This is a genomic window from Luteimonas sp. TWI382, assembly GCF_039674545.1.
Classification (GTDB): Bacteria; Pseudomonadota; Gammaproteobacteria; order Xanthomonadales; family Xanthomonadaceae; genus Luteimonas.
This window is the reverse complement of sequence record NZ_JBDJNS010000012.1, coordinates 1-57,282: the sequence shown is the minus strand read 5'-3', so window position 1 is coordinate 57,282 and position 57,282 is coordinate 1. Positions and strand designations below refer to the sequence as shown.

Annotated in this window: 50 protein-coding genes and 2 pseudogenes (1 of these 52 only partly in view); 10 read left to right on the top strand and 42 right to left on the bottom strand. The window is 68.3% G+C overall.

Annotated features, from left to right (window positions below; genetic code table 11):
• Positions 1–520 carry the final stretch of an aldehyde oxidoreductase molybdenum-binding subunit PaoC gene (gene paoC, locus ABE505_RS09755; protein WP_346442129.1) on the top strand. Its footprint begins 1,679 nt before the window's first position, so the window shows 520 of its 2,199 coding nt (coding positions 1,680–2,199); its start codon lies off the left edge, out of view; its stop codon occupies positions 518–520.
• Between the two features lie 262 nt (positions 521–782).
• Here paoC and ABE505_RS09750 read toward each other — a convergent pair whose 3' ends face one another.
• From ABE505_RS09750 to ABE505_RS09715, 8 genes are all read right to left on the bottom strand, one after another.
• A complete protein-coding gene (locus ABE505_RS09750) occupies positions 783–1,532 on the bottom strand; it encodes a hypothetical protein (RefSeq protein ID WP_346442130.1) in 750 nt (249 codons plus the stop codon).
• Between the two features lie 209 nt (positions 1,533–1,741).
• Positions 1,742–2,227 carry a hypothetical protein gene (locus ABE505_RS09745; RefSeq protein WP_346442131.1) on the bottom strand — a complete coding sequence of 162 codons (486 nt, stop codon included), beginning with the start codon at positions 2,225–2,227 and terminating at the stop codon, positions 1,742–1,744.
• Positions 2,228–2,361: 134 nt separating this feature from the next.
• Positions 2,362–3,015 carry a hypothetical protein gene (locus ABE505_RS09740; protein ID WP_346442132.1) on the bottom strand — a complete coding sequence of 218 codons (654 nt, stop codon included), beginning with the start codon at positions 3,013–3,015 and terminating at the stop codon, positions 2,362–2,364.
• A 532-nt stretch (positions 3,016–3,547) separates the two neighbouring features.
• A complete protein-coding gene (locus ABE505_RS09735) occupies positions 3,548–5,890 on the bottom strand; it encodes a DEAD/DEAH box helicase family protein (protein WP_346442133.1) in 2,343 nt (780 codons plus the stop codon).
• Complete coding sequence (locus ABE505_RS09730; protein WP_346442134.1) at positions 5,874–6,173, bottom strand: type II toxin-antitoxin system RelE/ParE family toxin; 300 nt, start codon at positions 6,171–6,173, stop codon at positions 5,874–5,876. The genes ABE505_RS09735 and ABE505_RS09730 overlap by 17 nt, the downstream gene beginning before the upstream one ends.
• Position 6,174: 1 nt before the next feature.
• Positions 6,175–6,459, bottom strand: coding sequence for a DUF1778 domain-containing protein (locus ABE505_RS09725; protein WP_346442135.1), 285 nt, complete (start codon positions 6,457–6,459; stop codon positions 6,175–6,177).
• A gap of 72 nt (positions 6,460–6,531) precedes the next feature.
• Positions 6,532–7,674, bottom strand: coding sequence for a restriction endonuclease subunit S (locus ABE505_RS09720; RefSeq protein ID WP_346442136.1), 1,143 nt, complete (start codon positions 7,672–7,674; stop codon positions 6,532–6,534).
• Positions 7,671–9,407 carry an N-6 DNA methylase gene (locus ABE505_RS09715; protein ID WP_346442137.1) on the bottom strand — a complete coding sequence of 579 codons (1,737 nt, stop codon included), beginning with the start codon at positions 9,405–9,407 and terminating at the stop codon, positions 7,671–7,673. The genes ABE505_RS09720 and ABE505_RS09715 overlap by 4 nt, the downstream gene beginning before the upstream one ends.
• Before the next feature lie 619 nt (positions 9,408–10,026).
• Between ABE505_RS09715 and ABE505_RS09710 the strand changes: the two genes are divergently transcribed.
• From ABE505_RS09710 to ABE505_RS09700, 3 genes are all read left to right on the top strand, one after another.
• A complete protein-coding gene (locus ABE505_RS09710) occupies positions 10,027–11,658 on the top strand; it encodes a hypothetical protein (protein ID WP_346442139.1) in 1,632 nt (543 codons plus the stop codon).
• Positions 11,655–12,251, top strand: coding sequence for a hypothetical protein (locus ABE505_RS09705; RefSeq protein ID WP_346442140.1), 597 nt, complete (start codon positions 11,655–11,657; stop codon positions 12,249–12,251). Before ABE505_RS09710 ends, ABE505_RS09705 begins: the two co-directional genes overlap by 4 nt.
• Before the next feature lie 398 nt (positions 12,252–12,649).
• Entirely contained in the window at positions 12,650–15,124 is a 2,475-nt protein-coding gene (locus tag ABE505_RS09700) for a hypothetical protein (RefSeq protein WP_346442141.1), read from the top strand.
• A gap of 102 nt (positions 15,125–15,226) precedes the next feature.
• Here the strand turns inward: ABE505_RS09700 and ABE505_RS09695 are convergent, their stop codons facing one another.
• From ABE505_RS09695 to ABE505_RS09675, 5 genes and pseudogenes are all read right to left on the bottom strand, one after another.
• Positions 15,227–15,571, bottom strand: a complete 345-nt coding sequence (locus ABE505_RS09695; RefSeq protein ID WP_346442142.1) for a DUF3024 domain-containing protein — start codon at positions 15,569–15,571, stop codon at positions 15,227–15,229.
• Between the two features lie 76 nt (positions 15,572–15,647).
• Positions 15,648–16,147 (bottom strand): annotated as a pseudogene (locus ABE505_RS09690) (winged helix-turn-helix domain-containing protein); the annotation flags it as partial.
• 433 nt (positions 16,148–16,580) lie between these two features.
• Complete coding sequence (locus ABE505_RS09685; protein WP_346442143.1) at positions 16,581–18,782, bottom strand: tetratricopeptide repeat-containing diguanylate cyclase; 2,202 nt, start codon at positions 18,780–18,782, stop codon at positions 16,581–16,583.
• Positions 18,783–19,490: 708 nt separating this feature from the next.
• The gene (locus tag ABE505_RS09680; protein WP_346458274.1) at positions 19,491–19,712 is read right to left on the bottom strand and encodes a hypothetical protein; all 222 of its coding nucleotides are present in this window, start codon (positions 19,710–19,712) and stop codon (positions 19,491–19,493) included.
• A 57-nt stretch (positions 19,713–19,769) separates the two neighbouring features.
• Positions 19,770–20,318: a YaeQ family protein gene (locus tag ABE505_RS09675; protein WP_346442144.1), complete on the bottom strand. Its 549-nt coding sequence runs from the start codon at positions 20,316–20,318 to the stop codon at positions 19,770–19,772.
• A gap of 194 nt (positions 20,319–20,512) precedes the next feature.
• Here ABE505_RS09675 and ABE505_RS09670 point away from each other — a divergent pair, with 194 nt between their 5' ends.
• A complete protein-coding gene (locus ABE505_RS09670) occupies positions 20,513–21,280 on the top strand; it encodes a hypothetical protein (protein ID WP_346458273.1) in 768 nt (255 codons plus the stop codon).
• Here the strand turns inward: ABE505_RS09670 and ABE505_RS09665 are convergent.
• Positions 21,277–21,795 (bottom strand): hypothetical protein, encoded by a 519-nt coding sequence (locus tag ABE505_RS09665; protein ID WP_346442146.1) that lies wholly within the window; start codon positions 21,793–21,795, stop codon positions 21,277–21,279. The two genes, ABE505_RS09670 and ABE505_RS09665, sit on opposite strands and share 4 nt — an antisense overlap.
• A gap of 288 nt (positions 21,796–22,083) precedes the next feature.
• Here ABE505_RS09665 and ABE505_RS09660 point away from each other — a divergent pair, with 288 nt between their 5' ends.
• Positions 22,084–23,475 (top strand): NAD-dependent succinate-semialdehyde dehydrogenase, encoded by a 1,392-nt coding sequence (locus tag ABE505_RS09660; RefSeq protein ID WP_346442147.1) that lies wholly within the window; start codon positions 22,084–22,086, stop codon positions 23,473–23,475.
• A gap of 109 nt (positions 23,476–23,584) precedes the next feature.
• Here the strand turns inward: ABE505_RS09660 and ABE505_RS09655 are convergent, their stop codons facing one another.
• The 4 genes from ABE505_RS09655 to ABE505_RS09640 form a co-directional block, all read right to left on the bottom strand.
• Entirely contained in the window at positions 23,585–23,917 is a 333-nt protein-coding gene (locus tag ABE505_RS09655) for a hypothetical protein (protein ID WP_346442148.1), read from the bottom strand.
• Positions 23,918–24,108: 191 nt separating this feature from the next.
• Positions 24,109–24,993 (bottom strand): NAD(P)H-hydrate dehydratase, encoded by an 885-nt coding sequence (locus tag ABE505_RS09650; RefSeq protein ID WP_346442149.1) that lies wholly within the window; start codon positions 24,991–24,993, stop codon positions 24,109–24,111.
• 8 nt (positions 24,994–25,001) lie between these two features.
• The gene (locus ABE505_RS09645) at positions 25,002–25,769 is read right to left on the bottom strand and encodes a histidine phosphatase family protein (RefSeq protein WP_346442150.1); all 768 of its coding nucleotides are present in this window, start codon (positions 25,767–25,769) and stop codon (positions 25,002–25,004) included.
• A 249-nt stretch (positions 25,770–26,018) separates the two neighbouring features.
• Positions 26,019–26,945 carry a LysR family transcriptional regulator gene (locus ABE505_RS09640; RefSeq protein WP_346442151.1) on the bottom strand — a complete coding sequence of 309 codons (927 nt, stop codon included), beginning with the start codon at positions 26,943–26,945 and terminating at the stop codon, positions 26,019–26,021.
• 121 nt (positions 26,946–27,066) lie between these two features.
• Between ABE505_RS09640 and ABE505_RS09635 the strand changes: the two genes are divergently transcribed.
• Positions 27,067–27,468 (top strand): RidA family protein, encoded by a 402-nt coding sequence (locus ABE505_RS09635; protein ID WP_346442152.1) that lies wholly within the window; start codon positions 27,067–27,069, stop codon positions 27,466–27,468.
• A 75-nt stretch (positions 27,469–27,543) separates the two neighbouring features.
• Here ABE505_RS09635 and ABE505_RS09630 read toward each other — a convergent pair whose 3' ends face one another.
• The 20 genes and pseudogenes from ABE505_RS09630 to rlmE all read right to left on the bottom strand — a co-directional run bounded on the left by ABE505_RS09630 (position 27,544) and on the right by rlmE (position 52,846).
• Positions 27,544–28,947: a sorbosone dehydrogenase family protein gene (locus ABE505_RS09630; RefSeq protein ID WP_346442153.1), complete on the bottom strand. Its 1,404-nt coding sequence runs from the start codon at positions 28,945–28,947 to the stop codon at positions 27,544–27,546.
• Positions 28,944–29,384 carry a DUF2231 domain-containing protein gene (locus ABE505_RS09625; protein WP_346442154.1) on the bottom strand — a complete coding sequence of 147 codons (441 nt, stop codon included), beginning with the start codon at positions 29,382–29,384 and terminating at the stop codon, positions 28,944–28,946. Before ABE505_RS09625 ends, ABE505_RS09630 begins: the two co-directional genes overlap by 4 nt.
• Positions 29,385–29,529: 145 nt before the next feature.
• Positions 29,530–30,230: pseudogene (locus tag ABE505_RS09620) on the bottom strand (EAL domain-containing protein).
• A 450-nt stretch (positions 30,231–30,680) separates the two neighbouring features.
• Positions 30,681–32,831 carry a prolyl oligopeptidase family serine peptidase gene (locus tag ABE505_RS09615; RefSeq protein WP_346442155.1) on the bottom strand — a complete coding sequence of 717 codons (2,151 nt, stop codon included), beginning with the start codon at positions 32,829–32,831 and terminating at the stop codon, positions 30,681–30,683.
• A 55-nt stretch (positions 32,832–32,886) separates the two neighbouring features.
• Positions 32,887–35,004, bottom strand: coding sequence for a TonB-dependent receptor (locus tag ABE505_RS09610; protein WP_346442156.1), 2,118 nt, complete (start codon positions 35,002–35,004; stop codon positions 32,887–32,889).
• A 123-nt stretch (positions 35,005–35,127) separates the two neighbouring features.
• A complete protein-coding gene (locus tag ABE505_RS09605; protein WP_346442157.1) occupies positions 35,128–37,416 on the bottom strand; it encodes a TonB-dependent receptor in 2,289 nt (762 codons plus the stop codon).
• Between the two features lie 103 nt (positions 37,417–37,519).
• On the bottom strand, positions 37,520–38,671 hold the full coding sequence (locus ABE505_RS09600) for a FecR domain-containing protein (RefSeq protein WP_346442158.1): 1,152 nt from the start codon (positions 38,669–38,671) through the stop codon (positions 37,520–37,522).
• Entirely contained in the window at positions 38,664–39,275 is a 612-nt protein-coding gene (locus ABE505_RS09595) for an RNA polymerase sigma factor (protein ID WP_346442159.1), read from the bottom strand. The genes ABE505_RS09600 and ABE505_RS09595 overlap by 8 nt, the downstream gene beginning before the upstream one ends.
• Before the next feature lie 175 nt (positions 39,276–39,450).
• Positions 39,451–40,506, bottom strand: coding sequence for a hypothetical protein (locus ABE505_RS09590; protein ID WP_346442160.1), 1,056 nt, complete (start codon positions 40,504–40,506; stop codon positions 39,451–39,453).
• Between the two features lie 201 nt (positions 40,507–40,707).
• Positions 40,708–42,000, bottom strand: a complete 1,293-nt coding sequence (locus ABE505_RS09585; RefSeq protein ID WP_346442161.1) for an adenylosuccinate synthase — start codon at positions 41,998–42,000, stop codon at positions 40,708–40,710.
• A 240-nt stretch (positions 42,001–42,240) separates the two neighbouring features.
• The gene (locus tag ABE505_RS09580) at positions 42,241–42,432 is read right to left on the bottom strand and encodes a DUF2065 family protein (RefSeq protein ID WP_346442162.1); all 192 of its coding nucleotides are present in this window, start codon (positions 42,430–42,432) and stop codon (positions 42,241–42,243) included.
• Positions 42,433–42,440: 8 nt separating this feature from the next.
• The gene (gene hflC, locus ABE505_RS09575; protein ID WP_346442163.1) at positions 42,441–43,304 is read right to left on the bottom strand and encodes a protease modulator HflC; all 864 of its coding nucleotides are present in this window, start codon (positions 43,302–43,304) and stop codon (positions 42,441–42,443) included.
• Positions 43,301–44,464: an FtsH protease activity modulator HflK gene (gene hflK / locus ABE505_RS09570; RefSeq protein ID WP_346442164.1), complete on the bottom strand. Its 1,164-nt coding sequence runs from the start codon at positions 44,462–44,464 to the stop codon at positions 43,301–43,303. The genes hflC and hflK overlap by 4 nt, the downstream gene beginning before the upstream one ends.
• A gap of 197 nt (positions 44,465–44,661) precedes the next feature.
• Positions 44,662–45,984: a ribosome rescue GTPase HflX gene (gene hflX, locus ABE505_RS09565; RefSeq protein WP_346442165.1), complete on the bottom strand. Its 1,323-nt coding sequence runs from the start codon at positions 45,982–45,984 to the stop codon at positions 44,662–44,664.
• Between the two features lie 20 nt (positions 45,985–46,004).
• Positions 46,005–46,283 (bottom strand): RNA chaperone Hfq, encoded by a 279-nt coding sequence (hfq, locus tag ABE505_RS09560; protein ID WP_346442166.1) that lies wholly within the window; start codon positions 46,281–46,283, stop codon positions 46,005–46,007.
• Positions 46,284–46,427: 144 nt separating this feature from the next.
• Positions 46,428–47,408, bottom strand: a complete 981-nt coding sequence (miaA, locus tag ABE505_RS09555) for a tRNA (adenosine(37)-N6)-dimethylallyltransferase MiaA (RefSeq protein WP_346442167.1) — start codon at positions 47,406–47,408, stop codon at positions 46,428–46,430.
• Between the two features lie 67 nt (positions 47,409–47,475).
• Complete coding sequence (putP, locus tag ABE505_RS09550) at positions 47,476–48,960, bottom strand: sodium/proline symporter PutP (RefSeq protein ID WP_346442168.1); 1,485 nt, start codon at positions 48,958–48,960, stop codon at positions 47,476–47,478.
• 82 nt (positions 48,961–49,042) lie between these two features.
• The gene (gene folP / locus ABE505_RS09545) at positions 49,043–49,942 is read right to left on the bottom strand and encodes a dihydropteroate synthase (RefSeq protein ID WP_346442169.1); all 900 of its coding nucleotides are present in this window, start codon (positions 49,940–49,942) and stop codon (positions 49,043–49,045) included.
• A gap of 233 nt (positions 49,943–50,175) precedes the next feature.
• The gene (gene ftsH, locus ABE505_RS09540; protein ID WP_346442170.1) at positions 50,176–52,104 is read right to left on the bottom strand and encodes an ATP-dependent zinc metalloprotease FtsH; all 1,929 of its coding nucleotides are present in this window, start codon (positions 52,102–52,104) and stop codon (positions 50,176–50,178) included.
• 115 nt (positions 52,105–52,219) lie between these two features.
• A complete protein-coding gene (gene rlmE / locus ABE505_RS09535) occupies positions 52,220–52,846 on the bottom strand; it encodes a 23S rRNA (uridine(2552)-2'-O)-methyltransferase RlmE (RefSeq protein WP_346442240.1) in 627 nt (208 codons plus the stop codon).
• Between the two features lie 82 nt (positions 52,847–52,928).
• Here rlmE and yhbY point away from each other — a divergent pair, with 82 nt between their 5' ends.
• Together yhbY and ABE505_RS09525 are read left to right on the top strand one after the other, a co-directional pair.
• Positions 52,929–53,234: a ribosome assembly RNA-binding protein YhbY gene (yhbY, locus tag ABE505_RS09530; RefSeq protein ID WP_346442171.1), complete on the top strand. Its 306-nt coding sequence runs from the start codon at positions 52,929–52,931 to the stop codon at positions 53,232–53,234.
• A gap of 17 nt (positions 53,235–53,251) precedes the next feature.
• The gene (locus tag ABE505_RS09525; protein WP_346442172.1) at positions 53,252–53,635 is read left to right on the top strand and encodes an Mth938-like domain-containing protein; all 384 of its coding nucleotides are present in this window, start codon (positions 53,252–53,254) and stop codon (positions 53,633–53,635) included.
• 77 nt (positions 53,636–53,712) lie between these two features.
• Here ABE505_RS09525 and ABE505_RS09520 read toward each other — a convergent pair whose 3' ends face one another.
• From ABE505_RS09520 to surE, 4 genes are read right to left on the bottom strand one after another with little or no spacing between them, the layout of a single operon-like run.
• On the bottom strand, positions 53,713–54,438 hold the full coding sequence (locus ABE505_RS09520; RefSeq protein WP_346442173.1) for a peptidoglycan DD-metalloendopeptidase family protein: 726 nt from the start codon (positions 54,436–54,438) through the stop codon (positions 53,713–53,715).
• The gene (locus ABE505_RS09515) at positions 54,435–55,019 is read right to left on the bottom strand and encodes a YqaA family protein (protein WP_346442174.1); all 585 of its coding nucleotides are present in this window, start codon (positions 55,017–55,019) and stop codon (positions 54,435–54,437) included. The genes ABE505_RS09520 and ABE505_RS09515 overlap by 4 nt, the downstream gene beginning before the upstream one ends.
• Entirely contained in the window at positions 55,019–55,714 is a 696-nt protein-coding gene (locus tag ABE505_RS09510) for a protein-L-isoaspartate(D-aspartate) O-methyltransferase (RefSeq protein ID WP_346442175.1), read from the bottom strand. The genes ABE505_RS09515 and ABE505_RS09510 overlap by 1 nt, the downstream gene beginning before the upstream one ends.
• Positions 55,711–56,493 (bottom strand): 5'/3'-nucleotidase SurE, encoded by a 783-nt coding sequence (gene surE / locus ABE505_RS09505; protein ID WP_346442176.1) that lies wholly within the window; start codon positions 56,491–56,493, stop codon positions 55,711–55,713. The genes ABE505_RS09510 and surE overlap by 4 nt, the downstream gene beginning before the upstream one ends.
• Before the next feature lie 123 nt (positions 56,494–56,616).
• On the opposite strand from surE, the gene ABE505_RS09500 reads away from it, so the two are divergent.
• Entirely contained in the window at positions 56,617–57,162 is a 546-nt protein-coding gene (locus tag ABE505_RS09500; protein ID WP_346442177.1) for a Smr/MutS family protein, read from the top strand.
• The last annotated feature ends 120 nt before the right edge of the window (positions 57,163–57,282 follow it).

Genomic DNA, 57,282 nt, shown 5'->3' with positions numbered 1-57,282 from the left:
GGCCGGCGACGGCCAGATCGTCGTCGAGGACGCGATCGAGTTCGGCGACCTCGACAAGCGCAAACAGCTGTCGACGTTCGCCGCACATTTCTGCGAAGTCGGCGTCGACGCCTTGACCGGCGAAACCCGCGTGCGCCGCATGCTTGCCGTCTGCGCGGCCGGCCGCATCCTCAACCCGAAGCAGGCGCGCAGCCAGGTCATCGGCGCGATGACGATGGGCATCGGCGCCGCCTTGTCTGAAGAATTGGCCGTCGACGAGCGCCTGGGCTTCTTCGTCAATCACGACCTCGCCGGCTACGAGGTGCCCGTGCATGCCGACGTACCCGAACAGGCGGTCGTGTTCCTGGACGAAGCCGACGCGGACAGCTCACCGATGAAGGCCAAGGGCGTCGGCGAACTGGGCCTGTGCGGCGTCAGCGCCGCGATCGCGAACGCCATCCACAACGCCACCGGCGTGCGCGTGCGCGACTACCCGATCACACTCGACAAACTGCTGCCGGGGTTGCCGGACGTCGCCTGACGTCATTCTCTGGCAGATCCGGCGCTCTGCATCGACACGCACAAGGCGACAATCTCGTCTCGTGCGTGTCGTGCCGGTGCCCACGGCACCGATCTCCCGCGCACGCGGGGAAGGTCACGATCAAGATCATCGCGTGTTTCCTTTCTCCGCTCGCGGTGGAGGCGACCACGCGAGCGACCGCCCGTCTCCTTCCCCCGCGCGCGGGGGAAGGTTGGAACTGGCACTACCGGACGCCATGCCGCGTCCGGCAGCGCCACTCCGCTCAATGCACCCGATACGCCGGTGCGGCCGTGCGCAGATGGGTGCGGCGATGTGCGAGCTGCACCACGCCAGCGCCATAGCGAGGCCGGGGTTCTTCGACGCCGTGGATCGGCCGCGAGGCGGCGCCGAGGTGTTGCGTCTCGATCTGATCCAGCAGCACACGGGCGTCATCCGCGCCCTCGGAGATCGCCAGGCCCAACGTCGACAAGGTGTCGTCGGCGAGGTCGTCCGCGTGATCGGAGGCGATGACGTCGCCATGCGCGGCAATCGTCTGCAACAACCGTCCCAGCGCATCGGCCTGGTCCGTCGTGAGGCCAAAGACAAACGGCTCGCCGTCCGTGCACTGGCCGAACGAGGTCGCCGCAGGTGCGTCCTCAGCCTGGCCGGTCGACGCGCGCGACGCCTGGCTGCCGGGCCGTGCCGTCTTGGCTGCACGTTCGGCAGGCGCCGCGTCGTGCACGTCCTCGTCCAACGACGCGGACGTTGCATCCCCGTCAACGTGGTCAGCCGCATTCCGCCGCGCCGGCCAGTCGAGCACCTCCATCACGCTGTCGATCTGCTCGGCCAACTGCTCCATGCAGAACTGCAGTTCCTGCCAGTCCAGTTGCGGCGGGTCGTCGTCACTGGTGCGCGGCTCCGCCAACCGCGCGATGAAACGCATGAACACGCGCAGCCGCTCCAGGCGGAACTGCGCATCCACCGACAGGTAGTAGCCCAAGCCTTCGGGCGTGTCGTTCGATGATCCGGTCATCACTCACCTCCGTGTGTGGGGGACGACGCCTTATGCGTGACTGCGTCGAAGAAGGCGTCGAGCTCAATCATCGAAGGCATGCCCGACACGCGCTATCGGAAATGTCCGGTCTGCGGTGTCGGGGTTTGCCTCGATGCGTACGCGTTTCGGTGTGATGGGCAGGGCCACGCGCGCGCCACGATCGAAAGACACGTGCCCGCCCCACCGAACTACTCATCCTCATCCTCGTCCTCGATATCACCCCCAGGCCCATCGGCCAGCACCTGGCGGATCTTGTCGAAGTAGCTGTCTGCCAGCACCGCGTTAAGTTCCTCTGGCGTGCGCGCTTCGTCGAGGCGGCGTCGCACATCCTCTTCCTTTGCGGCACGCGCCGCAGCGGCGGCGTCCATCGGGTCGTCGCTCGCCTCCACCGTTGCATCTGACGCGTCCGCGTCGGGCCGAGGCACGTCGAACGTGTCCAGAATCTCCCGTGCCTCGCACCCGGCCCGGAAGACCGCGTGCCCGATCGTGGGCACGGTTTCCTTGTGCAGCACGGGCACATCCCCCATCGCGAGTACATCACCCAGGGCGGTGATCGATTGCAGTAGGTGGTCGAGGCGATCCACTTGGTCCAGCGTGACGCCGGCCCTCATCCTTTGCGCTGTCATGGCGTTGAGCTTCCTGTGCAGTGAGTCCAGAGAAGTCAGTACGTGCATAGCGTGGAACCCTCCGCCGCGTGCCATCCGCGGCACCCATCCAGCCGAGGTTCCCTGCACCATCAATCTGAAGTTTAGATAATTGGAGCCGGACGTGCAACGTTGCCGCACGCCCGGCCCCACACCCCACCCGATCAGTGCAGCGCGGCCCCATAGGCAGGACGCGGCTCACGCACACCCGTGGCCGGCCGGGACGGCGCGTGCAACTGCTGTTCCTGCACCTGCTCCAGAATCTCGCGCACCGTGTCGGCACCTTCCGAGATCGCCAGCCCCAGCGTCGAGATCGTGGCGTCAGCCAGATCGTCTTCATGACCGGACGCCAGCACATCGCCATGCGCCATCAGCGTCTGCACCAGACGGTCCAGCGCATCCGCCTGGTCGATGGTCACGCCGAACACGAAGTCGTCCGGCACATCAAACGCCTCCGCTGCGCGTGCCTTCGCGTACGCGCCCATCGTGGCCTCGTGCGGCGCATCATCGGCACTCGTAGCCTCGGTAGCTTCCACGTCCTCCGGCGGCGTGTACGCATCCTGCCGCGCCGCCCGCGACGAGCGCCACGTCATCGCTTCGAGCACCTGATCGGCCTGCTCGGCCAACAGCGTCAGGCAGGTGGCCACATCGCCGCCTCGCACCTGCGGGATGCCTTGCTCCTCATCCGCCAGCGAGCGCGGCTGCGCCAGTTCCGACAAGAACTGCATATGCTCGATCAGCTGCCGCAGCCGCGTGCGGCTGTCTTCCGGTACGAAGTAGCCAGGCTGATGCTGATCATCATGGTCATGCTTGGACATCGCGTTTGCCTCCATTCCATGGGAAGTGCCCCGCCACCGCGCACGGTGGACGGGAAGTCGGGAGGCTCGAAACCGTGCATAGCCGGCGGGCTTATTCCCCTTTCGGGTGTTGTATTCACCGCCCTCCCGACGTAGAGATCGCGCCGGTTGCGCCTGCGAAACATGCAGGCACAAAAAACCCACCAGTTTGTCGGAGGTGGGTACCGCTATGCACGGAGTTTCGAGGCTCCGTGGATGAGGTTGCGACTGAGGGCGCGGGATGTCAACCCCTGGATTTACTTTTTTTCGTCGTCGAGTCGTAGGAACTACCAGAGTCGCTCGATCGGTTTCCCTCCAGGGGGACGGCATCGACGAGCAATCGCGCAAACGCGGACGATTGAAGTCGATTTCTGCTGCTTTACGCATCGCGATGCGGACTCTGACCGAAGGCGACACCGGTGTGAACGTCTATCGGACGACCTAGACCCGGCTCATCGACGACAACTATCACCGCGAGACAGGCGCACCGCCATCTCCCCTAGCCTCACCGCGATCATCGAAACAAATGCCCCTGGATATCCACGAACGCGCGCCGGATACTGTCTACACTTCCCAGCGCGCGCTTGGCATCGTTGACCCCGCCGTAACGGATGCGCAGGAAATCGGCAATCTTGGTGCTGGCCAGTTCACCAATGCCGTTACGTTCGTAGTTGCCGAGCACATACTCTAGGAACGATTTCATTTCGCGCTCATATCCGCCGAGGCCTGTAGCCAATGCAGAGCGAACTCGTTGAGACCGCGCCAACGGCACCAGAGTGAATCTCACATAGGCCAACACATCGAAGATGTCGCTGTTGGGTGCGTCAATCAGGCGCCGCATTTCGTTCATCCGATCGCCGTCATAGCCGAGATCTGCAAGACGCTGGATAAAGACTTCCCGACGATCGGGATCGCTCCAGATCGCGCGCAATTCGTCTTCGTTCTTTAACAGCGCGTCAAGGTCCCCGAAGAGCTGCTGCATGAACTCTTGGGCGGTGATCATTCTACCGTCGCTGGACCAGTACGTGGTCGCGGCGATGTAGTGGATGCTGCGTTCGCGGCTATCGGAAAGTTTGACCATGATCCGCTTGGGCGGTTCGGGTTCGCTGATGCCGCTACCAGACGCGCCGAGCTCGCTTTCGTGGGGCGGACGCCGTTTGCGCAGCTCCGACGGATCGTCCGGCGGCAACGGCTCGCCGTCCCACGCCGGGTCGTTGAAGTGCGCGTAGGCCTTAACGAAGTCGTAGATGGTGAAGTAATCCTTGCCCTCGAAGGTACGGGTGCCGCGCCCGATGATCTGCTTGAACTCGATCATCGACTTGACTGGGCGCAGCAGCACGATGTTGCGGATGTTCAGCGCGTCCACACCGGTGGAAAGCTTCTGCGACGTGGTCAGGATGGTCGGCAGGGTCTTCTCGTTGTCCTGGAACTCACGCAGGTGGCGTTCGCCGAGTTCGCCGTCGTCGGCAGTCACGCGCTCGCAGTAGTGCGGGTCGGGGTTGTCCTTGATCTGGTTGATGAAATTGCGCACCCTCGCGGCGTGTTCCTGGGTGGCGCAGAACACCAGGGTCTTCTGGCGCTGCTCGATCTGGTCCATGAACTCCTGCACGCGGCTTTGTTCGCGCTGGTCGATCACCAGCCGCGTGTTGAAGTCGGCCTCGATATAGGTCCTGTCGCGATCGATTTCGCCTGCCAGCACCACGTCCCCCTCGGAGAACCGGTACTCGTCGAGCGTCGAGGCCATCTGCCGCACCTTGAACGGCGTCAAGAAGCCATCGCCGATACCTTCCTTCAGCGCATACGTGTACACCGGCTCGCCGAAGTAGGCGTAGGTGTCGCCGTTGACGTCGCGCTTGGGCGTCGCGGTCAGACCGAGCTGCACCGCGGGCTTGAAATACTCGAGGATCGCGCGCCAAGTGCTCTCGTCACGTGCACCGCCGCGGTGGCACTCGTCGATGACGATGAAATCGAAGAAGTCCAGCTCATAGCCTTCGAACGTGAACTGCGCATCAGCGGATGCGCCCTCCGAGTCGCCACCGCCGGTCATGAAGGTCTGGAAGATGGCGAAGAACACGCTAGCGTTGCGCGGAATGCCGCCCTTCTTCCGGATCTCCTCTGGACGGATCCGGCACAACGCATCCGGCGGGAACGCGCTGAACGCGTTGAAGGCCTGGTCGGCGAGGATGTTGCGATCGGCCAGGAACAGGATGCGCGGGCGGCGCACCGGGCCGCGGCTCAGGTTCCATCTCGAATGAAATAGTTTCCACGCGATCTGGAACGCAATGGAGGTCTTGCCGGTGCCGGTGGCTAAGGTCAGCAGGATGCGGTCGCGGTCATTGGCAATGGCTTCCAGCACCGCTGTGATGGCATTGTGCTGGTAGTAGCGCGGCTGCCATTTGCCACCGCCGGTCTCGAACGGCACCGCGCCGAAGCGCTCGCGCCAGTCGTTGCCGTCCGGGAAACAGCGCAGCCACAGCTGTTCCGGGGTGGGGAATGGCAGGGCGATGTCGCCCTCCGCACCGGTCTGCATGTCGATGCCGTACCAGCCGATGCCGTTGGTGGCATAGGCGTAACGGGCCTTGAGCCGGCCGGCGTAGTCCTTGGCCTGGCCGACGCCGCTGGTGTGGCCCAGCCCGGCCTTCTTGGCCTCGATCACCGCCAGTTTGCGGCCGCGGTAGCTCAGCACGTAGTCGGCCGACAGCGCAGTGCCGCGCTGGCCGCCAGCCAGGATACGGCCGGGGCAGATCAGCTCACGCTGGACCTGCGCGCCGTCGATCACGCCCCAGCCGGCATCGCGCAGCACCGGGTCGATACGGTTGGCGCGGGTGTCGGCTTCGGTTTCAGTCGTCGCGTACATATCCCCCCTCCCGTTGCGCGCGGATCGCCAGCACCAGCGCGGTGTCGATTACCGCAATGTAGCGGTACAGCGCCACATAGCCGCGCGTATCGCGACCGATCAGCAGTTCGCGGCGCTCGTCGCCGCCCGGCCTGCCAATCAGCGGGTTGTCCGCCAGCACGTCCAGCGCGCTGATGATCTGCTCGGCGCGCGCCTGCGCGCCGTCTACCTCGTGGTGATGCAGGTGTTCGACGATCCGATCCAGGTCGTCAAGCACGGCAGGCGCCAGCCGGACCCGCGCCACCTCAGCCGGCCTGCTTCCTGGGCACGGGCCGCTTCACGCGCTTGCCTACCATGCGCTGCTGGAGCCAGCCGCGCGCGTCTTCCCACGCAATGCTCTCGCCGGTCTCCAGGAAATGCGCGTAGCGCTGGTCGGCCAACGCATGGAATTCGGCGCGCCGCTCTGCCAGTTCGGCCTTCTCGGCGATGGCTTCCAGGATGAAGTTGTGCGAGGTGGTGCCGGCGGCTTCGGCCGCCTTGGCGATGCGGGCCTTGAGCGCGTCTGGCAGGCGGATGGTGGTGGTGCTCATGCGGGATTCTCGACGGAGGAGTTCGGGGCAATGTAGCACGGTTGTGACACATGCCATCGATGCCGTTGGCGCTCAGATCAACTGGCCGAAGAAGGCGGCTTGGAGCAGGGATTGGCGGAGGGCGGCGATGTCGGCGAGTTTGGCTTTGTACGCGCTCGAAAGCGTCTTGCACTCTGCCCGCAATTGATCGAGATGGTCGGTGACTCGCTTCTGCTCAGGGATCGGCAAGTCAGGCAGGGCCGTCTCTCGCAGGAGTTTGAAATGCCGCGCATATCCGGTTTGCCTGATCGGCTGACTGCGCAGTCCGTAGTACAGGAACTTCCCCGAGATGCCACGGGACGGCTGAAGCACCTTGGTGCCATCGGCGCCAACCACAAAGTCGAAATCCACGTACTTCAGGCAGCATGTGTGGTCCCCAAAGACGACCACCTCGCTTTTTCGCTCGAGCACCGCTGTAACGTCATTCCAGTAGCCTGAGATGAGGTCAGCCTCCTGCGAAACGACAGGGTAGGCACCCTCGTCAAGATAGTCCTGCCGCTTCAACTTCACCTTCGGCGTCAGCGCTTTGCACAACGCATCGAACGGAAGCATTTCCATCCCTTCCGACGCTTGCTCGAACACGCATCGAAGTTCCGTTTCGAAGAGTGCCTGGGCATCTTCCAGGTTGGCCTCGGCCGTCGCGCGGGCGCGGTCAAGGGCGGCGAAGGCCTGATCCAGCTTCACGACGATGCGTTTCTGTTCGTCTAGCGGCGGCAGTGGAACCTCGAGATCCTCGAAAAACTCCTTCGGCACACGTTTGTGACCTACCGCGCCGGTCATAACCCGCACACCGGCTTGGCGAAAATCATCACGCGACAGGAAGTAGAACAAGTAATCTGGGAGCAACTCGCCCCTGCTTCGCATCACAACGAACTCACTAGAGCCAAAACCGACGCCGCTCTTCAGCCCGGAAGCCACTCCGAGCTTTCCATTCTCGAAGCAGGGAGTGATCTTGGCGCAAAGAACATCTCCATCACCAAAATAGACATACCCATTGACGACGTCATTGAATCGTCGAACCTCTCTGGCTTCGAATCGCTTTTCCAGCTCACCCAAGTCACTCATCGGAACGAACGAAACTTCATCGTCGTCGTTGAGCAAGGACCTGGCGATACTCTTTGGCGGCTTCAGATCACATAGTTCTGATAGCGGCGCAGCTCTCCAGCCACTGCTCACAGCATCCCCCTCACCTGCGCCAGCAGCTTCGCCGTCTCCGCATCCCGCGCCAACATGTCGTCGATGATTTCCTGTGGCGTGCGCTGCGGCGCCGCTTCCGGCGCATGCGGGTTCTTCACCGACAGGTCGCAAGTGGCGAAGTCCACATCGGCCACATCCACTGTCCAGCTCCTCTCGCTACCGGCCTTCGTCTTCTGCAAGGCCACAAACTCGGCCAGATCCGCATCGTTGAGGGGATTCGTCTTGCCCAGCGAACGCCCGGGGTCCAACTGGTAGTACCAGATGTTGCGTGTGGGCGTGCCTTTGTCGAAGAACAGCACCACGGTCTTCACGCCGGCGCCCTGGAAAGTGCCGGACGGGCAGTCCAGCACGGTGTGCAGGTTGCAGCTGGCCAGCAGCTCGCGGCGCAGCTCCACGCTGGCGTTGTCGGTATTGCTGAGGAAGGTGTTCTTGATGACCACGGCGCCGCGTCCACCGGCCTTGAGCTTGCGGATGAAGTGCTGCAGGAACAGGTAGGCCGTTTCCGAACTGCGGATCGGGAAGTTCTGCTGCACTTCGGGGCGCTCGCCACCGCCGAACGGCGGGTTGGCCAGCACGATATCGTGGCGATCCTTCTGCTGGATGTCCATGACGTTTTCGGACAGCGTGTTGGCATGGCGGACGTTGGGCGCGTCGATGCCATGCAGGATCAGATTCATCACGCCCAGCACGTAGGCCAGCGATTTCTTCTCCTGCCCGTAGAAGGTGCGGCGCTGCAGGGTGTCCCAATCCTTAGCGGAGAGATCATCGCGGCGCAGGTGCTCCCACGCCTCGCACAGGAAGCCGGCGCTGCCGCAGGCACCGTCGTAGATGGTTTCGCCCACCTGCGGCTGCACCACCTGGATCATGGCGCGGATCAGCGGACGTGGCGTGTAGTACTCGCCGCCGTTACGGCCGGCATTGCCCATGCGCTTGATGCGGGTTTCATACAGGTCGGACAGCTCGTGCTTGGCTTCAGAACTGCCGAAGCTCAGCGTGTCCACGATCTGCAGCACGTCGCGCAAGGTGTAGCCGGAGCGGAAGCGGTTGGCGACTTCGGAAAAGATCTCGCCGATCTTGTACTGCAGGCTGTCGGCCTGGACGCTGCTGTCCTTGAACGACTTGAGGTGCGGGACCAGCTTACCGTTGACGAACTCAATCAGGTCGCTGCCGGTCGGGGCATTATGGTCGGGCTTGCCGTCCCGTGTCTTCGGCACGGCCCAGTCCTGCCAGCGGTAGGGTCTGGTCAGGATCGGGACGTAGGACCTGCCCTTGAGCGCGGACTCATCAGCCCATTCATGTTCCATGTCGTCCAGGTACTTCAGGAACAGCAGCCACGAGGTCTGCTCGGCGTAATCCAGCTCCGAAGCGAGCCCTTCGTCGTTGCGCATCGCTTTGTCGATGGCATTGAAGGCTTGACTGTAGGAACTGCTCTCGCCGCGGCCGTTGCCAGGCCTGGACTGCGCGCGTTCGCTGCCCGCCTTGGTAGATCCCACCTTGGCTTTCGGTGCCGATCTAACCTTTCCGGCGAGTACCACGGAGCCGCCGCGTCCGCGGCCCGGGACGATCCGACCCTCTTCGATCAGACGTGCCTTGACCCGCTGATAGGTGCCATCCGCCCAGCCTAATTCATTGCGAAGACTGCCGTTTCCGGCCGAGCCGCCACGTTGCTCAAGCATTTGGATGAATCGTTGGGCCTGTGTTTCCAGGGACATCGAGCAGCAACTCCGGCAAACAATCGACAATTGTCGCAGCGAAACGACCCACTGGCATCGCCTCCGTCATCCGCCGGGCTGATCCCATGTGGCGAGCCCGCCTTGGCTCCGAAGACCCTACTTCAGCTTCTGTCCCATGCCGCAGGAAACGCGCCTCCTTGTGCTGCAGGCCGTCAGCCCTTACGCGCCTCGTCCAAACGTGTCCGAAGTCCGCCGACTACATCCTGGGCAGAGACATAACGGCCGGACAGGGATCGATTGCGTGAGCCGATGCCGGGAGCAATGAACGCCTTCTGTTGCTGGCGAAGCCAGACCTGTGCGCGCACGGCCTGCTCGACGAAGCTTCTCAAGGTCTCCCGTTCTCCAAGGACATCAGCCACTTCTTGGCAGAGCGTCGGGGCTAGGTAGAGCGATGGCGGCTTAGCGGCTTTCACACTGACTCATGTAGGGGGCGAGATCGATGCATGATCCCTGAGAGCGCGCTATCCAGCCACTCACCGCCGATTAACAGGCTGCTCGCACGCCGTCTCAACCCTCTCTCCCCCTGGGACACGCCCCAGCTTTCGCCACCCCGCCGCCAGGCTTAGCGTCACAGCATCCCGTATGGAAACGCCGTGTCATGACCACCCTCCAGTCCGCCACCAACACCCTGCTCACCCACTACGACCAGGTGCTTGACGGGCGCACGGGCCTGTCGAGTGTCTTCGGCGGCGGCAATATCCGCCAGGGAGACCTTGAACGCATTGCGCAGGATGCCGACGCGCCGCAGGACCTGCGCGATGCGGCGCAGTTTCTGCTCGACAGCGAGGTGTCGCGCAACTTCCTCGATGTCGGCGCCGGCAAGGGCGGCGCCGATGGCCGGATCAGCCGTGAGGACCTGGAAGCAGCGCTGGAAACCATTGCGTCGGGCGAGTACTACGACGAGTTGCTGGACACGGCAGCCGGCCGCGGCGGGTCGTGGAATCCGTTCGTGCAGGGCGCGCGCGACGGGGAGATCGGCGCGCGGGACATCGAGGCGGCCCTCGCTGATCCGGGAGTACCGGCTGAGGTCAAAGACACGCTCCGGCTGCTGCAGTCCGGCACCGAGGGCCGGCCCGTCGGCGAGGTGCTGGCCGGCATGGATGGCGATGCCTGGGAGGCCGTGACCGCGCTCCAGGCCAGCCCGGCGTTCCAGGCGCTATCGCCAGAGCAGCGGGCGCTGGTCGTGGAGGCGCTGCGCGATGGCGGCGCCCAGGCCGATGTGGCACGCGACCTGCAGGCGCTGATCGGCGATCCGGCCTTCCAGGCGCTGCCTCCGGCGCAGCAGCAGGCCAAGCTCACCGAGTTCGCGGTGTTGCAGTCGCCCGAGTATCAGGCGTTGTCGGCGTCCGACCAGCGGCTGGTGCGTACGGCGCTGGAGGGGCGTGACGCCGATGACACCGCCCTGCCAGGCGCGCTGAAGTCCCTGCTCGAAAGCGGGGACTTCCAGGGCCTGGGCGCTGCCGAGCAGACGGCGGTGTTGAGTCAAGCGGCCAACTATCCCGACGGACGCTCGGTGGCGAACATCGAACGGCTGCTGGCGAAGGACTGGTTCCAGGGTTTCGACCTCGACGACAAGCAGCGCACGCTCAAGGCGATCGCGTACATCTCGCAGAACGATGCGGGCGATGCGCAGATCAACGCGAATACGCTCGACCATGTGCTTTCGCCCGATTCGGACATCGTGTTCGCCTGGGACGACAGCTTCCGCGGCGATATCAACTCCAGTGGCGGCCTGTACGGGACGGCCGGCAACGGCACGATCACGTTCAACGCCAACATGGTCAACGCCGGCAATGGACCGCTGACCGAGACCTACAACTCCAAGCACGTGGTGCTGCACACGGTCGCCCACGAGGTGAACCACATCCTGGCCGGCGACCGCGTCTCCAACACCTTCGAATACCTGGAGCAGGAGTACCGGGCCTGGTACACGGGCTTCAAGGCGGAGTTCGGGCGCGAGCCGACGAACGCCGAGGCGATGGACCGCTGGCAGAACCAGATCACCGGCGGCTACCGCGCAAGGTCGGAGGCCGCGATCGACAGCAGCCCCGAGGAGGCATTGAAGTTCGCCGAGCAGTTGTCATTGATGACCGGCGTGCCGGTGCCGGAGAATGCGACGCATGACGAGCTCAAGCAGTACATTCAGGACCAGGTGGATCTGCCGTCCTCGCAGTACGCCGATCCCACCGGTGATGCGCCGGTGCCGCCCGGCAATATCGACAACGCATGACCCCGCCTGATATGGCCAGGACGCTCGGCTCCGCCCTGCTCCTGGCGCTCGCCACCACCGCCTGCGCACGGGATACGACCATGGACCACACCGACCGACACGATGCCTTGCTCGAGGCGGCCACGGCTGCGGGCACGCACGGCGAGGACATCGAGATCCTGCGCAACACGCGGCTCAATCATGCCGGCTGCCAGTTCCACACCGCGCTCGTCAAGGACCGTTTCGATGCGCCTGAGCGGGCGCTCGCCACGCTGCCCGACGGCACGGTCGTGGCGGCAGGCGACGCCGCGGGGCTGGCCCGGTTGCTCTCGACCTGCGGTGCGGACGCACCGGCGGACTGGTGGGCGGACGTGGTGGCGCGCTTCGCCGATGCCGTCGAGGGCAAAGCGGTGCACGCACGCAACGCGGCCGACATCGAGGCCATCGCCGCGCTGGGGGGCGCCTACGCAGCGCCGTCGCTCGAACGCACGGGCGCCGGGGCGGTGCTGCGCTTCGTCGCGATCGCTTACGAACCCACGCGCGCGGCCGAGGTCGTGGCGCGGCTGCAGGGCGATGCCGCCATCGAGGTGACGGCGACGCCTGTCGCGCGCTGAGGCACGAGGCGGACGCCCTGCCCCCCCTCAGTACGCGACCACAGCCGCCGATCGTCCCCCATGTCGGCGCGTAGCTGCTTGGGGCCACCCGGATGCCGTCAGGGAGCGCCTGCAGCACAAGCTCGATGCAGCCCAGGCATCTGACAAGTAGCGAGCGCAACAAATGCAGATCGTTGTTCGTCCTGCATAGGGGCGCAGAGCCGACGCGGCGCTTGACGCCCTCCGGCAAGTGTCCGGCTCGATATCGCGACCGACACCGAGCCATCACCTCGCGGGACGGGTCCCCTGTGCCATCGACGTTGGAGCAGCCCGGCCCTCACCCAGGCCGGGCTGCCCCCACCCGCCCGAGGGGCAGTATGCTGACCCTCCACATCGCTTCGCATCCTTCCGCCGCTCTGATGTCCGCACCGCTCTACCGCCTGCGTCTCCGCCTCAACCATGTCGCGCCGCCTGTCGAACGCATCTGTCTGGTGCCCGCCGATCTGTCGCTGGCCCGGCTGCACACCGTCATCCAGGTCGTAATGGGCTGGCAGGACGAACATCTGCACGAGTTCTCTGTTGGCAACGGGCGAAATCGCCAGCGCTTCGGCCCGCGCCTGCAAACCTTCGGTTTCGGCCCACCGCCGCTGAGCGAGGCGGCGCACACGCTGTCACAGATCGCGCCGCATGCCGGCAGCCGGTTCGGGTATTGCTACGATTTCGGCGACGATTGGCAACACGCGATCGTGGTCGAGTCCGTGGACGCGCCTGCACCGACCACGGTCGCCTTGCATTGCCTGGGCGCGACGGGCGCCTGCCCACCGGAAGACTGCGGCGGCCCGCCAGGTTATGCGCACTTGCGCGATGCGCTGGCTGATCCCGATCACGAGGACCACGACGATCTGCGCGAATGGCTCGGCGAGGGGTTCGACCCGGATGCCTGCGATGTCGAGGCGATCAATGCCGCACTGGTCAAGCTTGCGCGGCGCTGGAAGCTGCCGTCGGTCACTGAGAACGCGGCGAAGGCCCCGAGCGCGGAACGGTCTGCGAACACGACCCGCGCCGCCTCGCAACCGCTGATGCTCGATCCGGCCTCGGCCCAGACGTTCATCCAGACTTACAAGGCGGTCCTGCTGCAGATCGGCGGGCCGCCGCCCGACGGCGATGCCTTCCACCAGCATCTGGTCGATGCGCGCGCGCGTCTGGTCCGCGAGCCGGCGTTGCTCGAGACCGCGATCAAGACGCTGCGCAAGGCCGGCACGGCGCTGGACGCCGAGTTGCTGCACGCAATGCGAGCGCTGCACGTTCAGCGCTGGGTCTACCTGCGCGACACGCGCAGCCATTCGATTTTCATCGATCCAGAAGGCGATGTCGCCTACGGTGTGCTCGGCCTGACCCAACGGCTGCGCGACATCACCGGCGGTTCCGGCTTATTCGTCGAGACGGCGGTACTGCCCTATCGCGGCATCCTGGTCTGCGATTCGCTGCTGTTGAGCAGCGCCTGGCTCGGCCCGGACTTGCGCCGCAGCTACACCACCACACTGTCGCAGTTGCGTGCGCAGGGCCGCTACGCCAACGATGCGCTGCTGCCGCCATCCGGACGCGCCGCTGCGGCGCCGGGGCCTGAGCCGTCCAAGCCACAGGCGACAGCATCGGCCAAGGCATCGCACGGCGCGGCCGCATCGCCCCACTCGAGTGGCCATGCACTGGTCGCGCTCGCCACGCCCGGCCCGGCTCCCACGCGCGAGCAAAAGACCTTCGCGCGCCTGGTCGGGCAGATCGAACGCAAGCGCACCGAACTCACCGACTGGCGGGCGTGGCTGGACACCTATGCCGAGCGCATGACCGCTGAGTACGCGCCGCTGCGGCGGCAGCAGTACGCGGCCGAGGTCGAGCTGGTACGCCGCCTGGACGCCGCACTCGCATCCGATGCACAGCCGCAGTTGCGCAAGGCGCAGCGCGACACCCTGCGCACCTACCTCGGCGAGCGCGCGCTCGAACTGCTCCAGATCCACGACGGCCCGGACGAGGCGGAACTGGCCGCACTGCTGCGCAAGCACACCGGCGACGACATCGAGGCACTGCGCGACCATGACCGGGTATTCGAGAAGGCGATGGCCGAAACGATGCTGGGCGGGCTCTTGGGCGATGACGTGGTCGATGGCCACGAGGGTGAGGACGCGCAGAGCCTGTTCGAACACGTCCAGGCGCGGCTACGCGAGCGCGAGGCCGAGCAGCAGGAAGCCGAGCCGGTCGACGGACGCACGCGGGCGGCCGCCGAGCGTCGGGCACAGGCCGAGCGCGAAGCCAGCCAGTCGGTCAAGGAGATCTTCCGCAAGCTGATCGCCAGCCTGCATCCCGACCGAGAGCCCGATCCTGCGCAACGTGCGCGCAAAACCGAGCTGATGCAGCAAGTCAACCGCGCCTACCGCGCCAACGACCTGCTGCAGCTGTTGACCCTGCAACTGCAGATCGAGCAGATCGACGCGGCGCACATGGCCGCGCTGCCGCCAGCGCGGCTCAAGCACTACAACGCGGTCCTGCGCGATCAGGCGCAGGCCCTGGACGGCGAGCTCGACGCCCTGCTGTATCCGGTGGCGATGGAGATGGACCTGATCGGTGCCCGGCCTCGCCGCAGCGAGCTGGAACGTGCCTTGCGGATGCGCATCGCCCAGTGCCGGCAGTGGTGCCAGGAAATCCAGGACGAGATCGATGCACTCGGCGATGCGCGACGCGTGGACACGTTGACCCGCAGGCTGCAGGCGCGTTTCCGCGCCGAGGAACGGGAGGCTGCAGCCGAGTTGGCACAGTTCGAAACCTTGTTCGGTCTGTCGGGCGGCTTGGGGCTGGACACGCAGCGCCCCGGCCGTGGCCGCAAGCGCAAACCGCGCTGAGGCGCCACCACGAGCGCAGGAGCGCGCCATGACGCCGCTATCGGCGTTTCAGACCATGGTGGTCGCGCGATGCCGACACGCCGCGCCAAACGAGGGTCCGCTTCACCCCCAGAAGCATCCGAAGCGGTCGGCCTCGATTTCCTCGAGCACTGCCTCCAGGGTCCTGGCCTCGGGTAAGGGGTCGTAGCGATGCCATTTCCCGTCGGCACGCATCCAGTAAAGCCGCCAGAGCCGGCGGCTCTTGACCCAGGTAGTACGGGCCACAGGGTTCTCGATGGTCTCGCCCGGAGCGCCTTGCCAGCGCGCCCGCACTTCGAACACCTCGAACCGATGCCCCTCGCGCCGCCAGGCCAGGTCCAACTGCGGGCGGAGATGCGGTGGCGGGCGTTTGCGTTCCACGAGACCGGCCAGCAGCCGCTCGACACGGTGGATCTCGAACTCGCTCATCGTCATGCACACAGGTTGCCTGCAAAGCCGCTGGCTGCCAAGAGGCGCGCGGTCTCCAAACTCACTGCACGCAAGCGCCACGCCTATCCTCCAACCCCGTCTCGTCGCCCCAGTGAATCTCGGTACTCTCGGCCTTCGCGCGCTTGGCGATGGCCGGATATTCATCGTCCAGCCAAACCCTCACCGCCTGCGGCGATTGCTCATAAGCACGCCGAATCGGCTTCTGTGGCGTGAATCCCCAACACGCCAGATACTTCACCGCAGGCCGGCTCCACAGCGCGAAAACCATCTTCAGCTGCTCGGGCCGACGCTCGCAGATCAGCCGTTGGATGTGCTCTTCCTGCCCGGTGCTCAACCTGCGTTGCTCGCCTGCCTTGCGCCCGCGTGTGCGCCGTACCAGCGACTTCGGCCCACCAGCTTCGTACCGGTCGATGATCTTGCGGACCGCTGAGTAGCTCAGCCAACATCACGGCCAATCAGCCTTTTGTTGATGCCCCGCTTCCAGCTGCGGATGACCTGCCGGCGACGTTCGTGTTGCTCTGACGGGCTAAGTCGGCGTGCGCCTTCGTTCTCCATGACGCAGTGGACACCACGGGCGGCAGATCGCCCACACTATTTATGGGCCGAATCTACAAGCGCCTTTGCGCCAAAGCCCCCCACAGCGCCCGACAGACCTGCTGGACTCGTCGCCGCTGATGCCAAGTATTCGACTGTATTGAGCTCATCGCTCAACGCCGGGCTCGACAACCTCCATGCAGGCCATCGAAGCCATCGTTCACACCGGTCCCACAGTTCGCACCGGTCGCATTCGTCAGACTCGGGATCCAAACGGCGCTGCGTGCGTTTCAGACCGTATATGGCCTCAGGGTCACAGGTACGATGACAACCGAGACACCGACGGCGTTGAGCGTGAAGCTGCAAGTCGAGCGCGCTTGCAATCAGCAAAGGAGAGGCGTGGCCTACACCTCGGCGTGACAGCAGCCTTGCATCGTCCGCCCTGCCCGCCCCGTTACACCGTCATAGGCGCCACATCCCCCACCAGGCGCAGCCGCCCCCGCGTTTCCAGCAGGTCCACGGCCAGGTCGAGTTCGTCGTCGGCCAGCAGCGGGCCGTCGCCGGCAACGGCATAGCCCACCCAGCGGCCGCGGCCTTCGTGCTTGGCGCGATACAGCGCGGCATCGGCGATACGCAGGCTCAGCGGCCAGTCGCCGCTGCGGCTGGGGTGGGCGGGAAATAGGCTGGCGCCCATCGAGACGCTGAGCACGACGGTGCCGGTGGGGCGCACCAGCGGTTCGGCCTGCAGGCGTTCGCGCAGGCGGCGGAACAGCGCGGGCGCGTCAGCCAACGTGCTGCCGGGGCAGATCCACAGGAACTCCTCGCCGCCCCAGCGGGCGATGACGTCGCCGGTGCGGCCGCAGTCGCACAGGATGTCGCCCAGGTGCATCAGGGCGTGGTCGCCGCCTTCGTGGCCGTGCAGGTCGTTGACGCGCTTGAAGTGGTCGAGATCGAGCAGCGCGACGAGCATCGGTGCCTGCACTTGACCTTGTGTCTGGGCGGCGACGCGCGTGTCCAACCAGGTCTGCACGTAGCGGCGATTGCGCAGGCCGGTCAATGCGTCTTCCTCGCTCTGGCGGCGGATCGCGGCGTTGAGCAGTTCGAGTTCGCGGTGTTGGGCCTCGATCTCGACATTCTTGCGGGCGAGTTCGGCGTTGGCTTGACGGCGGCGGCGGCCTTCGCGCAGCTTCAGTACGACGAAGGTGCCCAGCGCCAGTAGGGCCGCCAGCAGGCCGTAGACGATGCTGCGCTGGCGCTGTTCGCTGGTCTGCAGCGCGGCAAAGGCGACCTGTTCGTCGGCGCGGGCACGCTCGACGGCGGCCAGTTCGCTCTCCTTGCGGGCCAGGCCGATGGCCGATTCGAGTTCGGCGATGCGCGTGCGCGATTCGACGTTCACCGATGCGTCGTTGAGTGCCTTGTATTCGCGCATCAGCGCAAGCGCCTCGCGGTGGCGGCCCAGCACATCGAGCGTGTCGATCATGCGCGGGTAGAGCTCCAGCCGGCGCGGCACGTTGTCGGACTGGGCGAACAGTGCACGCGAGCGCTCGAACGCGACGGCCGCAGCCTCGTGTTCGCCCAGGTCCGCATGGGCGGCGCCGATGTTGGAGTAGACGATCGCGGCATCGCCGTTGTCGCCGGCCCCTTCGATCGCGTCCGCGGCCTCGCGCAGCAGCGGCAATGCTTCACGCGGACGATTGAGGCGACGCAGCACGTTGGCCAGGTTGTTGAGGGCGGCGACGGGCGAGGCGCCCTCGGCGCGGGCGCTGTCGAGCGCTTGGCGGTAGAGCGCTTCGGCCTGGCCCAGGCGGGTGGCGCCTTCGTAGGCCGAGCCGAGGTTGCTGAGGATCTCGGCACGCGGCAGGCCGGGCCGGGGCTTGGCGTCGTAGGCGGCCAGCGCGCGACGGCCGTACTCGATGGCCTTGGGCCAGTCCTGGGCGTAGACGAACACGCCGGTGGCGTTCTGGAGCAAGGCCGGGTCGGCCGGGCGGTTGAGCGCCTTGCCCACGCGCTCGACCTCCAGCAAGGCCTCGATCGCCTCGGGCATGCGGCCTTGCTGGGCGGAAATGATGAAGACGATCTGGTTGGCGTTGTATTCCACCAGGTGCGGGTGCGTGGGCACCTTCAACAGCGCGATGCGCGCCACGCGCAAGGCGTCGTCCTGCGCGCCCATGTTGTAGTAGGACGCGGCGAGCTGCCGCCACAGTTCGGCAAGGTCCTGCTCGCCGCCGAGACGAGTTTCCAGCCGCGCGGTCTCGGTTTCGAGTTCGGCGATGCGCGCGGCATCGCGGGCCTGCCCGATGGCGCCGTTGAGCTTCTTGAGCAGGCGCAGCGTCTGCTCGGGCGTCAGGTGCGCGCCGGTGCGCAGCGCGCTGCCGATCTCGATCACGGCATCGCGTCGGCCGGCGGCACTCGCGGCGTCGACCAGCACCAGGCCCAGCGCGACATCCGGCGCAGCGGCCACGCTCGCCTGCCAGGCGGGCTCGCCGATGCGCAGGGCCGCGGCCGGGTCGCGCGAGGTGAGGTCGGCGACGCAGGCCGGCAGGTCGTCCGGCGTCGTGCAGGATGCGGCGGTGGCCGGGTCGGCGGCCAGCGAGGGGCCCACGGCAGCGAGCAGCCACGGCAACAGCAACGAATGCGAACGGGCGCGATGCGACATGGACAGGTCCCCAGCAAGACACTGGCGCGCTGGCGCTCCCTGGCCGACCGGCGCGCCGCCGTCGATCGCCCTCCCCGGTCTGCGACGCGGTGTCGCATTGCCCGGATGTCTCGTATCGGCAGCGGCTGCCCGACCTGTAGTGAAGATTAAGTGATGATGGTCACGTACGGGAGGTGGAATGCATCACGTTGCGTCCCTCGCGGGGGACAGGCTGGCATCGTGACCAGGCACGGTCGCAGGAAACAGCCGTGCGCCGAGGAAGTCGACCAGCGCGCGGACCTTCGGTGCGGGATGCCGGCTTGCCGGCCAGAGCAGGTGGAACGCCGCCGTCCGCCCGGCATGGAACACGGCGATCGCCGGCGGCGGCCTGATCGGCGGATTACTGCTCGAACGCCTGGGCCCGGGCAGCTTCGTGCCCGCGCTGCTGGTGTTACTGGCGTTTGCGCTGCCGGTGCAAGGCTGGACCCGGCGCGGTGGCAGCAGGGCCAGCGGCGTCGCGGCGCGGTAGGCAAGATGGGAGCTGTTCGGCGGTGGTGCCTGCCCTGGGGTCAGCGCGAGTGCCTATCGACGGCGCAGCGGTTGCGGTTCGCCGGCCGAGCGCATTCGAAATGCCACGCTCGCCGCTAGGACAACACCTGCCAGCACCCGCCCTTGGCCGGGCCGATCCTGGCCAGACGCCCGGCATCGCGCAGCGTGCGAATGGCGCGTTCAACGGCATGTTCGGACTTGCCGAGCCGGGCGGATCTCGAGAAACGACAGTGTCGGCGCCTTGGCCAACACGTCCAGGATGCGGTCCGTCGTTTTCCCCGGCGTTTTCCCCGGCGTCTCTGGTTGGATGGCCTCCTGAAGACTCGTCTCAATCGCGTCGAGCATGAACTCGGAGAAGGACGAACAGTCCGCTTCGCACCCGTTGCCCAGGCTCTGCGTCACCGGCGTGTTGGCATGCGGGAGATGCCGCCCGCGTTCGTTCCGAACCCGACGTGCGCCCTACCCGGTCGGCGCCATCCGTACCCGCGGCGTCAGCGCGACGCTGGCGCGGTCGCTCATCAGCTGCAGTTCGCCATCTTGGATCATCGCGGTCAGGCGCATGCCGCGCTCCAGCAGGCCGACAGCGGCCTCGACGTCGGCCGGGTCGAGATCGAGGACGGTCAGGTTCTTCAGCCGCGCGAGCGCGGCGGCCTGCTTGCTCCACCAGATCTCGGCGCTGCCGCCGCTGTAGTTCACCACGACGACGCTGCGCGCCCGGGCGCAGGCCTTGCGGATGCGGCTTTCATCGGGCTGACCGAGGTCGATCCATTGCTCGGTGTCGCCGGTGTAATCGCGCAGCCACAGGTCGGGCTCTTCGTCGTTGCTCAGGCCGCGGCCGAACTCCAGCCGCTCGTGCGCGTACAGCGCGAACGCGATCAGCCGCACCATCAGCCGGTTCGGGGTCTCCGACGGATGCTGGGCGAGCGTGAGGTTGTGTTCGGCGTAGTAATGCCGGTCCATGTCGCTGACCTGCAGTTCCAGCCGGTAGATCGTCGCGTTGGGCGCCATGCGCAGGCCATCTGGAGAGGAGCGCCATTGTAGGCGCGCGGCGCGGTCGCCGCCGGTCGCGCCGCTGCTGTCTTGCCGCCGACGCCCCGTGGACGCGCATCGGCCGGAGGCGCATTCGATCCCGACGGCCTGCGCTGTGGTCTACTGCGTGCACCGCCGACTGCGCCGCGGCCCCGGTCGCGGACAGTGCCATCTTGGCGCGTCCGCGTGCCGTTCTGATAGGCACTCGGTGCGGCAAGCACCTGTTGCGGACAACACTCGCCCACGAAAGGGATCAGATGAAGCAGATCGGACAGTTCGCCATCGCCATGGCCGCACTCCTGGGCGCCGATGCATGGGCCGATTCCACGGACGCCCCCAAGCGCCCCTCGGCCGAGCAGTTGCAGCGCCTGATCGTCGATCGGTCTCCGCAGACGCGGGTGGACACGCCCGACAGCGAGCGCATCACTGCACGGCGCATCGACATCGTGGATGACAAGGGCGTGATCCGCATGACGCTTTCGGGGCAGACCCCGGCGCCGATCATCGACGGCATCCAGTACAAGCGCGCGTTCAACGTGGCGGGCATGGTGCTGTACGACGAGACCGGCAGCGAGCGCGGCGGCTTGGGAACCGCCGATATCGATGGGGGGATGGCGGTGCTCGCACTGGATCATCCGGCCATGGATGCGATCGGCTGGCGGGTGTCGCCTGATGGCGACGTCCGGTTCTCGATCAACCAGGCACCGCCGCCGATCCGCGAACCCGCGTTGGACAACAAGCTGGTGCCGGGCGTACAGGTCCCCACGCGGATCGAGATGCGCGTGGCCGCCGATGGCACGCCGGCGATCGCCCTGAGCGATGCGCAAGACCGGACCCGGCTGCGCTTGACCGTCACGCCGGAAGGCTATGGCGCCATCGAGTTCCTCGATGCGCAGGGCAAAGTGGTGCACACCCTGGCGCCGGAAGCCCAGACGCCTTAGTCGCAACAGCGATCGGGCGGGCTGTCGAGCGCGGCGCCGATGCGGGCCGACAGCCAGGCGACGTCGGTCTGCGCCAGGCTCCGGCCGAATGCGACGAGACCGGCGCCGATCAGCCCCAACACGCCGCCCACCGGCAGCAACAGCCAGGCGCGTGGCGTTCCGGCGATCACCTGCAAGACGGCACCGCCCGTCCAAAGCAAGGCGAAGCCGAACCAGAACGCGAGGAAGGCGCGCACGCTCCAGTGCATCGCGAAGCGGCCGACGAGCACGCTGCCGGTGCCCGCGGGTTCGAACCTGCCGACGAACACCGGCTTGAAGGCGCTGCGCGTGCGTGGGACGTGGCGCTCGAGTACGACCCGGCCCGCGGAGACGCGGCCGATCATGACCTCCTCGCGTGGCGGCAGGATGCCGCGTCGCCGTACCCCGGTAGCCAGCCGGGCGGCGGCGACGTCAGGCGAATCGGCGCTCGCGAAGCGGGCGCTACGGGGCGACGTGGCAGATGGTCGGGCGGACATGACCCAGTCGTGGACGAGCGGGCGGGCATCGTAGGACACCGGCGTACAGCGGACACGCGCTGGCCGCCGTCTTGTGCAGATCTTCCCGCCGGCGGCACGCCTGCGTGCGGCACGCATCGTTCTGCGCCCGCGGCATCGTGTCGCATTGGCACCCCGCCGGTTCGCCCCAACGTGCTGTGGACCGGACGCAGCCGCTTGCATCGCGACGCCGCCGACGCAGGGTCTCCTTGGACAGCTCTCCCTGCCTGTTGTGTCCACGAGCTGCCCATCCCTGCGAAGGAGACACCCATGGCATTTGCGACCACCAATCCCTACACCGGCGAGACCGTCAAGACGTTCGAGGAGGCCACGCCGGCTGAGATCGACGCGGCCGTCGGCCGCGCGCACGCCGCGTTCCTGCGCTGGCGCGAGACCTCGTTCGAGCAGCGTGCACAGGTGTTGCGCCGCGCCGCCGAACTGCTGCGCGCCAAGCCGCGTGCGTTCGCGCAGATCCTGACCCTGGAGATGGGCAAGCTGATCGGCGAGGCCGAGGCCGAGGTCGAGCTGTGCGCCAAGATCCTTGACTACTACGTCCAGCACGGCGCCAAGGCGATGGGCCCGCGCTACCTGCCCGCCGAAGGCTTCGGCGAGACCGACGTGCAGTTGGTCAAGGAGCCGCTGGGCGTGCTGTTCGCGGTGGAGCCGTGGAACTTCCCGTTCTACCAGGTGATCCGCATCACCGCGCCGCAGGCGACCGCGGGCAACGCGATCGTGCTCAAGCACGCGGCCAATGTGCCGCAATCGGCGCTGGCGATGGCGCAGTTGTTCCGCGACGCCGGCGCGCCGGACGGGCTGCTGACCAACCTGTTCGTCTCGCATGACAACGTGGAGCGCGTGGTCGCCGACCCACGCGTGCGCGGTGTGGCGCTGACCGGCAGCGAGCGCGCGGGCTCGGCGGTGGCGGCGCTGGCGGGCAAGTACATGAAGAAGAGCACGCTGGAACTGGGCGGCGCCGATGCGTTCATCGTGCTGTCGGATGCCGACGTGGCACAAGCCGCGAAGTGGGCGGTGTTCGGCCGCCACTGGAACGCCGGCCAGGTGTGTGTGTCGTCCAAGCGCATCATCGTCGAGGCGCCGGTGTACGAGCAGTTCCTCGAGCACTACCGCGCCGGCGTGGCCGCGCTGCAGGCCGGCGACCCGATGGACCCGGCCACGACGTTGGCGCCGCTCTCATCGCAAGGCGCGCGCGACGGGCTGGCGCGGCAGGTCGAAGAAGCGATCGCCAACGGCGCCAAGGCCGAGACGCTGGGTGCGCCGGTGCCCACGCAGGGGGCGTTCTACCAGCCGACGCTGCTGACCGGCATCACCGGCGACAACCCGGCCTATCGCACCGAGTTCTTCGGACCGGTGAGCCAGGTCTACCGCGTGGCTGACGAGGACGCGGCGATCCAGCTGGCGAACGACTCGCCCTACGGCCTGGGCGGTTCGGTCTTCAGCCAGGACACCGAGCGCGCCAAGCGCGTGGCCGCGCGGCTGGAGACCGGCATGGTCTACATCAACCAGCCCACCGGCGTGAAGGCGGATATTCCGTTCGGCGGGGTCAAGAACTCGGGGTACGGCCATGAGTTGATCGACCTGGGATTGACGGAGTTCGTCAACGAGAAAGTCGTCGTGGTGACGGACATCCACGGGTCGTTCTGAGGCACGCTCGCCCCCACCCCAGCCCTCCCCCGCGTGCGGGGGAGGGAGTGGATAGGCGCGCTGATGGCGGATAGCCGCGGGTGTTCTGACGACGACTTCGTTGGGGGCATTAGTCGTCCTCGTCGTCCGAGGACGGCGGCATGCCGCGGTCGGGCTTCGGGGGGATGTCGTCGCCGCCCTGGTCGCTCGGCGGCACGATTTCGCCGTAGTAATAGCCGCTCTTGTCCTTGTAGACCGTGCCCGGGCCGTCGTCGGTGCTCGGTTCAAAGTGATCCAGGCGCACGACGACAGCGCCGGCCAGGACATACAGGTCCGGATTGGTGTTGTTGCGGTTGAGGTACGACCTCCACTTTGCGATGCCTTTCTGCTTCTCGCTGTGCCGTTCGCTGATCGCGCTGTTGCGGGCGGTGGTGGCCTTCTTGTTGGTGTCGATGATCGGCATTGCCTTGCTCCTGCCTGGATGACAAGCCCAGCCTGCAACCGCGCGCCGGCCAGGCCCATCGGACCGGTGCTGATTCCGGCCGGGCCGCTGAGCTGAGTTCTGCTGCAACGCGGCGATGCCCAGCGCCCCGCGGCGCCTTTGCTCATGCGGCATCGCGCAATGGCGACGAATCGCGCCTGCTTCCTGCCCGGTTACAGCCGCTGCATCAGCGCGGGAATCTCGTCGCCGATTTCGCGGGCGAGGAAACCGACCAGGCCCCGCCGCCGCGAGAGCCGTGCGCCCGCGCGGGCATGCAGGTGCACGCCCCAGGCGGCAGCCTGTTCGGGCGCCGCGCCGCGCGCGAGAAGACCGGCGATGAGACCGGCGAGGACATCGCCCGAGCCCGATGTGCCGAGACCTGCGCTGCCGGTGGTGTTGATCCAGATGCGGCCGTCGGGCGCGGCAATGGTGGTGGTCGGGCCCTTGAGCACCAGCACCACGTTCCAGTCGCGTGCGTGATCGCGGGCGACGGCCTGCGCGTCGGCGGAAATCGCGTCGGCATCGGTGTCCAGCATGCCGGCCATCTCACCGAGATGCGGGGTCATGATCGTGGCGCCCTGCCCGGCCCGTCGCCGCAATGCGCGCACGACCTCGGGCTGCAAGGCGCCGGCGTCGAGCACGACCGGACAGGCGGCCGCCTCGAGCACTGCCGCGACGACGCGTCGCGTGGCCGTGGTGCAGTCCATGCCGGGGCCGACCAGCACCGCGCCTGCGCTGCGGGCTGCATCGGCGGCGTCGCGGCCGAGGTCGCGGATCGCGCCGTGCCGGGTGCCCGGCAGCCCCATGACCTTGGCCTCGGGCATTGCGATCGCCAGCGGCAGCGCGGCCTCGGCGACGGTCGCTACCTGCAGTTTGCCCGCGCCGGCACGCAGCGCCGCCAGACCGGCCAGCAGCACGGCACCAGGCACCTGCACGCTGCCGCCGATCGCCAGCACGCGGCCGCGGTCCTCCTTGCTCTCGCCAGCCGAGGGGTCCGGCAACGGCCAGGCGCGCAGCAGCGGCGCGGTCAGCCGGCGCACGGCAGGCCGGCGCGGCATGCGCGCTGTCATTTTGGTCCGGCCGGGGTGTCGGCGGCGTCGGTCACCGGCGCCCCGCCCGCCTCGACCGGCAGCGCGAAGTTCGCGACCTTCAGCTCGAAGCGGGCGTCGCGCCAGTTGCGGTCGAGTGCGTACTCGGTGATCGAACAGTTGGGCACGTCGGCCTCGCGGTCGATGGCGAGGATCTGCTGTTCGTCCATGCACTCGAGCAGATAGCGAAAGCAGTTGACGATGACCTGATGGGCGACGATCAGCACGCGCTCGCCGACATGGTCGCGGCGCAACACCTCGGTCACGCTGCGCAGGCGCAGCAGCACGTCGCACCAGCTTTCGCCGCCTGGCGGGCGGAAATAGAACTTGCCGACCTGCGCGCGCTGCGCCGCCAGTTCCGGGAACGTGGCCTGGATGCCGGCCACGGTATAGCGGTCGAGAATGCCGAACTCCTTCTCGCGCAGGCGCTCGTCGACGCCGATGTCGGCGCGATCGATGCACAGTGCATCGGCCACCGCATGGATGGTCTGCTGGGCGCGGACGAACGGCGAGGTCAGCAGCACGTTGGGGCGTTCGTCGGCCGGCAGCTCGGCGAACCAGGCGGCCAGCGCTTCGGACTGACGATGCCCGAGGTCCGAGAGCGGGGTGTCGGCGTCGCGGGTCTCGATGTCGATCAGATGGGTCTGTGCGAGCTCGGCCTCATCGCGCGCGACATTGCCGGCACTTTGTCCATGCCGCACGATCCACAGCCGGTCGGGCCAGTCGGTGTGACGGAGCCGCGCCATCGCTCAGCGCTCCGCGCGGCGTGCGCCGCGGGCAAGGGGCGAAGCCGACGTGAGGCGGCTGGCCCACACTGCGATCGGGACGCGGCCGAGGCCGCAGGCGCGCATCATCATGCAGATCTCCGTTGTGTGGCACCGCAGGATCGCCAGCGAATCGTCAAGGAGGCGCGAATCCGCGTGTGGGCGGAGGGCGCCCCCACCCCAGCCCTCCCCCGCATGCGGGAGAGGGAGTGATGCTGCGTGCGGTGGGCGTCAGGTGGGTGGCTGTCGCGCCAGCGGGGCGTGCTCGGCCATCAGCGCGATGATCCAGTCGATGAACACCCGCACCTTCGCGCTGACGTGGCGATTGGGCGGGAATGCGATGTGCATCGGCATCGGATCGAGTTGCCAGTCCTCGAACAGGCGCACCAGGGCGCCGCTCGCCGCCGGGGCTTTGGCCATGTAGTCGGGCAGCCACAGCACGCCCAGACCGGCGAGGCCGGCGGCGAGGTAGGCATTGCCGTCGTCGAGTGCGACCACGTAGCGCCCTTGCGCCTGCAGGTGTTCGTCGCCGCGGCGCATCGCATACGGCAGCGCCCTGCCGGTGCGCGCCCACAGGAAGCCGACGATGCGGTGCGCGCTGTCCTCCAGCTCGCGCGGATGCGCCGGCAGGCCCATGCGTTGCAAGTACGCGGGCGCGGCGTACACACCGAGCTGCAGGTCGCCGACGTGCCGCGCGATCAGGGACTGGTCGGTGATCGTGCCACCGCGCACCACGCAATCGACGTGTTCGCCGATCAGGTCGACGCGGCGGTCGCTGACGCCGAGGTCGAGCTGGATGTCCGGGTAGCGGGCATGGAACTGCGGCAGCGCGGGCACCAGCACCAACTGCGCGAACGGGCTGGGCACGTCCACGCGCAGCCGCCCGCGCGGCGCGGCGACGGCGCTCGACAGGCTGGTCTCGGCATCATCCATGTCGGCCAGCAATTGCACCACGCGGTCGTAATAGGCGGCGCCATCGGCAGTCACATTGACCTGGCGCGTGGTGCGGTTGAGCAACCGCACCCGCAGCCGCGCCTCCAACTGCTGGACCAACTGCGTCACTGTCGTGCGGCTCATGTGCAGCGTGGCCGCGGCCTTGGTGAAGCTGCCGGTCTCCACCACGCGCGCGAAGGCCTGCATCGCATCGAAACGGTCCATCGGGCGTCCCACAGAAAGGATTGTCCGGATTCTACGAACAGTGCTGGACAGCGCAGCGCGTTTATCCCGCCGCCGGCGGCCACCACACTGGGGTCTGTCCTGTTCTGGAAGGTGCACCGCCATGACCGCACGCGATGTCGTGTTTCCCGCTCACCGCCATGCGCTGTACGAGCGCCATCGTTACTCGCCGGCAGTCCGCGCCGACGGCCTGCTGTTCGTCTCCGGTCAAGTCGGCAGCCGCGAGGACGGATCGCCGGAGCCGGACTTCGAACGCCAGGTGCACCGGGCGTTCGAGAACCTCAATGCGGTACTCGATGCCGCCGGCTGCACATTCGACGACGTGATTGATGTGACGTTCTTCGTCGTCGACCCGGCGACCCGCTTCGAGCAGGCGTGGGCGATCGTGCCCGAGTACTGGGGACAGGCGCCGTTCCCGACTGCGACCGTGGTCGGTGTGACCTGGCTGGCCGGCTTCGATTTCGAGATCAAGGTGGTCGCCAAGCTCCCGCGCGACGCGGGCTGAGCCGCCACGGCGCAATCAAGGCAATCGGCAGGACGGGCCCCGCAGGCCCCGTCCGTCATCGTGTGTGAAGCGCCGTCAGCCGGCGGGCGGCGGTGATGCCGGCGCAGGCGCGTCGGCAGATGGGGGCTCCGCGGGCGCGGAGGTTGCGGCCGGGGCCGTGGCCGCCGCTGCCCCGGTCGGCACGATCCGCCAGATGGTGTTGGCCAGGTCATCGGCGACCAGCAGCGCGCCGCGCGGGTCCACCGCCACGCCCACCGGGCGGCCACGGGCCTTGCCGTCCTCGCCGAGAAAGCCGGTCGCGAAGTCGATCGCCTCGCCCGACGGACGGCCGTCGCGGAACGGGACGAACGAGACCTTGTAGCCAACCGGCGGATCGCGGTTCCAGCTACCGTGCTGGCCGACGAACACGCCGTTGGCGAACTGCGCGCCCATCGCGGGCGACGAGAACGCCAGGCCGAGCGCGGCGACGTGCGAGCCGAGTGCGAAGTCCGGCACGATCGCGCTGGCGACCTTGTCCGGTTTCTGTGGCCGCACCCGCTCATCTACATGCTGCCCCCAGTAGCTGTAGGGCCAGCCGTAGAAGCCGCCGGGGCGCACGCTGGTCAGATAGTCGGGCACGAGCTCGTCGCCGATCTCGTCGCGTTCGTTGACCACCGCCCACAGCTGGTCCATGCCCGGCTGCATCGCCAGCGCGGTCGGGTTGCGCAGCCCGGTCGCGAAGACACGATGGAAGCCGGTCTGCGCGTCGACCTGCCAGATCATCGCGCGGTTCTCTTCCACTGCCAGCCCGCGCTCGGTGATGTTGCTGTCCGAGCCGATGCCCACGAACAGGTAGCGACCGTCATGGCTGATCGCCAGCGACTTGGTCCAGTGGTGGTTGATCGCCGCCGGGAGCCGGGTGATCTCCTGCGGCGGCCCAGCGGCATTGACCGCGCCGGGCGTGTAGTCGAAGCGCAGCAGCGCATCCTGCGTCGCGACATAGATCGAATCGTTGCCGAAGGCCAGGCCATACGGCGCATCCAGACCCTCGGCGAAGATCGAGCGACTCTCGTAGGCACCGTCGCCATCGCCGTCGCGCAGCAAGGTGATGCGGTTGCCGCTTTCGACTTGGGTATTGCCGCGGCCCTTGATGACGCCGGCAATGATGTCCTTGGGCGTGAGCTTGGGCGCGCGGCCGCCGCGGCCCTCGGCAACCAGGATGTCGCCGTTGGGCAGCACCAGCATCTGTCGCGGAATCTGCAGGTTGTCGGCGATCGGCGTGATCTCGTAGCCCTCGGGCACCTGCGGGCGCGCGTCGCCCCATTGCGCCGGCAGCGACACTTTCAGCGTCGGGAACAGGCCTCGCTGCGGCTTGGGCAGGTCGGGCGACGGGCCGACATAGGTCTCGTCCGGCGTACCGCTGCAGGACGCGAGCGCGAACGCCAGCGCGGGCACCAGCACACGCAAGGCGGTTTTCGATCGGGAATGCCGGATGTTCATGCCACGACCTCCCGGCGGCGGAGCGTGCCGCCCAGTGCAAACCACAGGGTCGCGGCGATCGACAGCACGCACAGCGTCGACCACACCAGTGCCTGCGGCATCTTCTGCCACGCATCCATCGCGTGGATCAGCGAATTGAGAAAGCCCAGCACGCAGGTCAGCGCCAGCAGGCCGACATAGAGGAACCGCGTGCGCGTGCGCGCGGTCGGCGTGGCCAGCGAGACCAGCGCCCAGACCAGGCCAATGACCGCGAACACCATCGCGCCGACCAGCAGCCAGGACGCGAAATTGGTCCACTGGATCTCGTAGCTGCGCGCGTAGGCGATATCGGCCATCAGCGCGCCGAGAAACAGCGGGAATGCGCTCGTGACCAGCAGCATGTGCAAGGGGTGCAGCGGCCTGTGCAATGGCGCCACGACGACAGGGCGTGTGTCCATGGACCGTCTCGATGAGGGCGGGACGCGCGCGGGCTACGCGCGGCACCGGCCATCCTCCCCGAAGCGGCGGCAAGAGCCGGTGAAACGGCCGCAATGTGGGCGCCCTGCCCGCGCCGACCACGCCCAGGCGGCCGCCACCGGCGCCTCAGGCCTCGAGATGGGCCCAGAGGGCGTCCGGGACCGGTGCCAGGGCTTCCAGCGTGGGCTTGCCGAACAGATAGCCCTGGAACAGCGGCACGCCCAGCACCCGCAGCGCGTGGTACTCGGCGTCGCGTTCGACGCCTTCGGCGAGCACCGTGCAGCCCAGCGATTGGGCGATTCGCACCACGCCGCCGATGATCGCGGCGCGGTTGGGGTCGACGTCGACATTGCGCACCAGCGCCATGTCCAGCTTGAGCAGGTCGGGCTGGAAGTCCGCCAACAGGCTCAGGCCGGCGTAGCCGGCGCCGAAATCGTCAATCGCGGTCAGAAAGCCGCGGCTGTGGTAGTCGCGGAAGATCCGGGTCAGGTGGCCGTGGTCGCGCACCTGTTCCGATTCCGCAGTCTCGAAGATCAGCTTGTCGGTCGGGAAGCCGAAGGTCTGCGCGGCGGCGAGCGTCAGACGGATGCAGGTCGCCGGCTCGTAGACGGCGTTGGGAAAGAAGTTGATCGACAGGCGCTCGCGCAGGCCCAGACGCGCGGCGGTCTCGATCGCCTTGACCCGGCAGGTCTGGTCGAAGCGATAAAGCTGCTCGGGCGCACCTGGGCGATGAGCGCCGCAGCGCCACCGCCATCCATCGACCGCACCAGCGCTTCATAGCCGAAGATCGAGCGGTCGCGCGCATCGACGATCGGCTGGAAGGCCATGCGGACATCGAAGCCGAGCGGATCGTCGGCGCCACAGCCACGACAGGGATTGGGATGGCGCGCATCGCCGAACACAGTCTGCAGGTACACGGGCGCTCCCTCGAGCCGTCGGGTCTTGCGGTGGGTCGCGGGCGCGATCGTGCCCCCGAGTCCCGTCATGCTACGTGATGCGAGCAGCGCGATCGCGCACCTTCTCTACGCCAGACTGAAGCGCTCCCACGCACACGAATCCTGTTCACATCAGCGACCGCACACGAGTCCGGGTCACATCAGCGACCGAAACCCCGGACGCGTCCCTGTCGCCCTCCCCCGCTCGCGGGGGAGGGTTGGGTGGGGGGCCAGGCGTCACGCGCTGGAGGGTACGCAGACCGGCGCCCTTGCCAGCGCCACGTGCAAAAGACCACGCCAGGTCCAGCCCGGCGTGGTCTTGGGGCAGTCTGACCAACGCCGTCAGGGCGTGGCGTTCGTCGCAGGCAGCAAGGTGTCGATCAGGAAGGTCATGCGCAAGGCCATGAGTTCGGGGTTGCGGAATGCGTCGCTGACGCCGTGCCCGCCCTCCTCGTCCTCGAGGAAGTACACCGGTGCGCCGACGTCATCGAGCCGCGCCGCCAGCTTGCGGGCATGGCCCGGTCCGACGCGGTTGTCCTCGGTCGAGATCGTCACCAGGAACGGCGGATAGGTCACGCCCGCGCGCACGTTCTGCATCGGCGAGTACGCGCGCATCGCGGCCGCCTCGTCGGGCTTGTCGGGATCGCCGTACTCGTTGATCCAGGCCGCACCCATACCCATGTGCCGCATCCGGATCAGGTCGGTCAGCGGCACATCGCTGACCACCGCACCGAACAGGTCGGGACGCTGGGTGCCCAGCGTCGCCGACAGCAGGCCACCGTTGGACATGCCGAACACGCCGATCTTCGCCGGCACCGTGTAGCCGCTCGATACCAGTTGCTCGGCCACGGCGATGAAGTCGTCGTAGGAGCGCTGGCGCTGGGTGCGGATCGCCGCCTGGTGCCAGGCCTCGCCACGCTCGCCGCCGCCGCGCACCGCCGGAATCGCCAGCGAGCCGCCGCGGTCGAGCCACAGCTTGAAGGCCGGGCCACCGACCGTGTGGTCGAAGTAGCCGGGGCGGTAGGAGATGCCGAACGCGCCGTAGCCGGTCATGAACAACGGCTGCGGACCGGGTGCCAGCGTCTTGGGTCGCAGCAGCCAGTAGTCGACCGTGGTGCCGTCACGCGAGGTTGCGGTGCGGATCTCGGTGATGTAGCCCGTGCCGTCGAACAGGCTGCGGTCCTCGGCCAGCAGGCGCAGCGGTTGTCCGGGCCGGTACAGCGACTGCCGGCGCGGTGCGACGAACCCTTCGCGAGTCACGATCAGGTCGTCGGCCGAACTGCCGCCGCCACGCACCGACAGCGTATCGCCCGGTGCGCCGGCGATCGCTTCGTCCACGCGCCAGCCCGCCTCGCCCGGCGTCGCCAGCAGCACGCGCGGCACCAGCAGTTGGTTGACCACGAACGCCAGCTTGCCCTGGGCGCTGGCGATGTCGCTGCGGCCGCCCAGGTAATCGCCGTCGGCGGGGGTATAGATCCGAGTGACGCGCGCACCGGCCGTCGCCGGATCGGTGTTCCAGGCCAGCAGCGTCTCGGCCGGGTACGCCGTGCCTTCGACCGTGGCATCGACGCCGAGTTGCACGACCACCTGTCCGCCGACCAGCGCCTGCACGGCCATCGGCTTGAGCGCGCGCGGCAGCGGCGCTTGTTCGACCACGCCGTCTTGGCCGACGCCGAAGACCTCGAAGGTGGAGTAGTCGATCGCGCGCACGATCACGCCGCGGCGCTGCGCCCCTTCGCCGACCGCGAACAACTGCACGATCGCATCGGTCGGCTGGGCGGCGTAAACCTCACGCGCGCGCGCCAATGGTTCGCCGCGCTGCCACAGACGTACCGACGCCGGCCAGCCGGCCATCGTTGTCGGCGCGCCATCGGCAGTGTGCTCGACGAGCACCTGGTCGGGGCCCATCCATTCGGCGAAGGCGCGGGCCTTCGGTGTGCGGAAGCCGTCGTCGACGAAGCGCGCGGCGTCCAGATCGAACTCGCGGATCTCGACCTCGTCGCCGCCCGCCGGCGACAATCGCAGCAGGCAGCGCGCGAACGTCGGCGCGAGGCAGGCGCTGGACAGGTCGTAGGCCTGCAGCTCGAACGGCGTGCCTTCGGCCTGACGCAGTTGCCCGACATCGAGCACGGTGCGCCACGGCCCAGGTAGGCCGTCTGCGTCGCGGTCGGCGCGCTGCAGCAGGCCATAGGGATGCGCGGCGTCGCGGAAGAAGCGCAGCGCCCGCGGGCCCATCAAGGTGATGTCCGGTTCAGCGGCGCCGGTGGCGAGCGCACCGGCCAGTTCGGCCTTGACCTGGGCATAGGCGGGCATCGCGCGGATCGCGGCTTCCGAGGCCGCGGTCTTGGCGCGCGCCCACTCCAACGCGCGGGCGTCGTGCGGCGGTTCCAGCCATTGCGGATCGGCGGTCTGCGCCATCGCCGGTGCGAGGGCCGCGAGCGCCGAGAGTGCCAGCAGCCGGGCACCGGGGTGAATCCGTTGCGAGAAAGGCATGAGGTCGGTCCTGTCGAAAGACCGGCGCCCGTCACCGGGCGCCGGCCGGGGCGGGTCAGAAGCTGTAGCGCACCAGCACGCCGAAGGTCCGCGGCCGCAAGCGGTTGGCCACGCCCAGGGTCGTGCGGGCATTGAGCGCACCGTCCTCATTGGTGAGGTTTTCGCCGTAGAGGAAGGCCGACCAGCCAGCATCGGCCTCGACGCCGATGCGCGCATCGAGCATCGTGATCGCATCGCCTGGCGAACCCGCGGTCAACGCGGTCTTGCGCGCCGAGTCGTGGACCAGACCGGAACGCACCACGCCGCGCAGGTCGCTGCGGATGTCCCAGCTGTAGGCGGCCGAGGCCGACAGGCTATTGCGCGGCACGTTGTAGACGTCAGTGCCCTTGTTGAGCGGGGTGCCGGGCACGTCGGCAACGTAGGTGGCGTCGATGACCGCGCCACCGAGCTGCAGCATCAGCGATGCGGTCGGCGTGTAGACCAGGTTGAATTCGACGCCCTTGTTCTCGGTGCCCTTGGAGTTGGTCAGGCCGTTGATGGTCGAGGTGATCGGCACGCGCACCGCCACGTCCTTCCAGTCGCTGTAGAACAGCGCGCCTTCCACCAGCAGGCTGCCGTCGAGGAACAGCGACTTGGCACCGAGCTCGTAGGTGGTGATCGAGTCGGGATCGATGGTCGACGGCAACACGATGCCGTTCTGCTCGGCCAGCAGGATCGAGGAGATCGGCTGCAACTGGCCGGAGCGGAAGCCGCGCGCCGCACTGGCGTACAGCGTGGTGTCGCGCTCAGGCTTGAAGGACACCGACACGCGCGGGTTCCAGCTGTCGAAGTTCGCATTGAGCGTCGAGGTGCGCGTGGTGGAGACCGAGATCGCGTCGACGTCGTCGCTGAAGTAGCGCAGACCGCCGGTCAGTGCCCAGCGTGGATCGGGCAACTTCACCGTCACCTCGCCGAACACCGCGTAGGCGTCATTGGTCTGGCTGGACCGGCTCGGCGGCGCACCGCCGACCTGCGAGCCGTCATTGCGCTGCGCCTTGCGCAGGTAGTAGCCCATGGTCCAGTCGACCTGGCGGTCGCCGGTGGACGACCAGCGCAATTCCTGGGTGCGCACCTGCAGGTTGATGTTGCTGACGTAGGTCGTCGTCGGGTTGAGCTTGCCGTCGTTGGCGTAATCGAGCTCGGCATCAGCGAACGAGTAGAACAGTTCCGAGCCGCCGAAGTCATAGGTGCTGACGAAGCTGGCGGTGTGCCACTTGTCGTCATTGCTGTAGAACGAGTTGGTCGTCAGGTCGTCGAGTGCGCCATTGCCGCCACCGGGCGCCTTGGATTCGTACTTCCAGTACGCCAGGTCCATGGTCCACTGGTCGACAGGCGCAAAGCGCACCTTCACCCGTCCAGTCTTCACGCGCTGTTCGTTGATGTCCTTGTTGCCGGTGACATTGTCGTCGGTCCAGCCCGAGAGCTTTTCGTCGGTGATCGCCACGCGCGCGGCCAGACGATCCTCGATCAGCGGAATGTTCACCACGCCCTTGCCGCCCCAGCCGTTGCTGCCGCCCTTGGTCGTCGAGGCCGACCCCTCGAAGGCGCCGCCGAAGGTGTTGAAGTCGGGCTTGCGGGTGAGAATGCGCACCGTGCCGCCCATCGAGCCTTCGCCAAACAGCGTGCCCTGCGGCCCCTTGAGGATCTCGACACGGTCGATGTCCCACGAGCGCGCTTCGGGATACCACGGCACGCTGACGCCGGTGAACGGGATCTCGTCGAGGTAGTAGCCGTTGTCGTTGCCGCCCAGCGAGCTGGACACGCCGCGGATCTGCACCTGGGTGAAGCCGCCGCCGTTGTCGACCGAGGCGGCACCGGGCGTCATCGTGATGATCTCCGAGACGTTGTTGATGCCGAAGGCGTCGATCTGCTCGCCGGTAATGGCCGACATCGCGATCGGCACGTCGATCTGGCGCTCGCTGCGCTTGCGCGCGGTCACAGTGACGCTGCCCAGCTCCTTGACCGTGGCGTCGTGCGAGGTGGCCTGGGCCGCGCCGTCGGCCTGGGCGTCGGTGGCGATGGCGTCGTTCGCATGCGCATTCGCCGCGAACAGCAGGGCCGTGGCGATACCCACGCACAGCACCTGGCGAACGGGGGCGGATGGACGATGCGAAGCTCGGGCGATACGGGTCACGGCTCTCTCCTGGCGATCGGTGGGGCGCGATGTGCGCGTCGAAGACCCGCGGTGTGCGTGGCCTTCCGAAAGCCGTGACGATTGGATGAAGAAAAAGTGAAATGCGCGTGTCATGCGCATGGATCAGTAGCGTGTCTCGAACTCCACGCCCACCGTCAGCGGCCGCAGGCGCGTCGCCATGCCGCGGATGTTGCGGGCATCGTCGGCGCCCGATTCGTTGGTCAGGTTGTCGCAGTACAGGGCCAGGCTCCAGCCCGCGTCCGACTCCAATCCCACCCGGGCATTCGCCCACACGATGGCGTCGCCCGGCGTGCCCTGGGTCAACGAGACCCGGCGCGCACTGTGATAGCGCAGCCCGGCACGCGTGACGAGTTGCAGGCCGTTGCGCACATCGTAGCGATGCTCGGCCGATGCCCCCGCGGTCAGCCGCGGAATGTTGTAGACCGGCGTGCCCGGCACGATGGTCGTGCCCTCGACGCGTGCGATGTAGGCGGCATCGATCCATGCGGCCTCGAGCTGGAAGTCGGTGTCGGCGCGCGACTGCACGGTCAGCCCCAGTTCGGCCCCGCGGATGTGCGCCCCTTCCGAATTGGCCAGGCCGTTGAACACGTCAGTCACCGGCACGCGAATGGGCACGTCGCGCCAGCGGCTGTCGAACACCGCGGTCTCGAGCAGCACCCGGCGATCGTGCAGCAGCAGCTTCGCCCCGACTTCGCTGGTCAGGATGCGGTCGGCGTCGATCTTGGTCGGCAGTGCGATGCCGGCCGCCTGCGCCAGCAGCACCGAGGTCACCGGCTGCAACTGGCCGGAGCGGAAGCCCTTGGCAACGCTCGCGTAGACAGTGGCGTCCGCGGTCGGCTTCCACGACACCCCCAAGCGGGGATTCCAGCTGTGGAAGGTCTCGTCGAGCAGCGTCTGGGCATCTGTGGTCAGCGACGCGCCGCGCACACGATCCTCGAAGTAGCGCAACCCCAGGTTGACACTCCAGTCCGGCATCGGCAGCTGCAGCGTCGCGTCGCCGAAGTACGCCGCGCCGTCGTTGGTCTGCCGTGCGCGGCTGGGCGCAACGGCCCCGATCGCGGCGACATCGGCGCGGGCCGCATGCCGCCGGTAGGCACCGAGCGTCCACGACAGCGCGCCGCGACCGGTCGAGCTCCAGCGCAACTCGTCGGTCCGCAATGCGATATCGATCGCGCTGGCGTAGGCGACGCCGGGCAGGATCTCGCCAGCCTGCTGCTGTGCGAGGTCGGCCTGGGCATGCGTGTAGACCAGCGTCGAGGCGTCGGCCTCGAAGGTGCTGACCAGGTTGGACGTGGTCCAACGCACATCGCGACCGTAGAAGTACGACGTCCGCATCGCGTCATCGGCTGCATAACCGCCGCCCGGCGCGTCGGAGTCGTAAGTCCAGTGCGCGGCGTCGAGCCGCCAGCGGTCGGTGGGCAGCGCGGACAGGCGCAGGCGGCCGGTGCGCACGTGCTGGGTATTGATGTCGCGTCGACCGTCGCGGGCGTCATCGACCCAGCCGGGCAGCGATTCGTCGGTGGCGACCGCACGCAGCGCCAGGCGTTCGGCCACCAGCGGCAGATTGGCCATCAGCTTGGCACTGCGGCCGTTGCCGCCGCCGCGCACGGTCGACAGGCCCGCGGTGGCGCGCAGCGCGACGCCATCGAAGGCCGGCGCATGAGTCAGGATGCGCACCGTTCCGCCCATCGAGCCTTCGCCAAACAGCGTGCCCTGCGGGCCGCGCAGGACCTCGACGCGGTCCAGGTCGAATGCGCGCGCGTCGGGATGCCAGGGCACGGTGACGCCGGTGAACGGGATTTCGTCGATGTAGTACCCGTTGTCGTTGCCGCCCAGCGAACTCGACACCCCGCGGATCTGCACCTGGGTGAAGCCGCCGCCGACATCGACCGTCGAGGCGCCGGCCACCGAATCGATCGCCTGGGCGACATTCATGACACCGGCAGCCTCGAGCTGCGCGCCGCGCAGCGCGGTCACCGCCAATGGCACATCCAGGCTGCGCTCGCTCCGGCGCCGTGCGGTCACCTGCACTTTGCCCATATCGACCGGCGTACGCGTCGACGCCGGTGCCGGCTGCCTCGGCGGCCCCGGGACGCGCGGTGGCGCCGCCGCCGGCGCGATGGCGACGACGCCGTCCTCGCTGACGCGAAAATCGAAGCCGCTGCCGGCGAGCAATCGCCGCAAGGCATCGCGATCGTCCATCGCGCCCTGCACCCGGGGTGTCCTGGGCGCGGCGCGCAGATCGCCGATCGCCACGAACTGCCGCCCCGACTGCTCGGAGAACTGGATCAACGCATCCTCGAGCGCCTGCGGCGGCAGATCGAAGACGGTCCGCGTGGCCGCTGGCTCGGCGGCGTGCAGGGGGGCGGTCCACAGCGAAAACGCCGCCACCGCCGACAGCAGCCATCGCGCGCCCGCCCCCGACCGCAGAGCGCGGGGAACGCAGGATGCCGCCCGGCGACGGTGTGCGCTCAAGTTCTTCGGCGTCTCCCGGTCATTGCAGCGCCCGCGCGGCCGCCGCATCCGGCCCACTGTGATCGGACGTGCGCGGGTCGGGGCCGGACCGGGTCAGCACGATCCGCTTGCCATCGCGTACGACGCGCAGCGACAGCGCACGGGCGACGCTGTCGAGCCAGGCGTCCAGGTCGCCCGTCTGCCAGCGGCCGGTGACCTGCAACCGCGCCATGGCCTCGTCCTGCAGCACGATCGGGCGGGACGAGTAACGATTGAGATCGGCGACCACGTTGCGCAGCGACTCGCGCCGATAGGTCACCTTGCCGTCGAGCCAGGACAGCGTCGACGCGGGCTCGTGCGCCACGGGCGCGAGCAGCGGCCCGTCCTCGACCAGGGTGGTGCTCTGGTTCGCCGCCAGTTGCACCACCTGGTGCGCCGAACCGCCGTCGACCCGCAGGTCGGTCACCTGCACGCGGCCCTCGGTGACCGAGACGCGCTCGCCCTCGGTGCGGCGCGCGACCACGAAACGGGTGCCCAGCGCCTGCGCCATCGCGCCACCGGCGCGAACCTCGAACGGCCGCGCAGGATCCTTCGCAACCGAGAAATAGGCCTGCCCGCGGACCAGTTCCACCTGTCGCCGCTGGCTGCTGTACTGCACGACGACCTCGCTGCCGGCATCGAGATCGATGCGCGAGCCGTCGGCGAGCGTCGCCTGTCGCGGCATGCCGACGGCAGCGACCAGGTGCATCTCGGGCCCGGCGTCCGGCACATCGGCTCGCCACAGGCCCACCGTCACTGCGACCGCGGCGACGCCCGCGGCAAGCGCCGCCCAGGCGCCGGCACGGCGACCGCGGCGGCCCGCACGCGTCGTGCGCACCGACGGACGCGGCCGGAACGTGGCCTCAGTGACGGCCGGAATCGTCGCGGCGCGCGCGCCATCCCCGCCTGCCGGGACTGCGCGCGTCGCTTGCGTCTCGCGCGCGGCCTGGACGCGGCCGGGGTCGACGTCGGCGGCCGCCTCCCAGAGCAGATCGATGTCGGCGAACGCCTGCGCATGTAGCGGCGAGGCCTCCATCCAGGCATTCCAGGCGTCGACGTCGGCGTCGCTCAGGTCGTGCTCGCCCAGCCGGATGAGCCAGGTCGCGGCCTCTTCGAGCGCCTGGGCGCGGCGCGCGGCAGTGGGGTCATGCATGGTCGTCGCCTTCCGCATCGTCCCTGAGTTCGTCGAAACGCTGCTGGCACAGCGCCAACGCGCGCGCGACATGGATTCGCACCATCCGGTCGGTGAGGTTCAGACGTTCCCCCGCTTCCTTGAAACTGCATTGCTCCATTCGCACCAGGCGGAACGCCTCGGCGCACTTCTCCGGCAGCTCGGCGAGCACGGCCGGCAGCCGCTCCACCACCCGCCGGGCGCGCGCGGAGCGCTCGGGATCGGTGCCCGGGTCGGGCCACAGCTCCAGACCGTCCGGCTCGGGAAGCTCGGTGTAGGCGCGTCGCCGCAGCAGGTCGGTGGCCAGGTTCTGGGCGATCTTGAACAGCAGCGCGCGCTGGAAGCTGACGACCTGGGCATTGCCCAAGTGCAGCAGCCGGGCATAGGCCTCCTGGGCGACCTCGCGCGCGTCCTCGTAGGACCCCAGCCGGTGCTGCAGCGAGCGCACGAGGGTCGTGTTGAGGTTGCGGACCAACTCGGCCGCATCGAGTGTGCCGGGGGCGCCGGGAGCAGGCCGGCCCGACGGCGGCGCAGCGGGCGCGCCGGCCTCGGGCAAGGGCTCGATGGGATGACGGACGGACTCCATGGATGCCTGGACGAACCAGCCCTGCAAAAGTGAAATGCGTGGCCTGCATCCGGCAAACCGATGAACCCTCGCCCGCATCATGGCAAGCCGCGATGCCGCCGACAATCGCCGCCTTCTCGGCGCCCCGCCGACCACTGTCAGCGGCGGTCTCGGCCCGGCGCCGGGCGGGTCCCACTCAGGGCTTGAACGTGAACCCGCTGCGCGCCGAATCCAGGTGCAGCGTCGGCACGGCGACATCGCCCAGCATGACGTCCAGGCCGCCGTGGCCATCGTCGACGAAGCGCAGCGCACGGGCGCCGGACTGGGCGGCGAACAGCCGGTTCAACACGGCCCAGTCGAACCGGGCCGCGGTCTCGAGCGTCGTGCCGCTGGGCGAGCGCCAGTACAGGGTCATCTCCCGGGGCACCGCGCGCGACTGGGCGATCCCCTGCCCCACCCAGGGACGCAGCATGATCTCGCGCTCGCCGTTGAAGTACTCGGTGACGACCTGGTAGAGCTCGGCATCGGAACTGGGCGGCTCGAACACCGGGGCCCAGTCGTAGCGCTGCTGGTAGTCCAGCCAAGGACGGGCCGAGGCGTCGGGCATTACCTGGGCCCGCATCTGCGCGCGCGTCACCGAGATGGTCGAAAACAGCGCGTCCGCATAGCGCGCATCGTCCTCGATCGGCTGGGCCCGGAACGTACCGATCTGGACCTGCTGGGCGCCGTAGCGCACCCAGACCGCGACCAGGCCCTCGGGCGCGAAGCCGAACACCAGTCCGCGCATCGGGTAGTAGCTCGTGCCGAAGCGATTGAACTGCCGCGCATAGTCCGGCACCTGGCGCACGTCGATATAGGGCTGGAGCGGCTGCTCGCTCGAGTCGGACTCGCTGTTGGGATAGGCCCGGTAGGCCAGCGTCTCCATCAGCGCGCGCGGGAAGGCCGCATCCAGCCGGTAGAACGTGTCGTCGTAGCGGGCGTAGTAGACGATCTGTGCGCCCACCGGAATGCCGCGATCCTCGCCGGCGCCTTTGCCCGACTGGCCCCAAGTGCCCGAACTGCTGCCGTAGGGCAGCGCGACCTGGCGACCGTCGAGCAGCACGACATGGCCTTCGACCGGCGTGACCAGATAGGGATTGTCGGGATGCGACAGGTCGATGCCGAACGACGGCAGCGGCGGATCCTTCGCGTCGGCCTGGCAGCCTGCACACAGGGCGGCGGCGATGGCGAGGGCTGCAGGAAACAGGCGCATCGGGGTCTCGGTGGCGGGCAACGGGCGATCACACGCCGGAGGCGGCGTGACGGACGCATCGTTGCGTCCGGCGTCGCTGCGCGCAAGCCCGGCGTGCACGCACGTGGCCTGCCCGCCGGGCCGCCGCGGCCGGCAATGCCGGCGCCCGGATACGACACGGCCCGGACGTGCCGGGCCGTGTCGTTCAGACCGCGTCCGCGATCAGGCGAACGGGTCCTGCAGCACCATCGTGTGCGCGCGGTCGGGGCCGGTGCTCACGATGCTGATCGGGCAGCCGGCCAGTTCCTCGAGCGCGCGCAGGTAGGCGCGGGCTGCGGGCGGCAGATCGTCCCATTCGGTGATGCCGTGCGTGGTTTCTTCCCAGCCCGGGAACTCGAGGTACACCGGCGTGCACTCGTCCCAGCCGGCGGCATCGAGCGGCGCGTACTCGGTGCGCTTGCCGCGGTACTCGTAGGCGATGCAGACCTTGAGCTTCTCCATGCCGTCGAGCACGTCGAGCTTGGTGATGCACAGCCCGGAGATGCCGTTGATGGCGACCGCGCGCTTGAGCGCGACGATGTCCATCCAGCCGCAGCGACGCGGGCGACCGGTCGAGGCGCCGTACTCCTGGCCGCGGTCGCGGATGCCCTGCCCGATCTCGTCGTCGAGCTCGGTCGGGAACGGGCCGCCGCCCACGCGCGTGGCATAGGCCTTGGCGATGCCCAGCACGTAGTCGATCGCATCCGCGCCCACGCCGGCGCCGGCCAGCGCGCCGCCGACGGTGGTGTTGGAACTGGTGACGTAGGGATAGGTGCCGTGGTCGATGTCCAGCAGCGCCCCCTGCGCACCCTCGAACAGCACCTTGCTGCCCTGCTTGCGCAGGTCGTGCAGGATGCCGGCGACGTCGGACTTCATCGGCTCGACGTACTCGCCGAAGGCCAGCGCCTCGTCGTAGGTCTTCTGGAAGTCCACCGCCTCCACGCCCAGGTACTGGGTCAGCACGAAGTTGTGGTAGTCGAGCGCGGTGCGCAGCTGGTCCTCGAGCTGCTTGGGATAGTGCAGGTCGGCGACGCGGATACCCCGACGGGCGACCTTGTCCTCGTACGCCGGGCCGATGCCGCGGCCGGTAGTACCGATGGCCTTGCCGCCGGCGGCCTTCTCGCGGGCCTGATCGAGAGCAATGTGGTAGGGCATGATCAGCGGCGTGGCCGGGCTGATCTTCAGCCGCGAACGCACCTCGATACCGGCAGCCTCGAGCTCGCCGATCTCCTTGATCAACGCCGCGGGGCTGAGCACCACGCCGTTGCCGATCAGGCACAGCGCATCGTCGCGCAGGATGCCCGAGGGAATGAGGTGGAGGACGGTCTTCTTGCCGCCGATGACCAGCGTATGGCCGGCGTTGTGGCCGCCCTGGAAGCGCACCACGGCGCCGATATCCTGCGTGAGCAGATCGACGATCTTGCCCTTGCCTTCGTCGCCCCATTGCGCGCCGAGCACTACGACTGACTGACCCATCTTGATGACTCCTGTTGCGTGCGGCCATCGGGGCCGCAGAGTGGGTCCGCACCTGGAACGACGCGCTGCTGCGGACCGTGCCATCGGGGCACGTCCGCCGCGCCGGACCCGGACACGGAAAAAGCCGGCAAGCGCGCCCTTGCGGGGGCGGCCAGCCGGCTTTTGTGCATTCTCCGGGTTTTCTTCGCGCGGGGCCACCCCAGGGGGGCCGGAGGTTCAGCCCCCGCGCACGGGCGCCTTTCAGCCTGCGCCGCGCACCAGCACCAGGGCGGTCACGCCCAGCAGCAGGATCACCCCGCCCACGCGCCGCAGCGATCCTGGCGACATCGCCAGCATCTGGGCGGCGGTGCGCTTCCACAGCCCTGGAGCGACGAAGAGGATCAGACCCTCGATCACCGCTACCAGGCACAGCGCCGCCCACAGCTGCGACATCGACGTACTCAGCGGTCGCTGCGCAGGTACTGCAGGAACGGGTCGTTGCGCTCGAGCACGATCACGCTGTCGCCCTTCTCGAACGCCTTGCGGTACGACTCCAGGCTGCGCTGGAACGCATAGAACCCCGGATCGCGGCTGGCGGCCTCGCCGTAGATGCGGGTCGCCTCGGCATCGCCCTCGCCTCGCAGCTTCTGCGCATCGCGCTCGGCCTCGGCCAGCAGCACCGTCTGCTCGCGGTCGGCCTGGCCGCGGATCGCGCGGGCCTGCTCCTCGCCCTCGGCACGCAGCCGGGTGGCGACCTCGCGGCGCTCGGCGCGCATGCGGTCGTAGACCTGCACGATGACCTGACTGTCGGTGGGCAGGTCGATCTGCTTGAGACGGATATCGACGATCTGCATGCCCAGCGACTTGGCGGCCTCGTTGATACCGGGCAGCTGGCGGTCGACGAACTGCGCCCGGTTGCCCGAGACCAGCTCGGTCAGCGTGTTGGCGTTGATCTCGTTGCGCAGCGAGTTCTTGATGATCGGCTCCAGACGCAGGCTGGCATCGTCCTCCCGGCCCTGGGTGGCGCGATAGAACGCGGCGGCGTCGCTGATGGTGACGATCGCGACGAAGTCGACGCTGACGTCCTTGCGCTCGGAGGTCAGCGAGCGCTCGGGCGAGAACGCGCTGGCGTTGAAGCGACGGTCGAAGATCCGCGCCGACTCGATCAGCGGGATCTTGAAGTGCAGGCCCGGGCCGATATCGGTACGGGCCACACGGCCGAGGTTGAGCACCAGGGCGACCTGGCCTTCACGGACCACGAACACCGAGCCCATCAGGCCCAGCAGTACGACGATCAGCAGCGGAATGACGAAGTTCAGTCTCATCGGGAGCCTCCATCGCGCGGCGGGCGCGGCAACTGCGAGGACCGCGCGGGCGCCTGGGCGGCCTCGCGGGTGGCCTCGACGGTCGGCGACAGCACCTCGGGCGGAACCAGGGACGGCGCCGGCTGCGACGACGCCCCACCCCCGGCCATCGGAACGTAGATCAACTGGCGGCCATCGCCGCCGACCACGGTGCGGTTCTTGGCGAGCACCTGCTGCACGGTATCCAGCCACAGGCGCTTGCGGGTGACCTCGGGCACCTTGGCGTACTCGTCGACCAGCAACGAGAAGCGGGTCGCATCACCGGTGGCGCGGGCGATCTCGGCGGTCTTGTAACCCTCGGCCTGCGCCCGGATGCGCGCGGCCTCACCGCGTGCCTCGGGCACGATCTTGGCGGCGTAGGCCCCGGCTTCCTTGACCAGCTGTTCGTTCATCTGCTGGGCGCTGTTGACCTCGTCGAAGGCCGGCTTGACCTCTTCGGGCGGACGCGCGTCCTGCAGGTTGAGTTCGGTGACCGCCAGACCGGTCTGGTAGCTGTTGAGCGAGGCCTGCAGCGATTCCTGCGCAGCGGTCGACAACGGGCCACGGGCGTTGAGTGCGGCGTCGAGGTTGGCACGGCCGATCTGCTCGCGTACCGCGCTGACCGCGGTCTGCTCGAGCATCTCGCGCGCGTTGCGGGTCCCGTAGAGGTACTTGATCGGATCGCCGACCCGGTACTGCACGTTGAACGAGACCACGACGATGTTCTCGTCGCGGGTCAGCACCGGCACGGTGTTGCTGTAGGACTGCACCGTCGTCGCATCGACCTTGGTCACGCGCTCGATCGGCCAGGGCAGCTTGAAGTTCGGACCCGGGCCCATGACGCGCGCAGCCTGGCCGAAACGCAGCACGACGCCGCGCTGCTGTTCGCCGATCAGCACGAAGCAGTTGAGCAGCAGCACGACGACCAGCGCGACGGCAATCCAGCGCAGCGGGTTGCCGCCACCGCCGCCGCCGAACAGGCCGCGCAACTGGTCGATCAGGCCGTCAAACGCACCGCCACCGCCGCGACCACGCCGACCGCCATTGCGGCGCGGTGGCCAGGGATTGCGGTCGCCACCGCCGGATCCACGACGGTCCGGGGTTTCGTTGTCCTTGTTCTTGCCGGGAATGTTCCAGGCCATGCCTGCTCCAGTTTCGGGCGCGCAGCCTGCGTCGGCGACGGCGCGGGGATTGCATAGTCTAACCGGCTCCCGGTCTGCGAACGCCACGGCGGCAGCAGGCAACACGGTCGTCGATGTCGGGGAAACGCGGGGGAAGATCGGGGAACGGACGTGATCGGTGCGCCGGCACCGGCGCGCCCACGCCCGCACCCTAGGGATCAGATGGTGTCGGGGTCGTCGACAGGCAAGAGCGCGCGCAACGGAGCACCTTCGGGCTGTGCCGCCAGACGCGCGGCGTCGGCATGCGCCAGGTCGATCTCAAGCCGCCAGCCGCCGGCCTCCTCGACCGCTTCCTCGCGCACCGCCTCGAGCGCATGCAGGCGTGCGCGCAACCGGCCGGCCTCGGGCGGCAGCGCCAAGCTGCCGACGATCCGCCGTATCCCCAGCCGACGCGCCAGCGCCTGCGACAACAGATCCAGGCCGAGCCCATCGCGCGCGGACATCCACACCGCCTCGCGTAACGCATCGTCGGCGAGCGCGGCCGGATCCATGTCGTAGCGCGGCGCGGCGCCCTCGATACGGTCGATCTTGTTGAACACCAGCAACTGCGGCAGCTCACCGGCGCCGATCTCGCCGAGCACCGCGTCGACCTGGGCGATGCGCTCGTTGCGCAATGGATCGGCGGCGTCGATGACATGCAGCAGCAGGTCGGCCTCGCGCGCTTCGCTCAGCGTGGAGCGGAACGCGGCGACCAGCTCGTGCGGCAAGTCGCGCACGAAGCCGACGGTGTCGGCGAGCACGATCGCCCCGCCCGACAGGTCGACCCGGCGCACGGTCGGGTCCAGGGTCGCGAACAGTTGGTCGGCCGCGTAGGCATCCGCGCCGCTGAGCGTGTTGAACAGCGTCGACTTGCCGGCGTTGGTGTAGCCGACCAGGGCGACGCGCGGCAGTTCGCTGCGGACGCGTGCACGGCGCATCTGCGTGCGCTGCACCTCGACCTTGCCCAGCCTGGCCTGCAACTGCTCGACCCGCTTCTGCAGCAAGCGGCGGTCGGTCTCGAGCTGGGTCTCGCCGGGCCCACGCAGGCCGATCGAACCACCGCGCTGGCGCTCCAGGTGGGTCCAGCCGCGCACCAGGCGCGTGGCCATGTGCCGCAGCTGCGCCAGCTCGACCTGCAGCTTGCCTTCATGGCTGCGCGCGCGCTGGGCGAAGATGTCGAGAATCAGCCCGGTGCGGTCGACCACGCGCCGTTCGAGCGCACGCTCGAGGTTGCGCTCCTGTCCAGGCGAGAGCCGGTGATTGACCAGGATCAGGTCGGCGCCGCTGGCCTCGGCGGCGGCCTTGACCTCCTCCAGCTTGCCGCTGCCGATCAGCGTGGCGGCATTGGGGCGGTCGATGCGCGCAGGGATCACCATCGCGATATGGGCACCGGCCGACCGTGCGAGCTCGGAAAATTCCTCGAGCACGCCTTCGTCGGCCGGGCCGTGCGCGTGGGGCTGGATCAGCAGCGCGTTTTCACCCTTGCGGGAGCGTTCAAACAAGCGGGGTCAGGCCTCTGGGGTCATTCGGGCTGTTCGGCGGGATCATCGCCCGCCCCGTTGGCAGACTCGACAACACCGCCACCGGACGCCATGCGCACATTGCGCGCCGGCACCACGGTCGAGATCGCATGCTTGTAGACCATCTGGCTCACGGTGTTGCGCAGCAACACCACGAACTGGTCGAACGACTCGATCGTGCCCTGCAGTTTGATGCCGTTGACGAGGTAAATCGAGACCGGTACGCGCTCACGGCGCAGTGCGTTCAGGAAAGGATCCTGCAAGGACTGTCCCTTGGACATCGTGTTCCCCAGCTTGGTTATTGTTGTCGGGCGCTGGCCCGTCGACGCCACTCCCCGCGACGCGACCCGCCGATGTTACACAACCCTCGCCTCACGCGTACGGGACGGTTCGTCTCGAGCGGCCCGCGCGGCCGAACCAGACGCTCAGCCGCCGACTGCCGGCGCCCCGGGATGCGCAGCCAGTGCCTGTTCCACGGCGGCATCGAGCGCGGCACGTTCGCGCGCCGGGTCGAACCAGCGCACCTGACTGCGTCCGCGCAGCCAGGTGAACTGGCGCTTGGCCAGTTGCCGGGTCGCGGCGATCGCGCGCTCGCGCATCCATGCCGCATCGCCCAGCCCATCGAGGTACTCCCAGGCCTGGCGGTAGCCGACCGCACGGATCGCCGGCAGTTCCAGCGGCGCCGGATGCGCGCGCAACTGCGGCAAGGCGCGCAGTGCACGCACTTCGTCGAGGAAGCCGGCCGCGAGCATCGCGTCGAAGCGTGCGGCGATCCGCGCATGCAATTCGGCGCGCTCGGGCGGCGCGATCGCCAGTTGCAGCACGCGCACAGGCAGCGGCGGCGCCTCGGGCGGGCGGCGCTGCCATTCGCTGATCGGCACGCCGCTCAGGCGATGCACCTCGAGCGCCCGCTGGATACGCTGTGGATCGCCCGGGCCGATCCGCGCCGCGGCGTCCGGGTCGACCGCCGCAAGTTGGGCGTGCAGTGCCGGCCAGCCGAGTGCGGCGGCTTGCGCGGCAATCTCCGCCCGCACCGACGGATCGGCCGCCGGCATCGGCGACAGGCCTTCGAGCAGGGCGGCGAAGTACAGCCCGGTACCGCCGACGAGGATCGGCAGCCGCCCACGCGCGAGGATGGCGTCGATCGCACTGCGCCCATCGTCGGCGAATTCGGCCGCCGAGTAGGTCTGCCACGGATCGCGCAGGTCGAGCATGTGATGCGCGACACGGGCGCGCTCGGCGGCATCGGGCTTGGCCGCGCCGATCTCCAGGCCGCGGTAGACCAGCGCCGAATCGACGCTGACGATCTCCCCACCGAAGCGCTCGGCCAGGGCCAGCGCCAGCGCGGACTTGCCCGACGCGGTCGGGCCCATCAGCGCGATCGCGGGCGGTCGCGCGTCGGTCATGCGCGATCTCTCATGTCGTTCTTCTCGTCCAGCCGGCGGGTCGACCACAGCGATCGCGTCCAGCAGCTCAGTAGCCGCTTTCCTTCAGCGCCATCCGCACCTGCTCATGCGTGTCCTGGACGTGCTGCGGCGGCGCCCTGCCCAGCACGCTGAAGACGACGATCGCCACGGTCGAGACGATCACGCCAGGCACCATCTCGTAGAGCGCGCTGCCCGTCAGCTTCCAGAGCACGACGGTCGATGCGCCGGCGAGCATGCCAGCGATCGCGCCATTGCGGGTCATGCGCTGCCAGAACAGCGACAGGAGCACGACGGGCCCGAACGCGGCGCCGAAGCCGGCCCAAGCGTAGGCCACCAATCCGAGCACACGGCTGTCGGGATCGCGTGCGATCCAGATTGCCAGCAATGCAATCGCCGCGACCATGAGCCTGCCCACCCAAACCAGCTCGCGGTGCCCTGCGTCCGGCCGCAGGAAACCGCGATAGAAATCTTCGGTCAGCGCGCTCGAACACACCAGCAATTGGCACGAGAGCGTACTCATCACCGCAGCCAGAATCGCCGACAACAGCACGCCAGCGATCCAGGGATTGAACAGCAACTCGGCCAGAACGATGAACACACGCTCGGGATTGTCATCGACCGGGCCGGCCAGGCCGGGATTGGCCGAGAAATACGCCACTCCGAAGAACCCGGTCGATATCGCACCCACCAGACACAGGATCATCCAGGTCATCGCGATGCGGCGCGCGCGGGGAATCGTGGCCACGTTCTCGGCGGCCATGAAGCGAGCCAGGATGTGGGGCTGACCGAAGTAGCCAAAGCCCCAGGCGAGCGCCGACACCACGGCCACCAGGCCTCCGGCGCCCACCCATTCCAGCCGGGTCGGATCGACCTGCTCCACCAATGCCAGACTCGGCCCGATCCCCCCGTTGGCGACGACGACGATGGTCGGCACCAGCAACAAGGCGAAGATCATCAGCGTCGCCTGCACCATATCGGTCCAGCTCACCGCCAGAAAGCCGCCGATCAGCGTGTACACAATCGTCGCGGCCGCCCCCCACCAGAGCGCCTGCGCATAAGGAATGCCGAAGACACTTTCGAATAGCCGCGCGCCCGCCACGATGCCCGAGGCGCAGTAGACCGCGAAAAACACAAGAATCACCAGCGCAGCAAGGACGCGCAGCAGCTTCCGGCGGTCGTCGAAACGATGGGTGAAGTAGTCCGGCAACGTCAGCGCGTTATGGGTGCGCTCGGTGTAGAGCCTCAGTGGCCCGGCAACATAGCGCCAGTTGAACCAGGCGCCGATCGTCAGCCCGATGGCGATCCAGGCCTCAGAGACGCCGGTCAGGTACAGCGCCCCCGGCAGGCCCATCAGCAACCAGCCGCTCATGTCGGAGGCGCCGGCCGACAATGCAGTCACATAGCTGCCCAGCGACCGGCCGCCGAGGATGTAGTCGTCGAAGGTCCGCGTGCGGTACCAGGCCCACAGGCCGATCCCGACCATCAGCAACAGATAGGCGGCGAATGTGACGTACAGCGGCGTGACAGTCATGCGGGCTCCCCTGCCGCGGGCGGCGGCGACAGGGACGGAAGCTTAACCGCGATCGCCCGTGGTCGTGAGCGCGCGCCGCGCGCTACGCATCGTCGGGCCACTGGATCGCCGGCGCCGCCGACGCGGCGCGGGGACGCGGCACCGCCGCCACCGCGCGCCAGACCTGCAGCGCGTCGACGGTGGCCGCCACATCGTGCACGCGCAGCAGCCGAGCGCCGTTCTGGGCGGCGATCAGGTGGGCTGCGACCGAACCGGCGACGCGCTCGGCCGCCACCTCGCGCCCGGTCAACTCGCCGATGCTGCGCTTGCGCGACAGGCCAGCCAGCACCGGGACGCCGAGCTCGCCCAGGCGCGCGAGCTGCGCCAGCAACGCGAGATTGTGCGCGGTGGTCTTGCCGAAGCCAAAGCCCGGGTCGACGACGATCCGACGGCGCTCGATGCCCGCCATCTCGGCAGCGAACATGCGCTCGGCCAGGAACCGGTGCACGTCGGCGACCACGTCGTCGTATTCGGGCGCATCCTGCATGCCGCGCGGCTCGCCGAGCATGTGCATCAGCACGACCGGCACGCCGAGCGCGGCGGCAGTCTCGAGTGCACCCTCGCGGCGCAGCCCGTAGACATCGTTGATCAGGCCCGCACCGGCCGCGACCGCGGCGCGCATGACCTCGGGCTTGGAGGTGTCGATGCTGACCGGCAGCCCGGTCTGCGCGACCAGCGCCTCGACGACCGGCAGCACCCGCCGCAGTTCCTCGTCGACCGGCACGTCATCGGCGCCGGGCCGGGTCGACTCGCCACCGACGTCGAGCACGTGGGCGCCCGCCTCGGCCAGCCGCAGCCCGTGCGCGATCGCGGCCTCGGCAGTCGCGTACGTGCCGCCGTCGGAAAACGAATCGGGCGTGACGTTGACGATGCCCATGACCCGCGGGCGGTCGAGCCGCAGGACGCGGCCATTGCAATCGAGCTGGGGAGCGGTGTCGAACATGGGCGTGTGATGGTGATCGGTCATTCGAGCGGGGGGACCGCAAGCGCGAAACGGCGCCGCGGCTGGCGGCTGTCGGGCCCATCGTATACGCGGCGCGCGCATCGTGAGTCGGCGCGACGTGCCCGGCAGCCGCCTGACGGACGCGCAAACGACAACGGCGCCGTCTCCGGCGCCGCTGTCCAATCACCGCTCACCCAGGACGCATCCCTTTCTGCGGATCATCACATCCTGCGTCAGGCCTGCTCGGCAGCGCCGCCGATCGGCTGCAGCGGGCGCTTGCCGCCCGTGTCGCCGTCGTCGCTCCCACCGCCGGGCGGGTTGGCCTTGCCCCAGCCCATCGGCGGCGGCGGATCGCGGCCTTCCATGATCGCGTCGATCTGCGGCACGTCGATCGTTTCGTACTCGAGCAGCAGCTTGGACATCGCGTGCAGCTTGTCGATGTTGCCGGTCAGGATCTCGCGGGTGCGGGAATAGGCACGATCCAGGATCTCGCGCACCACCTCGTCGATCTTACGTGCGGTGTCGTCGGAGACGCTCTTGTGCTGGGTGACCGAACGGCCCAGGAACACCTCATCGTCCTCTTCACCGTAGGCGATCGGCCCCATGACGTCCGACAGGCCCCACTTGGTGACCATGTTGCGGGCAATCTTGGTCGCGCGTTCGATGTCGTTCGAGGCCCCGGTGGTGACCTTGTCCTCGCCGAAGATCAGTTCCTCGGCCACGCGCCCGCCGTAGAGCGAGCACAGCTGGGACTCGATCGCCACGCGGTTCATCGAGTACTTGTCGCCCTCGGGCAGGTACATGGTCACGCCCAGCGCGCGACCGCGCGGGATGATCGTGACCTTGTAGACCGGGTCGTGCTCGGGCACCAGGCGACCGACGATCGCGTGGCCGGCCTCGTGGTAGGCGGTGAGCTTCTTCTCGTCCTCGCTCATTGCCATCGAGCGGCGCTCGGCGCCCATCAGGATCTTGTCGCGCGCGCGATCGAAGTGGTCCATGCGGACCTCCTTGGCGTTCTCGCGCGCGGCGAACAGCGCCGCCTCGTTCACCAGGTTGGCCAGGTCCGCGCCGGAGAAGCCCGGCGTGCCGCGGGCCACGACCAGCGGCTGCACGTCCTCGTCCAGCGGGACCTTGCGCATGTGGACCTTGAGGATCTGCTCGCGGCCCTTGACGTCAGGCAGGCCCACCACGACCTGGCGGTCGAAGCGGCCCGGACGCAGCAGCGCCGGGTCGAGCACGTCGGGCCGGTTGGTCGCGGCGACCACGATCACGCCCTCGCCGCCCTCGAAGCCGTCCATCTCGACCAGCAACTGGTTGAGGGTCTGCTCGCGCTCGTCGTGACCGCCCCCCAGGCCGGCGCCGCGATGGCGGCCGACCGCGTCGATCTCGTCGATGAAGATGATGCACGGCGCCTGCTTCTTGGCCTGCTCGAACATGTCGCGCACGCGCGAGGCACCGACGCCGACGAACATCTCGACGAAGTCCGAACCGGAGATCGAGAAGAACGGCACCTTGGCTTCGCCGGCGATCGCCTTGGCGAGCAGCGTCTTGCCGGTGCCCGGCGGGCCGACCATCAGCACGCCGCGCGGAATCTTGCCGCCGAGCTTCTGGAACTTGGACGGATCGCGCAGGAACTCGACGAGTTCGGACACTTCCTCCTTGGCCTCGTCGCAACCGGCGACGTCGGCGAAGGTGACCTTGGTCTGCTCCTCGCTCAGCAACTTGGCGCGCGATTTGCCGAAGGACATCGCGCCCTTGCCGCCGCCCTGTTGCATCTGCCGCATCATGAAGAACCAGAAGCCGATGATCAGCGCGACCGGCAACAGCTGGATCAGGATGTACCCCAGCGAGATGCCGCTCGACGGCGGTGCCTGGTCGATCGCGACGTTGTGGTTCATCAGGTCGTCGATCATGCGGTCGTCGCGCCGCGGTGCGATCACCGTGCCCGTCTGCCCGCCCTTGGTCTTGAACGTGATGGTGCGCTCGTCCTCGGCGATCTTCACCGAACCGATCTGATCGCGGCGGACCTGCTCCATGAACTGCGAGTACTGGACGTCCTGGCCGCCGGCGGCGCCGGTGCGGGGGCTGAAGCTCTGGAAGACCACCATCAGCACGATGGCGACCACCACCCAGAGCAACAGATTCTTGACCAGATCGTTCATGTGATTGTTCGACTCTTCATTAGGTGGAGCGAGAAAACCGTCGCCACGCCGGCCGATGGTACTACGGCCATGTGGTGCCGCCGTTCATGGTCCCGAGGCCCGGAGCGGCGTCCGCTCAGCGCGGCCGCTTGCCCTGGGCCAGGGCGTAGACCTCCGGCGAGCGCTGCCGGGAAGCAGCCGGCTTGCGGATCGAGAGCTTCTCGTACCGCTGCCGCAGGTCCTTCACGTAGGCGTCGAAATCGGTGCCTTGGAACAGCTTGATGAGGAAGGTGCCACCGGTGCGCAGGTGGTCGTCGGCGAACGCCATCGCCAGCTCGGCCAGGTGCATCGCCCGTGGCTGGTCGACAGCGTCGATACCGCTCTTGTTGGGGGCCATGTCCGACAACACAAGGTCCACCTGCTGGCCGCCGAGCGCAGCCTCGAGCGCGGCCAGCACCGAATCCTCACGAAAATCGCCGTGCAGGAACTCGACTCCGGCCAGCGACGGCATCTCCAGGATGTCGAGCGCGATCACCCGTCCGCTGTCGCCCAAGGCCTGCCGGACCCACTGCGACCAGCCACCGGGCGCGGCTCCCAGGTCGACGACCACCATGCCTGGCTTCAGCAGCCGGCTGCGCTCGACCAGTTCCTCGAGCTTGTAGGCCGCACGCGAGCGCAGGCCCTCGGCCTGCGCTTTCTTCACGTAGGGGTCGGAGAAGTGTTCCTTCAGCCAGCGCTGGCTGCTTTTGCTGCGGGAGGCCATTGCCGGCTCGTCGGGCTGAACGGAGGACGCGAACGGCCATGATATCCTGCGGGCCGTTTTCATTCCTGCGACCGGTTCATCCATGAGTAACGTCCTGACCGCTGCCCAGACCCGTTTTCTGCGCGGCCAGGCCCATGGCATCAAGGCCATGCTGCAGGTGGGCGGCAAGGGCATCACCGATGCGCTGGTCGCCGAGATCGATGCCGCGCTCGAGCATCACGAACTGATCAAAGTGAAGGTCGGGGCGGCCGACCGCGAGGCCCGCGACGCGATGACCGCAGAACTGGCCGAGCGCACCGCCAGCGCGCTGGTCCAGCGCATCGGCCACGTCGCCGTGCTCTACCGGCAGAGCCGCGACCGCCGCCAGATCGTGCTGCCGCGGGCCTGAGCAGCCGGTTCGCGCCGATGCAGCTCAGCCTCGAAACGCCCGATTTCGATTACGTCCTGCGCGGCGCCGACGGCACCAGTGCGCGGGTCAACGATCGCCTGCTGACCCGCAGTTTCATCGTCGCGCCGCGCGCGCTGGTCGAGGACTGGCCGGCCACCTCGGTGCGCACGCTCGATCTCGACGCCCTCGCCCCGGTCCTGGCGCTCGAGCCGGAAGTGATCCTGCTGGGGACCGGCGCCACGCAGGCCTTCCCGCCGGCGGCGACAATGGCCGCCTGCCTGTCGCGCGGCGTCGGCCTGGAAGCGATGACCAATGCGGCCGCGGCGCGTACGTTCAACGTGCTGGCCGGCGAAGGCCGGCGGGTGGTGGCGGCGTTCGTGTTGGACGGCGGCGCGTCGTGATCGCTGATTGACGTCAGCGACTCACCGCTGACATCGACGCCTCACGCCTTCACGCCTGCCCCCTTACATACGCCGGCTCACCGAGCCGGCAGGTACGACAGCGGATCGACCGGCTTGCCGTTGTAGCGAATCTCGAAATGCAGCATGTCGCGCGCGGCGCCGCTGCGCCCCATCTCGGCGATCTGCTGGCCGGCACGGACGCGCTCGCCCTCGTTGACCCGGCGGGTGCGGTTGTGGCCATAGGCCGACAGCCATTGCTCATCGTGCTTGACGATGATCAGCTCGCCGTAGCCAACCAGGCCCGAACCCGAATACACCACCACGCCGTCGGCGGACGCACGGACCGGTTGCCCGCCGGTGCCGGCGATATCGATGCCCTGCTTGGTGGGTTCGTTGGCGACATAGCGCGCGATCAACTGCCCGTCGGTCGGCCACTGCCATTGGAACGGGCTGCGTGCCGGCGGTGGCGCGGGCGGCTGCGGCGCCGACTGCGTCGGCCGGACCGGCTGCCGTCCGCCTCCGGACGACGCCGCGGTGGCCGTGCCGCGCCCGCCCGGATACAGACGCAACCGCTGGCCGGGATAGATGGTGTACGGCGGCGGGATGCTGTTCCAGGTCGCCAGGTCCAGCACGCTGATGCCATTGCCCGACGCGATGCGGTAGAGCGTGTCGCCACGCTGCACCACCACGCTCTGACCGGGCTTGGGCGTCGAGACGCGCGTCGCCCCACCCTCCCGGACCACCCGGCTGCTGCCGCAACCGACGAGCAACAGGGCCGTCAACACCAGTACCACGATCCTCATCGGCGAAACTCCATCCAGACCAGTCCGACCGCGACCAGGCCGACCATCAGCCAGCCCAGCCACTCGATGTAGCGCCGCAGGATCGGCTCCACGCGCGGGCCGCCCCAGGCCATCAGTCCGGCCACAAGGAAGAACCGCGCGCCGCGCCCGACCAACGAGCCGGCGATGAACGGTAACAGCCCGACACCGAGCGAACCCGACGCGATCGTGAACACCTTGTACGGAATCGGCGTGAAGGCGGCGAGGAAAACGAAGACGAAACCGTGCCGCAGGAACAGCGCCTGCACCTGCTCGAAAGCAGGCTGCCAGCCCATGCGCACGATCCATGGCCAGACCAGATCGAGCGCGTAGTGACCGATGACGTAGCCCAAGAGGCCACCGATCACCGACCCGAGGGTGCACAGCAACGCGTAACGCCACCAATTCCGGGGCTGGGCCAGCGCCATCGGCGCGAGCATCACGTCGGGCGGGATCGGGAACACCACCGATTCGGCCGCGCTCATCGCAGTGAGGTAACGCGGCGCATGACGATGCCGGGACCAGGACAGCACGCGCTCGTAGAGCGCTTCGAACAGGCGCATCAGTCGATATACCCCGAAAGCAACGGCACGAACGCCACCGCTGCCACATCCTGCTGCACGAGTCGACCGTCGGCCTGCTTGTGCAGCACCAACAGCCGCTGCGCACCCGCCGCGCCGACCGGCGCGACCAGCGTGCCGCCGTCGGCGAGCTGCGCGGTCAGCGCATCGACCAGCGCAGGGCCTGCAGCAGTGACCACGATGCCGTCGAACGGGCCGTTCTCCGGCCAGCCGATGCGGCCGTCGTCGTGCTTGCTGCGAACGTTGAGGCCGAGCGAGCGGAAGCGCTTGCGCGCCACGCGCAGCAGCTCGCCGATGCGTTCGACCGTGTGCACCTCGATGCCCAGCGCGGCGAGGATCGTCGCCTGGTAGCCCGAGCCGGTGCCCACTTCGAGCACCTTGCGCGGCATGCCGTTGGCCAGCAGCGCCTCGGTCATGCGCGCGACCACCCAGGGCTGGGAGATTGTCTGGCCATGGCCGATCGGCAGCGCGGTGTCCTCGTAGGCGCGGGTCGCCAGCGCCTCATCGACGAACAGGTGCCGGGGCACGGTACGGATCGCGTTGAGCACGCGCTCATCGGAAATTCCGCCGCCCGGATGCGCGCCATCGCGCAGTCGCTCGATCAGGCGGTCGCGCACGCGCTGCGAGGTCATGCCCACGCCCAACGCCTCGGGTTGCAGCCGCAAGCGCGCCATCATGCCTGCGTCGCCCGGAGCCCGGCCTCCAGTCCGCCGACCCAGCTGGCGACATGCTCGAGCGCCTGGTATCGGGTGAGATCGACATGGATCGGGCTGATCGAGATATGCCGCGTGCGCACGGCGTGGAAATCGGTGCCGGGGCCGGCGTCCTGTTCGGGGCCGGCAGCGCCGATCCACCAGAATGTCCGCCCGCGCGGGTCGACGATCGGCGTGCAGCCTTCGGCACGGTGGCGATTGCCCAGCCGCGTGACCTCGAAGCCGGCGAGCGCGTCCCAGGCGACATCGGGCACGTTGACGTTGAGGATCGTGTCGGCCGGCAGCGGATCGGCCTTGAGCCGGGCGACGATCTCGACCGCCGCGCGCGCGGCGGTTTGGTAATGGCGGCCGTCGTGATTGGCCGTGACCAACGACATCGCGACCGCGGGCAAGCCGCAGAAGCGCCCCTCCATCGCCGCAGCGACGGTGCCCGAATAGATCACATCATCGCCGAGATTGGCGGTGTTGTTGATGCCCGACACGACGATGTCGGGTTCGCGCTCGAGCAGGCCGGTCATCGCCACATGCACACAGTCGGTCGGCGTGCCATGGACCCGCCAGGTCGTCTCATCGAGCTGCACCACGCGCAACGGCAGGTCGAGCGTGAGCGAGTTGCTGGCCCCGGAGCGGTCGCGATCGGGGGCAACGATCAGCACCTCGTGTCCTGCATCGCGCAGCCCCTGGGCGAGGATCCGGATGCCCGGTGCGTCGACGCCATCGTCGTTGCTGACCAGTACGCGCATGAACGTTTCCGAAAGCCCCCTGCGGTTGGCGAAGCGGACATGATAGCGGATGCGTCCCACGCGCCCCAGCTTGCGCGGATGCGCGATCCTGCGCACGACCGGCGTCCGCGCTACGCTGATGCCATGAGCCGCAATCACGACGCGCCCGACGACGACGATGCCGCGCTGTTCCGCGCCGCCATTGGCGCGGTACGCGAACTGCCCAGCGCCCCGCCGCCGCCGCAGGCGCCCCGCCCGCGCCCGGCCACGCGCATGGCCGAGCGCGACGACGAGGAGGCGCGCAGCGAGTTCCGGCAGTTGCTCGACGGCCCGCTGCTGCAGGGCGGCGATGCGATGCAGTACCGTCGCGACGATGTTCCCGCCCGGGTGCTGCGCCGGCTCGGCCGCGGCGAGTACGCGGCCCAGGAAGAACTCGATCTGCACCATGCCGATGCCGCCCAGGCGACCGCGCTGCTGCGGCTGTTCCTGCGCGACGCGATCGATGCCGGCGTGGGTTGCGTGCGCATCGTGCACGGCAAGGGCATGAACTCCTCGCCCGACGCGCCGGTCATCAAGAACCTGGTCGATCGCCTGCTGCGCCAGCGCGGCGATGTGCTCGCGTTCCACAGCGCGCCCGGCGCCCAGGGCGGCACCGGCGCGGTGCTGGTGCTGCTGCGCCCGCGGCGCTGACCGGCCGGCAGACGCTGCAAACCGGCAAAACCGGGGTCAGAGTGCACTGTGGGGGCCGGCACTTGGCCGCAGACCCCCGGGTTTGGGGGGGGGGGGGGGGGCGGGGCCCGCCCCGAGGAC

Coding starts and splice junctions, on each gene's coding strand:
- ABE505_RS09725 (WP_346442135.1), bottom strand. CDS start 6,459: ATGAGCACCACCACCATCCGCCTGCCAGACGCGCTCAAGGCCCGCATC.
- ABE505_RS09655 (WP_346442148.1), bottom strand. CDS start 23,917: ATGCCGATCATCGACACCAACAAGAAGGCCACCACCGCCCGCAACAGC.
- hfq (WP_346442166.1), bottom strand. CDS start 46,283: ATGTCCAAGGGACAGTCCTTGCAGGATCCTTTCCTGAACGCACTGCGC.
- ABE505_RS09695 (WP_346442142.1), bottom strand. CDS start 15,571: ATGAGCGAGTTCGAGATCCACCGTGTCGAGCGGCTGCTGGCCGGTCTC.
- ABE505_RS09735 (WP_346442133.1), bottom strand. CDS start 5,890: ATGTACGCGACGACTGAAACCGAAGCCGACACCCGCGCCAACCGTATC.
- ABE505_RS09625 (WP_346442154.1), bottom strand. CDS start 29,384: ATGGACACACGCCCTGTCGTCGTGGCGCCATTGCACAGGCCGCTGCAC.
- ABE505_RS09580 (WP_346442162.1), bottom strand. CDS start 42,432: ATGTCGCAGCTGTGGGCGGCGCTGTGCCTGGTAGCGGTGATCGAGGGT.
- ABE505_RS09650 (WP_346442149.1), bottom strand. CDS start 24,993: ATGCCGCGCCGGCCTGCCGTGCGCCGGCTGACCGCGCCGCTGCTGCGC.
- ABE505_RS09705 (WP_346442140.1), top strand. CDS start 11,655: ATGACCCCGCCTGATATGGCCAGGACGCTCGGCTCCGCCCTGCTCCTG.
- ABE505_RS09525 (WP_346442172.1), top strand. CDS start 53,252: ATGCAGCTCAGCCTCGAAACGCCCGATTTCGATTACGTCCTGCGCGGC.
- ABE505_RS09700 (WP_346442141.1), top strand. CDS start 12,650: ATGTCCGCACCGCTCTACCGCCTGCGTCTCCGCCTCAACCATGTCGCG.
- ABE505_RS09595 (WP_346442159.1), bottom strand. CDS start 39,275: ATGGAGTCCGTCCGTCATCCCATCGAGCCCTTGCCCGAGGCCGGCGCG.
- ABE505_RS09590 (WP_346442160.1), bottom strand. CDS start 40,506: ATGCGCCTGTTTCCTGCAGCCCTCGCCATCGCCGCCGCCCTGTGTGCA.
- ABE505_RS09745 (WP_346442131.1), bottom strand. CDS start 2,227: ATGCACGTACTGACTTCTCTGGACTCACTGCACAGGAAGCTCAACGCC.
- putP (WP_346442168.1), bottom strand. CDS start 48,960: ATGACTGTCACGCCGCTGTACGTCACATTCGCCGCCTATCTGTTGCTG.
- ABE505_RS09665 (WP_346442146.1), bottom strand. CDS start 21,795: ATGTCCGCCCGACCATCTGCCACGTCGCCCCGTAGCGCCCGCTTCGCG.
- folP (WP_346442169.1), bottom strand. CDS start 49,942: ATGTTCGACACCGCTCCCCAGCTCGATTGCAATGGCCGCGTCCTGCGG.
- ABE505_RS09515 (WP_346442174.1), bottom strand. CDS start 55,019: ATGCGCCTGTTCGAAGCGCTCTACGAGCGCGTGCTGTCCTGGTCCCGG.
- ABE505_RS09715 (WP_346442137.1), bottom strand. CDS start 9,407: ATGTCCCTGGAAACACAGGCCCAACGATTCATCCAAATGCTTGAGCAA.
- yhbY (WP_346442171.1), top strand. CDS start 52,929: ATGAGTAACGTCCTGACCGCTGCCCAGACCCGTTTTCTGCGCGGCCAG.
- ABE505_RS09640 (WP_346442151.1), bottom strand. CDS start 26,945: ATGGACCGTTTCGATGCGATGCAGGCCTTCGCGCGCGTGGTGGAGACC.
- ABE505_RS09500 (WP_346442177.1), top strand. CDS start 56,617: ATGAGCCGCAATCACGACGCGCCCGACGACGACGATGCCGCGCTGTTC.
- ABE505_RS09585 (WP_346442161.1), bottom strand. CDS start 42,000: ATGGGTCAGTCAGTCGTAGTGCTCGGCGCGCAATGGGGCGACGAAGGC.
- surE (WP_346442176.1), bottom strand. CDS start 56,493: ATGCGCGTACTGGTCAGCAACGACGATGGCGTCGACGCACCGGGCATC.
- ABE505_RS09645 (WP_346442150.1), bottom strand. CDS start 25,769: ATGGCGCGGCTCCGTCACACCGACTGGCCCGACCGGCTGTGGATCGTG.
- ABE505_RS09600 (WP_346442158.1), bottom strand. CDS start 38,671: ATGCATGACCCCACTGCCGCGCGCCGCGCCCAGGCGCTCGAAGAGGCC.
- ABE505_RS09635 (WP_346442152.1), top strand. CDS start 27,067: ATGACCGCACGCGATGTCGTGTTTCCCGCTCACCGCCATGCGCTGTAC.
- ABE505_RS09615 (WP_346442155.1), bottom strand. CDS start 32,831: ATGCCTTTCTCGCAACGGATTCACCCCGGTGCCCGGCTGCTGGCACTC.
- ABE505_RS09750 (WP_346442130.1), bottom strand. CDS start 1,532: ATGACCGGATCATCGAACGACACGCCCGAAGGCTTGGGCTACTACCTG.
- ABE505_RS09685 (WP_346442143.1), bottom strand. CDS start 18,782: ATGTCGCATCGCGCCCGTTCGCATTCGTTGCTGTTGCCGTGGCTGCTC.
- ABE505_RS09510 (WP_346442175.1), bottom strand. CDS start 55,714: ATGATGGCGCGCTTGCGGCTGCAACCCGAGGCGTTGGGCGTGGGCATG.
- hflC (WP_346442163.1), bottom strand. CDS start 43,304: ATGAGACTGAACTTCGTCATTCCGCTGCTGATCGTCGTACTGCTGGGC.
- miaA (WP_346442167.1), bottom strand. CDS start 47,408: ATGACCGACGCGCGACCGCCCGCGATCGCGCTGATGGGCCCGACCGCG.
- ABE505_RS09520 (WP_346442173.1), bottom strand. CDS start 54,438: ATGAGGATCGTGGTACTGGTGTTGACGGCCCTGTTGCTCGTCGGTTGC.
- hflK (WP_346442164.1), bottom strand. CDS start 44,464: ATGGCCTGGAACATTCCCGGCAAGAACAAGGACAACGAAACCCCGGAC.
- ABE505_RS09630 (WP_346442153.1), bottom strand. CDS start 28,947: ATGAACATCCGGCATTCCCGATCGAAAACCGCCTTGCGTGTGCTGGTG.
- ABE505_RS09710 (WP_346442139.1), top strand. CDS start 10,027: ATGACCACCCTCCAGTCCGCCACCAACACCCTGCTCACCCACTACGAC.
- ABE505_RS09675 (WP_346442144.1), bottom strand. CDS start 20,318: ATGGCGCCCAACGCGACGATCTACCGGCTGGAACTGCAGGTCAGCGAC.
- ABE505_RS09740 (WP_346442132.1), bottom strand. CDS start 3,015: ATGTCCAAGCATGACCATGATGATCAGCATCAGCCTGGCTACTTCGTA.
- ABE505_RS09660 (WP_346442147.1), top strand. CDS start 22,084: ATGGCATTTGCGACCACCAATCCCTACACCGGCGAGACCGTCAAGACG.
- ftsH (WP_346442170.1), bottom strand. CDS start 52,104: ATGAACGATCTGGTCAAGAATCTGTTGCTCTGGGTGGTGGTCGCCATC.
- rlmE (WP_346442240.1), bottom strand. CDS start 52,846: ATGGCCTCCCGCAGCAAAAGCAGCCAGCGCTGGCTGAAGGAACACTTC.